This window comes from Pseudomonas sp. P129 (genome assembly GCF_020312195.1).
Lineage (GTDB): Bacteria > Pseudomonadota > Gammaproteobacteria > Pseudomonadales > Pseudomonadaceae > Aquipseudomonas > Aquipseudomonas fragariae.
The window spans coordinates 747157-804118 of sequence record NZ_JAGPYS010000002.1 but is presented as its reverse complement, the minus strand read 5'-3'; the positions used below and the strand labels follow the sequence as shown (position 1 = coordinate 804118).

51 protein-coding genes and 1 pseudogene (1 of these 52 cut by a window edge) are annotated in these 56962 nt (G+C 61.1%); 38 read left to right on the top strand and 14 right to left on the bottom strand.

The features are described from left to right. The first annotated feature begins 142 nt into the window (after positions 1-142). From phnC to phnP, 13 genes and pseudogenes are all read left to right on the top strand, one after another. Positions 143-976: a phosphonate ABC transporter ATP-binding protein gene (phnC, locus tag KBY02_RS08725; protein WP_225650182.1), complete on the top strand. Its 834-nt coding sequence runs from the start codon at positions 143-145 to the stop codon at positions 974-976. 44 nt (positions 977-1020) lie between these two features. Further along, on the top strand, positions 1021-2031 hold the full coding sequence (gene phnD / locus KBY02_RS08720) for a phosphonate ABC transporter substrate-binding protein (RefSeq protein ID WP_024652303.1): 1011 nt from the start codon (positions 1021-1023) through the stop codon (positions 2029-2031). 28 nt (positions 2032-2059) lie between these two features. Beyond that, a complete protein-coding gene (gene phnE / locus KBY02_RS08715; RefSeq protein WP_011267540.1) occupies positions 2060-2848 on the top strand; it encodes a phosphonate ABC transporter, permease protein PhnE in 789 nt (262 codons plus the stop codon). A gap of 36 nt (positions 2849-2884) precedes the next feature. Next, positions 2885-3611, top strand: a pseudogene (gene phnF / locus KBY02_RS08710) (phosphonate metabolism transcriptional regulator PhnF). Positions 3612-3625: 14 nt separating this feature from the next. Next, a complete protein-coding gene (gene phnG, locus KBY02_RS08705; protein ID WP_004418042.1) occupies positions 3626-4090 on the top strand; it encodes a phosphonate C-P lyase system protein PhnG in 465 nt (154 codons plus the stop codon). Further along, a complete protein-coding gene (gene phnH / locus KBY02_RS08700) occupies positions 4090-4686 on the top strand; it encodes a phosphonate C-P lyase system protein PhnH (RefSeq protein ID WP_011267543.1) in 597 nt (198 codons plus the stop codon). Before phnG ends, phnH begins: the two co-directional genes overlap by 1 nt. Further along, entirely contained in the window at positions 4686-5765 is a 1080-nt protein-coding gene (locus KBY02_RS08695; protein ID WP_096134877.1) for a carbon-phosphorus lyase complex subunit PhnI, read from the top strand. Before phnH ends, KBY02_RS08695 begins: the two co-directional genes overlap by 1 nt. A gap of 11 nt (positions 5766-5776) precedes the next feature. After that, a complete protein-coding gene (locus tag KBY02_RS08690; protein ID WP_170855885.1) occupies positions 5777-6649 on the top strand; it encodes an alpha-D-ribose 1-methylphosphonate 5-phosphate C-P-lyase PhnJ in 873 nt (290 codons plus the stop codon). Continuing rightward, positions 6646-7467, top strand: coding sequence for a phosphonate C-P lyase system protein PhnK (phnK, locus tag KBY02_RS08685; RefSeq protein WP_003403603.1), 822 nt, complete (start codon positions 6646-6648; stop codon positions 7465-7467). The genes KBY02_RS08690 and phnK overlap by 4 nt, the downstream gene beginning before the upstream one ends. Before the next feature lie 41 nt (positions 7468-7508). Then, a complete protein-coding gene (gene phnL, locus KBY02_RS08680; protein ID WP_003403602.1) occupies positions 7509-8225 on the top strand; it encodes a phosphonate C-P lyase system protein PhnL in 717 nt (238 codons plus the stop codon). Continuing rightward, positions 8219-9364 carry an alpha-D-ribose 1-methylphosphonate 5-triphosphate diphosphatase gene (locus KBY02_RS08675; RefSeq protein ID WP_103753991.1) on the top strand — a complete coding sequence of 382 codons (1146 nt, stop codon included), beginning with the start codon at positions 8219-8221 and terminating at the stop codon, positions 9362-9364. The genes phnL and KBY02_RS08675 overlap by 7 nt, the downstream gene beginning before the upstream one ends. After that, entirely contained in the window at positions 9364-9930 is a 567-nt protein-coding gene (gene phnN / locus KBY02_RS08670; protein WP_225650180.1) for a phosphonate metabolism protein/1,5-bisphosphokinase (PRPP-forming) PhnN, read from the top strand. The genes KBY02_RS08675 and phnN overlap by 1 nt, the downstream gene beginning before the upstream one ends. Next, complete coding sequence (gene phnP, locus KBY02_RS08665; RefSeq protein WP_225650173.1) at positions 9921-10673, top strand: phosphonate metabolism protein PhnP; 753 nt, start codon at positions 9921-9923, stop codon at positions 10671-10673. Before phnN ends, phnP begins: the two co-directional genes overlap by 10 nt. A 9-nt stretch (positions 10674-10682) precedes the next feature. Here the strand turns inward: phnP and KBY02_RS08660 are convergent, their stop codons facing one another. From KBY02_RS08660 to KBY02_RS08625, 8 genes are all read right to left on the bottom strand, one after another. Then, positions 10683-12206 (bottom strand): amidase, encoded by a 1524-nt coding sequence (locus KBY02_RS08660; protein WP_225650172.1) that lies wholly within the window; start codon positions 12204-12206, stop codon positions 10683-10685. A 118-nt stretch (positions 12207-12324) separates the two neighbouring features. Continuing rightward, positions 12325-13476, bottom strand: coding sequence for a M20 family metallopeptidase (locus KBY02_RS08655; protein WP_225650170.1), 1152 nt, complete (start codon positions 13474-13476; stop codon positions 12325-12327). After that, complete coding sequence (locus KBY02_RS08650; protein ID WP_024638430.1) at positions 13473-14900, bottom strand: M20 family metallopeptidase; 1428 nt, start codon at positions 14898-14900, stop codon at positions 13473-13475. Before KBY02_RS08650 ends, KBY02_RS08655 begins: the two co-directional genes overlap by 4 nt. Continuing rightward, the gene (locus KBY02_RS08645; protein WP_225650168.1) at positions 14897-15919 is read right to left on the bottom strand and encodes an ABC transporter ATP-binding protein; all 1023 of its coding nucleotides are present in this window, start codon (positions 15917-15919) and stop codon (positions 14897-14899) included. The genes KBY02_RS08650 and KBY02_RS08645 overlap by 4 nt, the downstream gene beginning before the upstream one ends. Beyond that, positions 15916-16917 carry an ABC transporter ATP-binding protein gene (locus KBY02_RS08640; protein WP_225650166.1) on the bottom strand — a complete coding sequence of 334 codons (1002 nt, stop codon included), beginning with the start codon at positions 16915-16917 and terminating at the stop codon, positions 15916-15918. Before KBY02_RS08640 ends, KBY02_RS08645 begins: the two co-directional genes overlap by 4 nt. A gap of 16 nt (positions 16918-16933) precedes the next feature. Then, a complete protein-coding gene (locus KBY02_RS08635; protein WP_003408073.1) occupies positions 16934-17842 on the bottom strand; it encodes an ABC transporter permease in 909 nt (302 codons plus the stop codon). A gap of 8 nt (positions 17843-17850) precedes the next feature. Then, positions 17851-18768 carry an ABC transporter permease gene (locus KBY02_RS08630; RefSeq protein ID WP_003348343.1) on the bottom strand — a complete coding sequence of 306 codons (918 nt, stop codon included), beginning with the start codon at positions 18766-18768 and terminating at the stop codon, positions 17851-17853. A gap of 102 nt (positions 18769-18870) precedes the next feature. Then, a complete protein-coding gene (locus KBY02_RS08625; protein ID WP_011267554.1) occupies positions 18871-20391 on the bottom strand; it encodes an ABC transporter substrate-binding protein in 1521 nt (506 codons plus the stop codon). Positions 20392-20597: 206 nt separating this feature from the next. Between KBY02_RS08625 and KBY02_RS08620 the strand changes: the two genes are divergently transcribed. From KBY02_RS08620 to KBY02_RS08605, 4 genes are all read left to right on the top strand, one after another. Then, entirely contained in the window at positions 20598-21506 is a 909-nt protein-coding gene (locus KBY02_RS08620) for a LysR substrate-binding domain-containing protein (protein ID WP_003408081.1), read from the top strand. Between the two features lie 174 nt (positions 21507-21680). Next, entirely contained in the window at positions 21681-22586 is a 906-nt protein-coding gene (gene folE2, locus KBY02_RS08615; RefSeq protein ID WP_003408083.1) for a GTP cyclohydrolase FolE2, read from the top strand. An 11-nt stretch (positions 22587-22597) separates the two neighbouring features. Beyond that, complete coding sequence (locus tag KBY02_RS08610; RefSeq protein WP_003408086.1) at positions 22598-23158, top strand: carbonate dehydratase; 561 nt, start codon at positions 22598-22600, stop codon at positions 23156-23158. Between the two features lie 211 nt (positions 23159-23369). Next, positions 23370-24536, top strand: a complete 1167-nt coding sequence (locus KBY02_RS08605; RefSeq protein WP_003408090.1) for a DUF1624 domain-containing protein — start codon at positions 23370-23372, stop codon at positions 24534-24536. 48 nt (positions 24537-24584) lie between these two features. Here KBY02_RS08605 and KBY02_RS08600 read toward each other — a convergent pair whose 3' ends face one another. Beyond that, on the bottom strand, positions 24585-25190 hold the full coding sequence (locus KBY02_RS08600) for a helix-turn-helix domain-containing protein (RefSeq protein WP_003348330.1): 606 nt from the start codon (positions 25188-25190) through the stop codon (positions 24585-24587). Positions 25191-25479: 289 nt separating this feature from the next. Between KBY02_RS08600 and glnT the strand changes: the two genes are divergently transcribed. The 5 genes from glnT (at position 25480) to KBY02_RS08575 (ending at position 31660) form a co-directional block, all read left to right on the top strand. Then, positions 25480-26814, top strand: a complete 1335-nt coding sequence (gene glnT, locus KBY02_RS08595) for a type III glutamate--ammonia ligase (RefSeq protein ID WP_060400698.1) — start codon at positions 25480-25482, stop codon at positions 26812-26814. A 150-nt stretch (positions 26815-26964) separates the two neighbouring features. Continuing rightward, positions 26965-27885 (top strand): class II glutamine amidotransferase, encoded by a 921-nt coding sequence (locus KBY02_RS08590; RefSeq protein WP_003408100.1) that lies wholly within the window; start codon positions 26965-26967, stop codon positions 27883-27885. Continuing rightward, a complete protein-coding gene (locus KBY02_RS08585) occupies positions 27882-28565 on the top strand; it encodes a protein glxC (RefSeq protein ID WP_003367221.1) in 684 nt (227 codons plus the stop codon). The genes KBY02_RS08590 and KBY02_RS08585 overlap by 4 nt, the downstream gene beginning before the upstream one ends. A 15-nt stretch (positions 28566-28580) precedes the next feature. Then, positions 28581-29921, top strand: coding sequence for an FMN-binding glutamate synthase family protein (locus KBY02_RS08580; protein ID WP_010434814.1), 1341 nt, complete (start codon positions 28581-28583; stop codon positions 29919-29921). Positions 29922-30334: 413 nt separating this feature from the next. Beyond that, positions 30335-31660 (top strand): ammonium transporter, encoded by a 1326-nt coding sequence (locus KBY02_RS08575; RefSeq protein WP_024660483.1) that lies wholly within the window; start codon positions 30335-30337, stop codon positions 31658-31660. A 546-nt stretch (positions 31661-32206) separates the two neighbouring features. Here KBY02_RS08575 and KBY02_RS08570 read toward each other — a convergent pair. Together KBY02_RS08570 and KBY02_RS08565 are read right to left on the bottom strand one after the other, a co-directional pair. Continuing rightward, positions 32207-33244: an LLM class flavin-dependent oxidoreductase gene (locus tag KBY02_RS08570; RefSeq protein ID WP_011267558.1), complete on the bottom strand. Its 1038-nt coding sequence runs from the start codon at positions 33242-33244 to the stop codon at positions 32207-32209. 206 nt (positions 33245-33450) lie between these two features. Then, entirely contained in the window at positions 33451-33786 is a 336-nt protein-coding gene (locus tag KBY02_RS08565) for a hypothetical protein (protein WP_003407971.1), read from the bottom strand. Positions 33787-34109: 323 nt separating this feature from the next. Between KBY02_RS08565 and sfnG the strand changes: the two genes are divergently transcribed. Further along, on the top strand, positions 34110-35210 hold the full coding sequence (sfnG, locus tag KBY02_RS08560) for a dimethylsulfone monooxygenase SfnG (protein WP_011267559.1): 1101 nt from the start codon (positions 34110-34112) through the stop codon (positions 35208-35210). 320 nt (positions 35211-35530) lie between these two features. Then, on the top strand, positions 35531-37123 hold the full coding sequence (locus KBY02_RS08555; RefSeq protein WP_024641312.1) for a sensor domain-containing diguanylate cyclase: 1593 nt from the start codon (positions 35531-35533) through the stop codon (positions 37121-37123). A 21-nt stretch (positions 37124-37144) separates the two neighbouring features. Here the strand turns inward: KBY02_RS08555 and KBY02_RS08550 are convergent, their stop codons facing one another. Together KBY02_RS08550 and KBY02_RS08545 are read right to left on the bottom strand one after the other, a co-directional pair. Further along, the gene (locus KBY02_RS08550; RefSeq protein ID WP_024650708.1) at positions 37145-40288 is read right to left on the bottom strand and encodes an efflux RND transporter permease subunit; all 3144 of its coding nucleotides are present in this window, start codon (positions 40286-40288) and stop codon (positions 37145-37147) included. A gap of 33 nt (positions 40289-40321) precedes the next feature. After that, the gene (locus KBY02_RS08545; RefSeq protein WP_104684102.1) at positions 40322-41482 is read right to left on the bottom strand and encodes an efflux RND transporter periplasmic adaptor subunit; all 1161 of its coding nucleotides are present in this window, start codon (positions 41480-41482) and stop codon (positions 40322-40324) included. A 178-nt stretch (positions 41483-41660) separates the two neighbouring features. Here KBY02_RS08545 and KBY02_RS08540 point away from each other — a divergent pair, with 178 nt between their 5' ends. The 10 genes from KBY02_RS08540 to KBY02_RS08495 all read left to right on the top strand — a co-directional run bounded on the left by KBY02_RS08540 (position 41661) and on the right by KBY02_RS08495 (position 52428). Further along, positions 41661-42215 carry a TetR/AcrR family transcriptional regulator gene (locus KBY02_RS08540; RefSeq protein ID WP_058399432.1) on the top strand — a complete coding sequence of 185 codons (555 nt, stop codon included), beginning with the start codon at positions 41661-41663 and terminating at the stop codon, positions 42213-42215. A 174-nt stretch (positions 42216-42389) separates the two neighbouring features. After that, positions 42390-42995, top strand: a complete 606-nt coding sequence (locus KBY02_RS08535) for an SCO family protein (protein ID WP_003424002.1) — start codon at positions 42390-42392, stop codon at positions 42993-42995. After that, complete coding sequence (locus KBY02_RS08530) at positions 42989-43483, top strand: copper chaperone PCu(A)C (protein ID WP_024641309.1); 495 nt, start codon at positions 42989-42991, stop codon at positions 43481-43483. The genes KBY02_RS08535 and KBY02_RS08530 overlap by 7 nt, the downstream gene beginning before the upstream one ends. Before the next feature lie 513 nt (positions 43484-43996). Further along, entirely contained in the window at positions 43997-44830 is an 834-nt protein-coding gene (locus KBY02_RS08525; protein WP_011267565.1) for an energy transducer TonB, read from the top strand. 132 nt (positions 44831-44962) lie between these two features. Further along, complete coding sequence (locus KBY02_RS08520; protein ID WP_003407988.1) at positions 44963-45691, top strand: MotA/TolQ/ExbB proton channel family protein; 729 nt, start codon at positions 44963-44965, stop codon at positions 45689-45691. A 1-nt stretch (position 45692) separates the two neighbouring features. After that, a complete protein-coding gene (locus KBY02_RS08515; protein ID WP_003407991.1) occupies positions 45693-46094 on the top strand; it encodes an ExbD/TolR family protein in 402 nt (133 codons plus the stop codon). A gap of 281 nt (positions 46095-46375) precedes the next feature. Then, positions 46376-48778 carry a TonB-dependent receptor plug domain-containing protein gene (locus KBY02_RS08510; RefSeq protein WP_032653786.1) on the top strand — a complete coding sequence of 801 codons (2403 nt, stop codon included), beginning with the start codon at positions 46376-46378 and terminating at the stop codon, positions 48776-48778. Between the two features lie 697 nt (positions 48779-49475). Next, a complete protein-coding gene (locus tag KBY02_RS08505) occupies positions 49476-50291 on the top strand; it encodes a class II aldolase/adducin family protein (RefSeq protein WP_024651520.1) in 816 nt (271 codons plus the stop codon). A 70-nt stretch (positions 50292-50361) separates the two neighbouring features. Next, complete coding sequence (gene glsB / locus KBY02_RS08500) at positions 50362-51270, top strand: glutaminase B (protein ID WP_011267568.1); 909 nt, start codon at positions 50362-50364, stop codon at positions 51268-51270. Between the two features lie 87 nt (positions 51271-51357). After that, a complete protein-coding gene (locus tag KBY02_RS08495) occupies positions 51358-52428 on the top strand; it encodes a DUF1615 domain-containing protein (RefSeq protein ID WP_024651519.1) in 1071 nt (356 codons plus the stop codon). A gap of 7 nt (positions 52429-52435) precedes the next feature. Here KBY02_RS08495 and KBY02_RS08490 read toward each other — a convergent pair whose 3' ends face one another. After that, a complete protein-coding gene (locus KBY02_RS08490; protein ID WP_024651518.1) occupies positions 52436-52861 on the bottom strand; it encodes a DUF1810 domain-containing protein in 426 nt (141 codons plus the stop codon). Between the two features lie 88 nt (positions 52862-52949). Here KBY02_RS08490 and KBY02_RS08485 point away from each other — a divergent pair, with 88 nt between their 5' ends. From KBY02_RS08485 to KBY02_RS08470, 4 genes are all read left to right on the top strand, one after another. Continuing rightward, positions 52950-54761: an ABC transporter ATP-binding protein gene (locus tag KBY02_RS08485; RefSeq protein WP_024642564.1), complete on the top strand. Its 1812-nt coding sequence runs from the start codon at positions 52950-52952 to the stop codon at positions 54759-54761. A gap of 97 nt (positions 54762-54858) precedes the next feature. After that, entirely contained in the window at positions 54859-55896 is a 1038-nt protein-coding gene (locus KBY02_RS08480; protein ID WP_017278395.1) for an NADP(H)-dependent aldo-keto reductase, read from the top strand. Positions 55897-55962: 66 nt separating this feature from the next. Continuing rightward, positions 55963-56763, top strand: coding sequence for an SDR family oxidoreductase (locus tag KBY02_RS08475; RefSeq protein ID WP_104684103.1), 801 nt, complete (start codon positions 55963-55965; stop codon positions 56761-56763). Then, positions 56756-56962 carry the 5' portion of a glycoside hydrolase family 15 protein gene (locus KBY02_RS08470; RefSeq protein ID WP_104684105.1) on the top strand. The gene runs 1620 nt beyond the window's last position, so 207 of the gene's 1827 nt are visible here — the first part of the coding sequence; it begins with the start codon at positions 56756-56758; its stop codon lies off the right edge, out of view. The genes KBY02_RS08475 and KBY02_RS08470 overlap by 8 nt, the downstream gene beginning before the upstream one ends.

Genomic DNA, 56962 nt, shown 5'->3' with positions numbered 1-56962 from the left:
CCATGTGCGCATCGCAACAACATCTGCGACAAACTGTTATGACCCCGTCATTCGAGCTTCATGAGGCTGCAACAACACAGGTTCAGTTTGGTTGACAACCGAATGCGACCTGTCCCGGGTCGTGCACAGACCGAGAAGCCTCATGAACGAAGCCATTCATGTACAGGGCCTGAACAAGACCTTTTCCCACAAAAGCGCGCTCATTGACCTTGCGTTGTCTATACAACCCGGTGAGATGGTCGCGCTGATTGGCGCTTCCGGTTCGGGCAAGTCAACGCTGCTCCGGCATCTCGCCGGACTGGCGTGCTGCGATCGCAGCAATGGCGGTCAGGTTCAGGTGCTTGGACGCGAGGTTCAGTCCTCCGGCCGCCTCAACAGCCAGGTGCGACGTCTGCGCGCCGATATCGGCTATATCTTCCAGCAATTCAATCTGGTCAATCGCCTAAGCGTGCTGGACAACGTCCTGCTCGGTTGCCTGGGGCGCATGCCGCGCTGGCGCGGCAGTCTGGCGCTGTTCAATAACGAGGAAAAACAGCGTGCGATGGCCGCGCTGGAAAGGGTCGGGCTGGCAGACCTTGCTGCGCAACGGGCTTCGACCCTGTCCGGCGGACAGCAGCAGCGGGTGGCGATTGCCCGTGCCTTGACCCAGCGCGCCGAAGTGATCCTCGCCGACGAACCGATTGCCTCGCTGGACCCGGAATCGGCCCGACGTGTCATGGAAATTCTCGCCGACATCAACCGCCGCGACGGCAAGACGGTCGTGGTGACCTTGCATCAGGTCGATTATGCCGTGCGCTATTGCCCGCGTGCTGTGGCCCTCAAGTCCGGGCGCATCCATTTTGATGGCCAGGCGCAGGACCTCAGCAAACAGTTCCTCAACGACCTCTACGGTGCTGACGCGGATGCGAGTCTGATGATCACCGAACGAAGCTGGCGCGTGCGGCAAAAAGCCCGCCTGACGCTGGCCAAAGTCTGACGTCCTTTCGACATCCACCACCTGACATTTTCCGGAGAGCCTGCATGTTCAAGCGTATCGGTCGTCTTCTCGCCTCTGCCGCCTTGCTGACTGCCTGCGCGTTGGGCACGGTCCAGGCCGCAGAAGAAAAAGCCATCAATTTCGGCATCATGTCCACCGAGTCTTCGCAAAACCTGAAAAGTATCTGGCAGCCGTTTCTCGATGACATGAGCCGCAAGACCGGTCTTAAGGTCAACGCCACCTTCGCCTCGGACTACGCCGGCCTGATTCAGGGCATGCGCTTCAACAAGGTGGACGTGGCCTGGCTGGGCAACAAGGCGGCGATGGAAGCGGTGGACCGCTCCAACGGCGAGATCTTTGCCCAGACCTCGGCCGCCAACGGTGACGCGGGCTACTGGAGCCTGCTGATCGTGCGCAAGGACAGCCCGATCAATAGCGTCGAAGACATGCTCAAGAACGCCAGGAGCCTGACCTTCGGCAACGGTGACCCGAACTCCACTTCGGGCTATCTGGTGCCAGGTTATTACGTGTTTGCGAAAAACCACGTCGATGCGTCCACCGCCTTCAAGCGCACCTTGAACTCCAGTCATGAAGTCAACGCCCTGAGTGTTGCCAAGGGGCAGCTGGACGTTGCGACCTTCAACACCGAAAGCTGGGATCGCCTGGCCGTGACCCAGCCCGACAAGGTCGAGCAACTCAAGGTTATCTGGAAATCGCCGCTGATCCCGGCCGACCCGATTGTCTGGAGCAAGGCGCTGTCGGACCAGGACAAGGCCAGGATTCGTGAATTCTTCACCAGTTACGGCAATACCGATGAAGAGAAAACCGTCCTGAAGAACATGCAGATGGGCAAGTTCCTCAAGTCCAGCGACGACCAGTTGTTGCCCATTCGCCAGCTCGAACTGTTCAAGCAGCGCACCGAAGTGGTGGCCAGCACCACGCTGGATGAGCAGGAGAAAGCCACCCGTCTCAAGGAGATCGATGCCAGCCTGAGCAAGTTGCAGGAGCGTATCACCGAGCTGAACCAGAAAACCGCAGGCAGCTCCGCAGGTTGAGCCAGCCGTTCACGATCAGGAGTTCGTCATGACCACTCACGTTGCCTATACCCAGGTTGCGGGCAAACCCAACAGGTCCCGTTATCTGGGCTGGGGCCTGTTGCTCGCTGCACTGGCCTGGGCCTGGCACGGCGCAGAAATGAACCCGATGGCACTGGTTCGCGACTCGTCGAACATGGCCACATTCGCCGCCGATTTCTTTCCGCCGGACTTCCGTGAGTGGCGCAGTTACCTCAAGGAAATGCTGGTGACTATCCAGATCGCCCTGTGGGGCACGGCACTGGCGATTGTCTGCTCGATACCGCTGGGCATTCTGTGCGCCGAGAACATCACGCCGTGGTGGATTCATCTGCCGCTGCGGCGCTGCATGGACGCGTTTCGTTCGATCAACGAGATGGTCTTCGCGATGCTGTTCGTGGTCGCCGTCGGGCTGGGGCCGTTCGCCGGGGTGCTGGCGCTGTGGATCAGCACCACCGGGGTCCTCGCCAAACTGTTCGCCGAAGCTGTCGAAGCCATCGAGCCCGGACCGGTCGAAGGCGTGCGGGCCACCGGTGCCAGCGCCTTGCAGGAAGTCATCTACGGAGTCATTCCGCAGGTCATGCCGCTGTGGATCTCCTATGCCCTATACCGGTTCGAATCCAATGTGCGCTCGGCAACCGTGGTAGGAATGGTCGGCGCAGGCGGCATCGGGGTTATTCTCTGGGAAAACATTCGCGCCTTTGCGTTCGTCCAGACCAGCGCCGTGCTGCTGGTGATCATCGTTGTGGTAAGCGTCATCGACATCATGTCGCAGCGCCTGCGCAAGCAATTCATCTGACAGAAGAGGGGTGTTCAATGAACACTTTTTTTAATCATGCAGTTGTCTAGACAAGTTAGCCCGGTGTACCACGAGCTCGCCAACATTTTGCGTGAAGAGCTGACCACCTATCAGCCCGGCGATTTCCTGCCCGCCGAATTCCAGCTGGCCGAGCGCTTCAGCGTCAACCGCCATACCATTCGCCGCGCGGTCGATGAACTGGTGCGTGAGGGCAGCGTGTTGCGACGTCAGGGCAAAGGCACTCAGGTACTGGAGCGTCCGCTGATTTACCCGATGCAGGCTGACAGCGCCTAGCGCCTATAGCAAATCCTGGTCGGCGCAGGGCCTGGGCGTGGAAGCGATCCTGCTGCGTCGTCAGGAATGTCAGGCCAGCCGTGAAGATGCCCGGCATCTGGGAGTGGACGAGCACGCGCCGCTGATCGAACTGCAGACACTGCGCAAACTGGACGGCCAGGCGGTCAGCCTGATCTTCCACCGCTACAGCGCCCGTTACAGCGATTTGCTGGCCGATTACCGCGGCGGCTCGGTGCGCCAGTACCTGGCTGAGCGCGAGTTGCCGTTGAGCCGTGCGCAGAGCCTGATCGGCGCACGCCTGCCGTCCCGTGAAGAGGCCGCGTGGTTGCTGATGCCCAGACACATGCCGGCGCTGACCGTACTGACGGTTTCCTGCGACGCGGCGGGGCTGCCGGTGGAGCTTTCCCGCTCGGTCAGCCGCGCCGATCGTTTCCAGTATCAAGTGGCGACTCCTTTCAAGACGACCTGACACCGAGGTGTTCCATGCAAGCAACTCCCGAAACAACGGCGCGTCAGCACTGGATGGGCGTACTGGCCCGCGCTCATGCCGATCAGCCGAGCCGCGAGCAGTTGAACCGCCACGAAGCGGCGCTACGCGACACCGATTACCAGATGATCCGCGCCCCGGAAATCGGCATGACCCTGGTGCGCGGCCGTATGGGCGGCACTGGTTCCGCTTTCAACCTCGGCGAAATGAGCGTGACGCGCTGTGTGGTGCGTCTGGCCGATGGGCGCACCGGCTACAGCTATCTGGCGGGACGCGACAAGCGCCACGCTGAACTGGCGGCGCTGGCCGACGCGCATTTGCAAGGCGCGCAGCAGGCCTGGTGGCTGTCCGAACTGATCGAGCCGCTGGCGCGTGCGCAAGCCGAGCGTCGGGCGCGCAAGGACGCCGAGGCCGCGGCAACCAAAGTCGAATTCTTTACCCTGGTCCGAGGAGAAGACTGATGAACGCCGTTCTTTTGCAACCTGCCTTCAGCGATCCGGTACTGGATGCCCAGCGCAGTTTTCGTGTCGCCCTCAAGGCGTTGTCCGGGCCGGGCGTGATCCAGACCTTGCCCACCGCGCATCAGCCGCCGGCCTTGCAGGGCCTGGACAGTGCAACCCACGCCTTGTGCCTGGCGTTGCTGGATCTGGACACGCCAGTGTGGCTGGCACCGGCATTCGATACCCCGGCGATTCGCGCGAACATTGCCTTTCATTGCGGCAGCCCGATTGTCACTGAGCGGCACGCAGCGCGCTTCGCGTTGCTCGATGCGGCGACGGCCCTGCAACTGCACGATTTCGATACCGGCAATGACCGCTACCCGGATCAGTCCTGCACCTTGCTGATCCAGCTACCTGACCTGCAAGGCGGGCGGATGCTTGCCTGGAGCGGTCCGGGCATCGAGCGACACCATTCGGTGGCGCTGCCGCTGGATCAAGGTTTCTGGGCCGCACGTGAAGCGCGTAATGTTTTTCCTTGCGGGCTGGATGTGTTCTTTGTCTCGGGCAATCGACTGCTCGGCTTGCCACGCAGCACTCGCGTGCAGGAGTGTGCCTGATGTACGTCGCGGTCAAGGGTGGCGAACAGGCCATCGATAACGCTCACCGCCTGCTGGCCAGCAGGCGTCGTGGCGACACCGGCATCGCTGAACTCGACGTCGAGCAGATCCGTCAGCAACTGCCGCTGGCGGTAGCACGGGTCATGAGCGAAGGGTCGCTGTACGACCCGCAGCTGGCTGCGCTGGCGATCAAGCAATCGGCGGGCGATCTGATCGAAGCGATCTTCCTGCTGCGCGCCTATCGCACCACGTTGACGCGCTTCTGCGCCAGCCTGCCCATCGACACCTCGGACATGCAGCTCAACCGTCGCTTGTCGGCCACGTTCAAGGACCTCCCCGGCGGTCAATTGCTGGGGCCGACCTTCGACTACACCCACCGCTTGCTGGATTTCACCTTGCTGGCCGAAGGTGAGCACCCGGGCCCGGAAGTCACCCCGCACGCCACGCTGGAGCCCTGTCCGCGAGTGCTCGGGTTGCTGGCCAAAGAAGGGCTGATGAAGCCCGAAGTCGACGATGGCGAGCGCGTCGCGGACATCACCCGCGAGCCGCTGGAGTATCCGTCCAGCCGTGCCCAGCGCCTGCAGGCACTGGCGCGTGGCGATGAGGGGTTCCTGCTGGCGCTGGGTTATTCGACCCAGCGCGGTTATGGCCGCAATCACCCGTTCGCCGGGGAAATCCGTATCGGCGAGGTGGAAGTCTGGATAGAACCTGAAGAACTGGGCTTCCCGATCGTGATTGGCGACATCGAAGTCACCGAATGCGAGATGGTCAATCAGTTCGTCGGCTCGGCCAGCGAACCCGCGCAGTTTACCCGCGGTTACGGTCTGGCGTTCGGCAACGCGGAGCGCAAGGCGATGGGCATGGCACTGGTGGACCGTTCGCTGCGCGCCGAGGAATTCAATGAGGCGATCGTCTCACCAGCCCAGCAGGAAGAGTTCGTCCTGGCGCACTGCGACAACGTTGAAGCGGCGGGTTTCGTCTCGCACCTCAAGCTGCCGCATTACGTGGACTTCCAGTCCGAACTGGAGCTGATTCGCAAGCTGCGCACGTCTGCACCGAAACCGGGGAGCGACCAATGACTCATGCACCGATGAACACCGCACAGCAAAGGCCTGCACGGGACGAGGCCTACAACTTCGCTTATCTGGACGAGCAGACCAAACGCATGATTCGCCGCGCCTTGCTCAAGGCGGTGGCGATCCCCGGTTATCAGGTGCCGTTCGGCGGCCGCGAAATGCCGCTGCCGTATGGCTGGGGCACCGGCGGGATGCAACTGACCGCGGCGATCCTGGGCGCCGATGATGTGCTCAAGGTCATCGACCAGGGCGCTGACGACACCACCAACGCGGTCTCGATCAGGCGTTTCTTTGCCCGCACGGCCGGCATCGCCACCACCGAACGCACGCCCGAGGCGACGGTTATCCAGACCCGTCACCGGATCCCGGAAACACCGCTGCACGCCGATCAGATCATGGTCTATCAGGTGCCGATTCCCGAGCCGCTGCGTTTCATCGAGCCCTCGGAAACCGAGACCCGGACCATGCACGCGCTGGATGATTACGGCGTCATGCACGTCAAACTCTACGAGGACATCGCCACTTTCGGCCATATCGCCACCAGTTACGCTTATCCAGTGATGGTCGATGAACGCTATGTGATGGACCCGTCGCCGATTCCCAAATTCGATAACCCCAAGCTGCACATGAGCCCGGCACTGATGCTGTTCGGTGCGGGGCGCGAAAAGCGTCTGTACGCCGTGCCGCCGTATACGCAGGTGGTGAGCCTGGACTTTGAAGATCACCCGTTCGAGGTGCAGCGCTGGGAGCAGTGCTGTGCTATTTGCGGCAGCCATGATTCCTTTCTCGACGAGCTGATTCTCGACGATGCCGGGACGCAGAGTTTTGTCTGTTCCGACACCGATTACTGCGCCCAGCGCGTCAAACAGCAGGAGAACGACCGATGATCAGTGCACGTTCACTGGACCCGGCGGGCGAGCGCCTTCCCGAGGCTGTGCAGCCGCTGCTCAAGGTACGCGGCCTGACCCGTCTGTACGGTGTGCAGAAGGGCTGTCAGGACGTCAGTTTCGATCTGTATCCCGGTGAAGTGCTGGGCATCGTTGGCGAGTCCGGCTCGGGGAAATCCACGCTGCTCTCACTGTTGAGCGGACGTTGCCCGCCGGATCGCGGCAGCATCGACTATCGCAGCAAGGAGGGCGACTGGTTCGACCTGTACAGCGCCAGTGAGGCGCAGCGGCGCACGTTGCTGCGCACCGAATGGGGCTTTGTCGAACAGAATCCGCGCGATGGCCTGCGTATGGGCGTGTCGGCCGGCGCCAATATCGGCGAGCGTCTGATGGCGCAGGGGGTACGCAATTATCAGCAGTTGCGCGGTGCCGCGCTGGACTGGCTGACCCAGGTGGAGATCGATCCGCAGCGCATCGACGACTTGCCGCGGACTTTTTCCGGCGGCATGCAGCAGCGCCTGCAAATCGCCCGCAATCTGGTCTCCAGCCCCAGACTGGTGTTCATGGACGAACCCACCGGCGGGCTCGACGTATCGGTGCAGGCCCGCTTGCTCGATCTGTTGCGCGGGCTGGTGCGCGAACTGGATCTGGCCGTGGTCATCGTCACCCATGATCTGGCGGTCGCGCGGCTGCTGGCTGACCGGCTGATGGTCATGCGTCGCTCGGAAGTGGTCGAAAGCGGCCTGACCGACCAGATTCTCGATGACCCGCAGCACCCGTATTCGCAACTGCTGGTGTCCTCGGTATTGCAGCCATGAGCCGCACTGTCCGAACAGCCTGTACAGAAGAGGTGAGCCCGATGACAACGTTGATCGAGGTCCGTGACCTGTCGAAAACCTTCACCCTGCATCAGCACAACGGTGTAGTCCTCAATGTACTGCGCGGCCTGAATTTCTCGGTGCGCGCCGGCGAATGCCTGGTGCTCAGCGGGCAATCCGGCGCGGGCAAAAGCACGCTGCTGCGCACCCTGTACGGCAATTACCTGCCTGCCGCCGGCAGCATTCGCGTGCAGCATGAAGGCGAGTGGACCGAACTGGTCGGCGCAACCCCGCGCCAGGTGCTTGAGGTGCGACGCAAGACGCTCGGCTACGTCAGCCAGTTCCTGCGCGTGATCCCGCGTGTGTCCAGCCTGGACGTGGTCATGGAACCGGCCCTGGCGCGCGGCTGGTCCCGTGAGCAGGCGCAGGAGCGCGCGCAACTGCTGCTGGGGCGGCTGAACATTCCGCAGCGTTTGTGGCCGCTGGCGCCCAGTACGTTTTCCGGTGGCGAACAGCAGCGCATCAACATCGCGCGCGCATTCATGGTGCCATGGCCGGTGCTGTTGCTCGACGAACCGACTGCGTCGCTGGACGACGCCAACCGCCGGGTGGTGCTGGAGCTGGTCGACGAGGCCAAACAGGCCGGTGCCGCCCTGATCGGTATCTTCCATGACCGCGACGCCCGCGAGGCAGTCGCCAATCGTCAACTCGACATGACCCCGGTGGACCTCACCGCCAAGGAGTTGCTGCAATGCTGAACGAACAGGTTTTCAGTAACGCCCGCGTGGTGACGGCCGAGCAGGTATTCACCGGCACTGTGGTGGTCCGTGACGGCCTGATTGCCGAGGTCGAGAGTGGATGCAGCCAGTTGAGTCAGGCTCAGGACATGCAGGGCGATTACCTGCTGCCGGGGCTGGTGGAATTGCACACCGACAACCTCGAAAAGCACCTGTCGCCGCGTCCGGGCGTTGACTGGCCGTCGATGTCCGCGGTGATCAGCCACGATGCGCAAATCGTCGCAGCGGGCATCACCACGGTGTTCGACGCGCTGTCGATCGGCGACATCAACCCCAAAGGCAAGCGCATGCAACAATTGCCCGCCATGCTGCAGGCGATTGCCGACGCCAACGCGGCAGGCATGACCCGCGCCGAGCACCTGCTGCACCTGCGCTGCGAGGTCAGCCACCCGGATACCTTGAGCGTGTTTCGCGATCTGGTGGACCAGCCACTGGTGCAACTGGTCTCGGTGATGGACCACGCGCCCGGCCAGCGTCAGTTTGCCCTGGAGTCCAAGTACCGCGAGTACTACATGGGCAAGTACCACATGAACAACGAGGAAATGGACCGTTTCATCGTTGAACAGGTGGCCAACTCCAACGAGTACGCCGACCGTTACCGGCGTGCGATCGTCGAGCTGTGCCTGGCGCGCGGCCTGTCGATTGCCAGTCACGACGATGCAACCATGGCGCATGTCGAGGAGTCGGCGGGTTTCGGCATGAACATCGCCGAGTTCCCGACCACGCTCGAAGCGGCCCGTGGCTGTCGGCAACTGGGCATGAGCGTGTTGATGGGCGCACCGAACATCGTGCGCGGCGGCTCGCACTCCGGTAACGTGGCGGCAGCATCGCTGGCCACGGACGGGCTGCTGGATATTCTGTCCAGCGATTACTACCCGGCCAGCCTGTTGCAGGCTGCATTCATGCTCGCCGCTCAGGACAACGCATGTGACCTGCCGCAGGCGGTCAACATGGTCAGCCGCACGCCTGCCGTGGCTGCCGGCTTGGCGGATCGTGGTGAAATCCGGGTCGGGCTGCGTGCTGATCTGATCCAGGCGCGTGATCATGCTGGCCTGCCGGTTATCGACAAGGTCTGGCGACAAGGCAAGAGGGTGTTTTGATGGTTGGCAGGTTGATCTATCTCATCGGGCCGTCCGGATCAGGCAAGGACAGCCTGCTGGACGCGGCCCGGGATACCTTGGCGCAACGTGATTGCCGGATCGTTCGGCGGGTCATCACCCGTTCCGCCGAAGCGGTGGGCGAGGCGGCGCAGGCGGTGACTGTCGACCAGTTCGAGCAGATGCGCGAGCGAGGCGCGTTCGCCCTGAGCTGGCAGGCCAATGGTCTGCACTACGGCATTCCCGTCGAGATCGATCAGTGGCTGCTGGAAGGCCATGACGTCCTGATCAACGGCTCCCGGGCGCATCTGCAGAAGGCGCAGGCGCGCTATCCCACGCTGCTGGCGGTGTTGCTTATCGTCAATCAGGAGGTGTTGCGCAAGCGCCTGCTGGCGCGCAACCGGGAAAGCCTCGCGGAAATCGAGGAGCGCCTTGCGCGCAACTCGCGCTTTGCCGGAGATTTGCTGGCGAGCAACCCGCAGGTCTTCCCGCTGGATAATTCCGCTGACCTGCAACACACCGTTGCCACGCTGCTCGGCCTGCTCGACAAGCGTCACGCATGCGCCTGACCCTGTTGGGCACCGGTGACGCCCGGCAGGTGCCGGTCTACGGTTGTCAGTGTGTGGCGTGTGCTGCCGCGCGGACCAATCATGATCTGCGCCGCTTGCCGTGCAGCGCGCTGATCGAGTGCGCCGACCAGCGCTGGTTGATCGACAGTGGCCTGACCGACCTCACCGAGCGTTTCCCGCCGCGCAGCCTGAGCGGGATTCTGCAGACGCATTACCACGCCGACCATGCGCAGGGGCTGTTGCACCTGCGCTGGGGCCAGGGGCTGGTGATTCCGGTGCACGGCCCGGCGGATCCGGAAGGCCTGGCCGACCTCTACAAGCACCCTGGCATTCTGGATTTCAGCCAGCCATTCGCGGCTTTCGAACGCCGTGCACTGGGCGCGTTGCAGGTCACAGCGCTGCCACTGACGCACTCAAAGCCTACGTTCGGCTACCTGTTCGAAGGTGACGGGCAACGTTTTGCCTACCTGACCGACACCGTCGGCCTGCCCGACGACACCCGCGAGTACCTGCAACGTGCACCGCTGGATCTGCTGGTGCTCGACTGCTCGATGCCTCCACAGCCTCAGCCGCCGCGTAATCACAACGACCTGACCCTGGCGCTGCAAACCATCGAGTGGCTAAGACCGGGCAGGGCGGTGCTGACGCACGTCGGCCATACGCTGGATGCGTGGTTGATGGAGCACTCCAAACAGTTGCCGGGCAATGTAGTGGTGGGGAGGGATGGTATGACGGCGGTCTGAGCGACGTCTTCACATCGCCCCGATCTCCGGCTTGCCCGTTCTCGACCCGCCATAAATCGGCGGATGCGTGACGATGTGGGTCAGGTCGACCGCCGAGGCCAGCAGTTTCTGCAGGTCGGGACGCGGACGTGACAGGCGTGGATCATTCAGTGTTGCCTGCTCGATCGCTGCAGCGCAGGCCAGCAGTTTCGCATCGCCACGAAATCCGCCGATCACCTGCAGCCCGAACGGCATGCCGTTGTGGTCGGTGCCGCAGGGCAGGGACAGCGCCGGGTTGGTGGTCAGGGTGATGGTGTAGCACAGCGCCAGCCAGCGATAGTAATTGTCCAGCGGCACGCCGTTGACTTCGCGCAGGTACAGCTCGCTCCAGGGGAAGGGCGAGACTGGCGTGGTGGGCGCGAGGATCAGGTCGTAGTGTTCGAATTGTTTCTGAAAGCCGCGAAAGATCCGGCTTTGCTCGCCATGCGCCTTGACGCAGTCCTGCAGCGACATCGCGGCACCCATGTCGAAATTGGCGCGGGTGTTGGGCCCCAGTGCATCAGGATCGCGGTCGTGAGCGTCCTGCAGCCCGGCGACGAAGGCTTCGGCACGCAGGACGTCGAAGGTGCGATGGGCGCTGGTCAGGTTCAGGTCGATGGCTTCGCAGGACTTGAACAGCGATTTCAGGGCGCTGATCTTTTCCCGAAAGACGGCACGGATTCTGTCATCCACAGCACACGCGCCGAAGTCTTCGCTGTAGCCGACGCGCAACTGGCTGAGGTCGATCGGGCGGGGTGCGAACTCGTCGGCGGCGATGGTATAACTCAACGGGTCGGACTGCCCCAACCCGGCGCTGGCGCGCAGTTGCAGCAGGGTATCGGCAACATTGCGGCCCATGGGGCCTACCACTGAAATCGGTGTCCAGCCGAGCTTTTTGCGCTCACTCGGCACCAGCCCGGGCGAAGGACGCAGGCCGACGATACCGCACAGCGCCGCGGGAATGCGCAGCGAACCGCCGGTGTCCGAGCCGCTGCACAACGGCACCATGTCCACGGCCAGTGCGGCGGCTGATCCGCCCGAGGAACCGCCGGCATTCAGCTCGGGATTGAACGGGTTACCGGTCGCGCCCCACACCACATTGCGGGTATTGGCGCCTGCGCCCAGCTCCGGAACATTGGTCTTGCCGACCATTATTGCCCCGGCCGCACGCAGGCGCGCGACGAACAGGTTGTCCTGCGCGGGAATGTTGTCGCGAAACAGTTGCGAGCCGTAGGTGGTGAGGACCCCGGCGGTTTCTTCCAGGTCCTTGATGCCGATTGGCAGGCCATGCAGCAGCCCCAGCGGCTTGCCTTGCATAACGTCCTGTTCGGCCAGCAGTGCCTCGTCGCGGGCGCGCTCGAAACAGGTTGCGGCGAAGGCATTGATCTTCGGGTTCAGGCTTTCAATCCGCTCGATACAGGCGTCCAGCAACTCCACCGGAGAGAGCTGTTTGTTGCCGATCAGCGCACGCAGTTCGGTGGCGGATTTACCGAGCAGCTCGGACGAGTTTTGCATGGAGTGTTCCTCGCTGGACTTAGGTATAACGCTGTGTGCGGAGTATGGGTACGATACTGGCCCGAATGTTCATCGTTCCGCACGCTCCGCGTGGGAATGCAGTTCGTGACGCTCTGCGTCACACGTCCCCCAGCGCCAGAATCGTCGCGACCAGTGCCTGGCCTCTGGGCACCAAGGTGTTCAGTTCCAGGTACTCGCGGTCGGTGTGGACCTTGCCGCCCACCGGGCCAAGGCCGCACAGGGTCGGGATCCCCAGGCTGGCGGTGAAGCCCGAGTCGGCGCAGCCTCCGGTGAATTCGCCCTCAACGCTAAAACCCAGCTCCTGCGCGAGGCCCTGATAAATACTCAGCAACTCGGTACTGTGCCGGGCTTCCATCGGCAGGAAGGTGGTGGCTTCCAGCAGTCTGGCCGACGTGCCGGACAGTTCCTCTTCGGCGACGATAGCCTGCACGGCTGCAAGTATTTCCGCCCATTGGCGAAGCTCGACAAAACGCACGTCGAGCATCGCCGTGGCGCTGGGCGCTACCGTATTGCTGGAGGTACCGCCGGAGATCAGCCCGACATTGGTGGTGATGCCCGCCGCGTAATCAGTCAACGCATGCAACTTGATTATCTTGTGCGCCAGCGCCTGAATGGCGCTGGCGCCGTCGGCATGATTGACCCCTGAATGCGCCGCGCGGCCGCTGACTTCGATGATCAGCGTGGCACCGCCTTTGCGCGCGCTGACCACATTGCCACTGGCGCGTCCCGGCTCGGGGTTGAGCACCGCGCGCGCCTGGCGGGCGTAGTGTTCGATGTGATTGCGAGCGCTGGCGGAGCCGATTTCCTCGTCGCCGGTATACAGAATCTGCACCGGGAACGGCAGCGGGCCTGCGCGCTTCAACGCCTTCAGCGCAAAGCAGTTGAGCACCAGTCCGCCTTTCATGTCGGCCACGCCAGGGCCGTAGGCCAGCTCGGCGTCCCTGGTATAGCCGCGGGTGGACGTGGTGCCTTTCGGAAACACCGTGTCGCGGTGCCCAAGCAACAGCACCGGCTTGCCGGGTCCACCGGGCAGTTCAGCTAGCAGCACATCGCCGAAACCCTCGACCGGGATACGCTGGACGCTGATTCCGTCAGCCTGCAATTGCGCGCAGAGCAGCTCACCGACTGCGTCGACGCCGACCTTGTCATAACTGTTGGAATCGGTATCGACCAGGCGCTGCAGCAGCGCTTCCATCGCCTCATATTGCTCAGCCAGCCACGCAGTGGCGTGCAGTTGTGCTTCATTCATTCACTCAGCTCCTGTGCCCGTTGTTCCCGGGTCAGTCGTGCGCCGTCCGTGCCCAGGTCCCAGAACAGTCCGGCCATGATTTGCAGGCTCTCCTTGACCACCGGAGCCAGCAAGTGCTCGTCAGGTGCATGCTGCGAGCACGCCGGGTATGAGTGTGGCACCCAGACCGTCGGCAGGCCCAGCACTTCAGCGAACACGTCATTGGGCAGCGAACCGCCCAGATTGGGCAGCAGCGCAGGTTTCTTGCCCGTGGTGGCGGCCAGCGAATCCAGCGCCCAGCCGACCCACGGGCTGTCCGGCGACAGGCGCGTGGCGTGCATCACGTCCATGCGGGTCTGCCTGACCTCGACGCGATCGAAGCCATGGGCATCCAGGTGCGCGCGCACCGCGGGGATGAAGGCGTTGTAATCGCTGTCGACCACAAAGCGAATGTGACACAACGCGTGAGCCTTGCCGGGAATGGCGTGTACCGGGGCGTCCGGGTTGCCGGTCTTGAAAGCGAGCACGTCGAGGGTGTTCCAGCCGAAGACTTTTTCGCTGAGCGACAGCGCCGGGTTGCCCCAGTCGGCGTCGATGTCCGGGTCGCCGGGGCCGCCGCCGACCTCGATATCCGCCAACGCGGCCTTCACTGCGTCAGGGATGGCTTTGGGCATCAGCCCTGCAACTTTCACCCGGCCATGCTCATCGACCATGCTGGCGATGGCATTGGCCAGAATGATGCCCGGGTTAGCCAGCAGGCCGCCCCAATTGCCGGAATGGTGCGCGCCTTCGCGCAGGTTCACCGTCAGCTCGAAGTTGAACACCCCGCGCGAGCCGAGAAACAGGGTAGGGCGTGCCGCTGCGAGGCGCGGGCCATCGGAGGCGATAAAGATGTCGGCGGCGAGCTCTTCAGAATGGGCCTGGCAGAACGCGCTCAGGCCGGGAGAGCCATCTTCTTCGCCCATTTCCAGAAGCAGTTTGACGTTGAAGCCCAGCTTGCCATCGCGAGCCTTGAGGGTCTGCTCCAGTGCCGTCAGGTTGATCAGGTGCTGGCCCTTGTTGTCGGCGGTGCCGCGCCCGTACCAGCGCTCGCCACGTTCGATCACCTGCCATGGCGACAGGCCGGTCTGCCACTGTGCGTCATAGCCGCGAACCACGTCGCCGTGGCCGTAACTGAGCAGCGTCGGCAGTTCAGCGGCTTCGATGCGCGTGGCGATCATCAGCGGGCCACGCCCGGCGACCGGGTTGTCATGCACGGTAACGCTGAAACCCAGGCGCTCGACATGCGGGGTGATGAACTCATGAAGATAACGATACAGCTCGGGCAGGCTCTCGGCCTCCTGGCTCTGGGTCGGGTAGGCAACGCTTTTGCCGAGCAGGGCGAAAAACGCGCCGTTGTCGAACTGTTCAGTGACGTTTTCGATGGCGTGCGAACGGCTACTCATGAGGGTATCTGCTCCAGAGGTTTCGAGGTGTCGTGCAGGTGGCAGCGAACGGTTCCGCCTTCCATGCGGCCAATGGCCGGGGCTTTTTCCTTGCACACCGGCATGCACGCCGGGCAGCGCGGATGAAAGGCGCAGCCGGACGGCGGCGACATGGGATTGGGAAAGGTCCCGTGCAAACCCAGGTCGGGAATGCCCAGGTGCGGGTCCGGGGTCAGCACCGAGTCCAGTAACGCCTGGGTGTAGGGATGGCCGGGCCGGGCGAACAAGGATTCGCGGCTGCGCTCTTCAACGATCCGCCCCAGGTACATGACCGCCACGCGGTCGGCCAGATGTTCGATGACGGCCAGGTTGTGGCTGATCAGCAGGTAAGTCAGGCCGAACTCCTGCTTGAGGTCCTGCAACAGATTGAGGATCTGCGCCTGCACCGAAACGTCCAGCGCCGAAGTCGGTTCGTCACAGATCAACACATCCGGACGCATCACCAGCGCCCGGGCAATCGCCACACGCTGGCGCTGGCCACCGGAAAGCTGGCTCGGGTAACTGTCGATCACGCGTTTGGGCAAGCCGACCACGTCCATCATCGCTTCGGCGCGCTGGCGACGTTCGGCCGGGGTGCCGATGCCATGCACGATCAGCGGCAGCGTGACGATCTCGCGCAGGGTCTTGCGCGGGTTGAGTGACGAGTAGGGGTCCTGAAAGATCGGCTGAATGCGCCGCGCCATCTCATTGCGGTCGGTGCCGGCGAGGTGCTTGCCGTTGACCAGTACGTCGCCGCTGCTGGGCGCAAGCAGCCCCAGCAGCATCTTCGCCAGGGTACTTTTACCGCAACCCGATTCGCCGACCAGCCCGAGTGTTTCGCCGCGCATCAGGCGCAACGACACACCATCGACGGCTTTGAGCGTGGCATCGGGTTTGAAAAAACCACGACTGATGCTGAATTCGCGGCGTATATCGCACAGCTCCAGCGCAATGTCTTTCTTGACGCTGGCAGTCGGAACCTGTTTCACGGCGGTATTCATGACGGTACGCCCTCACGGTGAAACACAGGTTCGGCGCCCGCTGCGGCAAACAGGCAGCGAGTCATGTGGTTGTGGCTATTGATCGGCGGGACGTCGTCGGCGCAGGCCCGGATCGCCTGCGGGCAGCGATTGCGAAATGCGCAGCCGTGTTGCTCGCCCACCAGACTGGGCACCAGCCCTGGAATCGACCCCAGCGGCTGGCCCGGCTGAGTGCGTCCGGGGATCGGGATGCTCGCCAGCAAACCGCGGGTATAGGGATGTTGCGGGTTCTCGAACAACTCGATGGCCGGGGCGGTCTCGACGATCTGTCCGGCGTACATCACCGCAACCCGGTCGGCGATACGTGCCACCAGCCCCAGGTCATGGGTGATGAAGATCACGGCCAGACCCAGCTCCTTCTGAATGTCGCGGATCAGGCGCAGGATCTGCGCCTGAATGGTCACGTCCAGCGCGGTGGTCGGTTCGTCGGCGATGATCACGTCCGGTTCGCACATCAGGGCCATGGCGATGATCACCCGCTGGCGCAGGCCGCCGGACAATTGGTGCGGATACTGGCGCAAGCGCTCGCCCGCGTTGCTGATCCCGACTTTCTCGAGCATTTGCGCGGCGCGCTGCAGGGCCTCCTTGCGCGACACCTTGCGATGTCGGGTGAGCACTTCGCTGAGCTGATCGCCAATGCTGTAGGCCGGGTTCAGCGAGGTCATGGGCTCCTGAAAGATCATCGCCAGACGGTTGCCGCGCAGGTCGCACATCTGCCGCTCGCTCTGGCTCAGCATGTCGATGCCGTCCAGGCTCAGTGTCGTTGCGGTACGCCGGGCCTTGCGCGGCAGCAGGTCCATGAGCGCCAGCGAAGTCAGGGATTTGCCGCAGCCGGACTCGCCGACGATGCACAGCATTTCGCCGCGCTCGACCTGAAAGTCCAGGCCGCGCACTGCGTGAAGCGTGTCTTGCCCGAGAGGAATCTCGACACGCAGGTTTTCAACATGTAACAGCGCCATGTGCGTATCTCCTCTGTCAGTTGCGCCCGTCGGGCAGGATCAGGTCGCGCAGGCCGTCACCGACCAGGTTGATGCCCAGCACCAGCACCATCAGGGCGACGCCGGGGATGGCGATGACCCAAGGGGAAAAGAACATGTACGGTTTGCCCTCGGCGATCATCAGCCCCCATGAAGGAATGGGCGGCTGCACGCCGACCCCGAGAAACGACAGGGCAGATTCGAGGAGGATCGCGTGAGCCATTTCCAGCGTAGCGACGACGATCAGTGCACCGACCAGATTGGGCAGGATTTCACTGGCCAGAATGCGCAGCGTCGAACAGCCCAATGCCTGGGCCGAGGCGACGTATTCAGCGTCGCGAATCTGCTGCACGGCAGCGCGGACCACCACGGCAAAGCGGTCCCAGAGCAGGCAGCCAAGCAACACGATCACCACTTTCAGCGAGCCACCGATCAAGGATGCCGAGGCCAGCGCGATCATCACCACCGGCATCGCCAGGCGGGTGGTGATCAGGTAGCTGATCAGTGCATCGGTCTTGCCGCCAAAGTAGCCGGCCAACAGGCCCATGATGGTGCCGATGATCCCGGAGATCAGCGCGGCCGAGAAGCCGATGAACAACGAGATGCGTGCGCCGTAGAGCAGGCGCGACAGGTAATCGCGGCCCAGTTTGTCGGTGCCCAGCACGTAGTCCCAGGTGCCGTTGGCCATCCACACCGGCGGTTTCATGCGCAGCATCACGTCCTGCGCATAAGGGTCGTAGGGTGCCAGCCAGGGCGCGAATAGCGCGCCAAGCAGGATGACCAGCAGCAGTACCGCGCCGATGGCGAAGCCGCGATGCGCAAAGCTGCTGCGTAACGTGCGCCAGACGCTGCGCGCCGGAGGCTGGTAATCGTTGATCAGCAGCGGCGATGAGGTGGTTGTGCTCATGGGGCCTCCTATTTCACGCGGATGCGCGGGTCGAGCAGTGCGTTGAGCACGTCGGCCAGCAGGGTGAGGACGATGTAGATCACCGCGATCAACAGCACGACCGCCTGCACCACCGGGAAGTCGTCACGGGCAATCGCGTCCCAGGCCAGCTGGCCAATGCCCTGCAGCGAGAAAACCGTCTCGATGACCACCGAACCGCCGAGCATGAAACCGAATTCCACGGCGGCGAGGGCCACCACCGGAATCAGCGCGTTGCGCAGCGCATGCTTGAACAGCACGGTGGCAGGGCGCAGGCCCTTGGCTCGTGCGGTGCGGATGTAATCGGAGTTGAGCACGTCGAGCATGCCCGCACGGGTCAGGCGCATGATCGCCGGCGTGGCGTAATAACCGAGGGCGATGGCCGGCATCACGAAGTGCGCCCAGGTCGAATTGCCGGATACCGGCAGCCATTTCAGGGTGACCGAAAACACCACGATCAGCATCAGTGCGAACCAGAAACTCGGCATGGCCTGACCCAGTACTGCGATGCTCAGTGCCAGGCGATCAATCCACGTGTCACGTTTCACCGCGGCCAGCACGCCCAGCGGAATGGCGATCAGCAGCGCAATACTCAGGGCCATCGCACCCAGCCCGAGGGTGATCGACAGCCGTGAGGCGATCAGGTTGTAGACCGACTCCTGAAAGAAGAACGAGTCGCCCAGATCAAGACGTACCACGTCGGCCAGCCATTCGAAATACTGCGTAACCAACGGCTTGTTGAGGCCGTACTGCACGCGGATCTGTTCGATCTGCTCGCTGCTGGCTTCCGGGCCACCGATGGCAGTGGCCAGATCGCCGGACAGGTGCAGCAGGGAAAAGCTGATCACCGACACGGTAATCGCTACGCACAGGGCAATACCCAGGCGGCGCAAGAGAAATCCGAACATGGCAAGTGACCTTGTGTTCAGGGAATGACGGGGTGGCGGACCCTGCTGCAAGGCGCGGCATGCGCCTTACAGCCAGGCTGGCCGACTGGCCTGGGCAAGCGCTTATTTCCAGCTCGACAGTACGAAGCGCGGCAGCTCGTCCGGGTAAGGCTTGAAGTTCAGGTCCGAGACGTAGGCGTAGTTCATCGAGTAGTTGAACAGCGGCGCCCAGTAGGCCTGCTCGCTGATGCGCTGCAACGCCTTGCGGTAGTTGTCCTTGCGCACCTGCGGGTCCAGCGCGTTGTCGGCGGTCTGCAGCCAGCCCTGGACTTGCGGGTCCTTGATGTTGTCGTCGGGGTTGCCCTTGAACCAGGTACCGGCCGACGCCGAGGTGTCGAGGATCGAGAACGATCCCCACGCCTGGAACGACATCGGTACCTTGCCGCCGCGCTGCTGATCACGCAGGGCGGCGTATTTCAGGTAGCGCAGCTTGGCGTTGATGCCCACGGCGCGCAGGTTGCCGATGATGGCTTCCACGTAGTCGCGGTCGCGGTAAGCGAAGATTTCGGTTTCAAAGCCGTTCGGGTAGCCGGCTTCGGCGAGCAGCGCCTTGGCCTTTGCCGGGTCGTAGTTGTAGACCGTGGCGGCGGTGGTGTCACAACCGAACTGGCCAGGGTAGCAGGCGACTTGCAACGGCTTGCTTTCGCCGCCGACCAGTTGCGAAGCCAGCCCGTCCCGATTGATCGCGTAGTTGATCGCCTGACGTACTTTCAGGTGCTTCATCGGTGAATCGGCGCTGGAGGTGCCGCGCGCGTCGAGAATCAGAAAGCCGATGCGCATGGTCGCACCGCTGGTGACCACCAGGTTGGGCATGGCCTTGAGGTTTTCCGCCTGATCCGGCGCCACCCGCCAGGTCCAGTCGACGCCACCGGTCATCAGCTCGGCTAGGCGCGTTTCGGCATCGGCGATCACCCGAAAGTTGATGTGCCCGATCTTTGGCTGACCTTGCGGGCTGTCCTTGAAGTAGTCCGGGTTCTTGTCCATTTTCACGCCTTCGCCGGTGGCGATGGCCGTTACCTTGTAAGGCCCGGTGCCGATCGGTTTACGGCTGAAGCCTGCCAGCCCGACTTCTTCGAAATATTTTTTCGGAAACATCGGTACGGCGTTGGAGAGGTATTCCAGCGCAGGCGGGAAGGGCTTTTTCAGGTGCAGACGAACACTGTAATCGCCCAGCTTTTCGGCGCTCTTGATCCAGTCGACGTTTTGGACGGTGACCACCTTGGACTCGGGGGACACCACATAATTGAGGGTGAACACCACGTCATCTGCAGTGAACGGGTCGCCGTTGTGAAACTTCACGCCCTGGCGCAGCTGGAAGTCGATGGTCGTATCGTCGACCTGTTTCCAGCTGGTGGCGAGCATCGGTTGGTACTCGCCATTGTCCGGGTTGCGATAGACCAGGTTGTCCCAGATCAGGCGACCGAGGATCACGCCTTCGCGCAAGTCGTTGTGATAGGGGCTGATGTTTTCCGGTTCGCTGTCGGAGGCGTAGACCAGTGTGTCGTCAGCCTTGCCGGCCAGGACGGAGAAACTGCTGAACAGGCTCAATAGCGCGATGCTGCGAGCGAAACCCTTGATTCCCATGCCGTCGTCTCCAAAAGGCAAAGTGGATGTATCAAAGGGCAGTGGGTCGCAAATGCGAGAAGGAGGAAGCAACAAGGCCGCAGTGTTCTTTTGATTGGGTTGTTTTGATGAGTTGCGCCTCGACACGACTCTAGGCAAAGCGTATCAATGCCACAAGCACAATATTTCGAACCTTTCATTGCTGAAAAGGCAACGCAGGAGCATCGATGCAACTCTACGGCGTACAGTCCACGGCCTTGCGCTACTTCCTCGAAGTGGCGCGGTGCGGATCGATCAGCGAAGCCTCGATCCGCCTCAATGTCGCGTCTTCGGCGGTCAGTCGACAGATCAGCAAACTGGAGCGGGAACTGGATGCGGTGCTTTTCGAGCGTCAGGCGCGCGGCATGATGCTCAGCGAGGCGGGCGTCCGCCTGGCGGCCTATGCGCGCAAATCACAGCTTGAGGCCGAGCAGGTGGTGCTGGAGATCACCGAGTTGCAGGGCTTGCAGCGTGGGCATGTGCGCATCGCCTGCTCGGAGGGCTTTGCCCTGGACTTTCTGCCGCAGTGCATTGCGCGCTTTCGGCGACAGTATCAGGGCATCCATTTCTCGATGGAGGTCTGTGCCCCGGCGCAGGCCACCGAACGGGTGCGCTCGGGTGATGCAGACCTGTGCCTGACCTTCAGCCTGACGCCGCAGAACGAAATCAAGGTCGAGCACATCCACAGCGGCGCGATCTGCGCAGTGGTCAGTCATAACCATCCGCTGGCCGCACGCAAGGAGGTCACGCTGGCCGAATTGCAACCTTATGCCATCGCCCTGACCAATACCGACACGACCTTGCGCCAGTTGTTTGATATCTGTTGCGGTGTGCAAGGTCTGCTGTTCGATCCGGTGCTGACCAGCAATTACATCGGTGCCTTGCTGCGGTTTGTTCGGGAGGAGGGCGGAATCAGCCTGTCCAGCGAGATGACGCTGGACAAACGCGCCCATGAAAAACAGCTCAAATCGCTGCCGATCAGTGACGATGGCATGAAGGCACGGCGTATCGAGTTGCAAAGCATGGCCGGGCGCAACCTGCCGGCGGCAGTCGCGGCCTTTCGCGATTTCCTGATCGAGGAGCTGGCAAAGACCTGAGCCGCAGGCGGTAGTGCGGGAGCGCTGTGTGGAGTGAGTAACCTTTGGTTGATGAAGTTGGCGAGCTTAATGTTATAGTGTAACGAATTTATGGTTTTGCACTGTACTGCTGTGAACCGCCAACTTCAGGCTTCGCCCGCGTGGTGAAGTTCGCCAACGAGACGAACGACGCACATGAACAAACCTCTCCCGGATGTTGCCCTGACGGAAATTTCCCCGGCGCTGGTGTCACTCGACTGGGTCGGCATGCAAGGTGTGGAAGTGCCGATCAGACTGGCCGAAGCGAGCATTCGTCATCCTGTTCACGCGCACGTCGATCTGCAGGTCGATCTGGCCGACCCGAGCGTCAAGGGCATCCATATGTCGCGACTCTATCGGCTGCTCGACGGCTATGCCGAGCGCCAGATCGTCAGCCCCGATACGCTGGCTGCCTTGCTGGAAGCCATGGTCGAGAGTCACCTCGACTGCCATTCCAGTCACGCCCGGTTGACGCTGAGCTTCAATCTGCTGTGCCGTCGACCGGCGTTGATTACCGAAGGGCTCAGCGGCTGGAAATCCTACCCCGTGAAGCTCGATGCCACCTGGCATGCCGGTCGGCTGTGCCTCGACAGTTCGGTGGATATCACCTACTCGTCCACCTGCCCGTGCTCGGCCGCACTGTCTCGCCAATTGCTGGAAGAGGCATTTGCGGCGCGCTTCGGCAGGCAGTCGTTTGTCGATCCGATGCAGGTCGCGACCTGGCTGCGCGAGAACGCATCGTTCGCCACGCCGCACAGCCAGCGCAGCGTTGCGACGGTGCAGGTACGGGTGGCAGAGCAGGCGGCCGAACTGGGCTTGATGACGCTGATCGACCTGGTAGAGCAGGCGCTGGGCACCCCGGTGCAAACCGCCGTCAAGCGTGCCGACGAACAGGCCTTTGCGCGGCTCAACGGCCAGAACCTGATGTACGTCGAAGACGCCGCACGCAAGGTCCAGCAAGCACTCGAAGGCCGCTATGCAGCTTCTAGCGTCAGTGTCCGTCACTTTGAAAGCCTGCATCCGCACGATGCAGCCGCCCAGACTTCCAACTACCTGTCCTGAGGTTTCATTCCGTGATCCGTAAAAATCCTTCCGGCCATCTGCCGGTCATTGCCGAGTCCGCCTACATCGATAAAACCGCGATCATCTGCGGCAAGGTGATCATCAAGGACAACGTGTTTGTCGGCCCCTACGCCGTGATCCGCGCCGACGAAGTCGATGCCACCGGGGACATGGAACCGATCGTCATCGGTGCCAATTCCAACATCCAGGATGGCGTGGTGATCCATTCGAAATCAGGTGCTGCAGTCACCATCGGCGAGTTCACCTCGATTGCCCACCGCTCTATCGTGCACGGACCTTGCATAGTCGGAGATCGCGTGTTCATCGGTTTCAATAGCGTGCTGTTCAATTGCCAGGTCGGCAAGGGCAGCGTGGTCAGGCACAATTCGGTGGTCGACGGTCGCGATTTGCCGGAGCACTTCTATGTGCCGTCCACCACCCGGATCGGGTCGGGCACTGACCTTTCGCAATTTCCGCCGGTGAGCATTTCGGCTTCGGAATTTTCCGAAGATGTGGCGCGCACCAACATTGATCTGGTACGCGGCTACAAGGCGCTTCAAAACGAGTTTTGAAGCGCTGCGCGCCAGCGGCAAGCGGCAAGTTATAAGCTGCAAGCTAGAGGCTAAAAGCTTGAAGCTTTCCACTTGCAGCTTGCAGCTTGCAGCTTGCAGCTTGCAGCTTGCAGCTTGCAGCTTGCAGCTTGCAGCTTGCAGCTTGCAGCTTGCAGCTTGCAGCTTGCAGCTACAAGCCATTAGCCCCCCCATCACGGACCTTGGACTTTTCATGACAACAGCTGTTCACCCCCCTCGAGCGCCGGCATCCCGGCTTCGCTCAATCGATGCTCTGCGCGGGCTGATTATTCTTTTCATGTTGCTGGACCATGTGCGGGAAACCTTCTTTCTGCACCGTCAGGTGCTGGACCCTATGGACATCACGGCCACCGAGCCTGAGCTGTTCTTCAGCCGCACGCTGGCGCATTTGTGTGCGCCATTGTTCGTGCTGCTTACCGGGCTTTCCGCGTACCTCTACGGCGAGAAATACCAGGGCAGAAGCGACGTGTCGGCGTTCCTGCTCAAGCGCGGGCTGTTTCTGATCGCGCTGGAATTCACCCTGGTGAGCTTCGCCTGGACCTTCGAGTTCCCGCCAACCGTCATCTACCTGCAAGTGATCTGGGCCATCGGCCTGAGCATGGTGGCGCTGTCGCTAATGGTGTTCCTGCCGCGCTGGGCGCTGGTGGTCATCGGTGTGGTGATCATTGCCGGACACAACCTGCTGGACACGCTGCATTTCGGCGTCGAGTCGGCCATGCACATCCCATGGGCGATTCTGCATGATCGCGGCTGGATCGAGGTGTCGGACAACCTGCGTTTCCGTACCTCATACCCGCTTTTGCCGTGGATCGGAATCATTGCGCTGGGCTACGCTGCCGGGCCATGGTTTGTCTCCGGTTTCGATGCCGCAACGCGTCAGGCGAAACTCTGGACCTGGGGCCTGGGTGCGCTGGCGGGTTTCGTGATTCTGCGCATGATCAACGGCTACGGCGAAAAGCCGTGGAGTGTTGGCGAGACCGGCCTGCAAACCGTCATGAGCTTTTTCAACATCACCAAATACCCGCCATCGTTGCTGTTCATCAGCCTGACGCTGGGGATCGGCATGCTGATCCTGATCGGGTTCGAGCGCAGTCAGGAGAAAAGCTGGTTGCGGCCGTTGGTAGTACTCGGTTCAGCACCGATGTTTTTCTACCTGCTGCACCTGTACGTGCTGAAGATTCTGTACCTGATCGCTCTGGCCATCTGGGGCGCGAATCAGGGCAAATACTTCGGCTTTGACCACATGTGGGGCGTCTGGCTGACCTCGGTGGTACTGGCTGTTCTGCTGTTCCCGGCGGTGCGCTGGTTCGCCGCGCTCAAGGCCCGGCGTCGGGATATCAGCTGGCTGAAGTACTTCTAGTCCCCGCAACAGCGGTGCGCCTGCTGGCGTACCGCTTCTCGCCTGGCGTCAGTCTCCGTGCGCCCCGTAATTCATGATCGACAGCAGTTTGATCGGCACCTGCACCAGTTGCTCGGGGCCATGGGGGATGTCGCCGTCGAAGGTCAGGCTGTCACCGGCCTGCATCGGATACAGCTGGTTGCCGTGGCGGTAGATCAGTTCGCCTTCCAGCAGGTGCAGAAACTCCGTGCCGGGGTGTGAAAAGGTCGGAAACTCTTCGCTGGCATCGTCCATCGTCACCATGTACGCCTCGAAACTCTTCTTCGGCCCACGGGTATGGTTGAGCAGGTGATAGGTGTGGCCTTTCTCGGTGCCGCGCCTCACCACTTCGAGTCCTTCATCGGCCTTGACCAGCAGGGCGCTGCTGCCTTGCTGGTCGTACTGGCTGAACAGTTTGGACATGGGCATGCCCAGCACGTCGCACAGGCGGCTGAGGTTGTCGAGGCTGGTCGAGACCTGCGCGTTCTCGATCTTGCTCAGCATGCCCTGGCTGATACCGGCGATGCGCGCCACGTCGGCGAGCTTCAGTTCCTGAGCCTGGCGCTGACGCTTGATCTGAATGCCCAGGTACTGCTCGAGCTTCAACTTCGGATGCGGTTCGGTCGGCATATTCATCGGCTTTGCACGGTTTCCGTTCAATAAATTTTATTTCGCACTGGGAATGTGCATTTCGATGCGGCCGTGGTGTGGCCGGGTTGCAGATTATTCCCAGAGGGAAAACGAGTTTCCCATATAAACAGCCGAATTACCCCTCCTGAGTGGCTTCGTTCGATTGGCATACCAAACTGGCAAGCGCCTTGCATTCCTAAAGAGAAAGTAACTTTCCTACTCGGAATATATCCAGAAAGGCAGTGAACAGCGGTCCTTCCCTGAAACGTTTTGCTTTTGCCAGGAGACACGTCCCATGTTGCCACCCGAAACACAGCGTCTGATCGAACAGCACGGCATCAAGTACGTACTGGCTCAGTTCGTCGACATTCATGGTTCGGCCAAGACCAAATCGGTTCCTGTGACAGGTCTGGAAATGGTTGCAGAGGACGGTGCCGGCTTTGCCGGTTTCGCGATTTGCGGCATGGGCATGGAGCCTCATGGGCCGGACTTCATGGCCAGGGGCGACCTGTCGTCGCTGACACCGGTGCCATGGCAGCCGGGCTATGGACGGGTGGTGTGCATCGGCCATGTGGATGGCAAACCCTGGCCCTATGACAGCCGCTATGTGCTGCAGCAGCAGGTCGAACGCCTCAGCCAGCGTGGCTGGACCCTCAATACCGGCCTGGAGCCCGAGTTCAGCCTGTTCAAGCGCGACGTCACCGGCAGCCTGCAGATGGTCGATGCCAGCGATAACCTCGACAAGCCTTGCTACGACTACAAGGGGCTGTCGCGCTCTCGCGAGTTTCTCGAGCGCCTGACCGAAGCATTGCAGCCGGTGGGTTTCGACATCTATCAGATCGATCATGAAGACGCCAACGGCCAGTTCGAGATCAATTACACCTACAGTGACGCCATGGAATCGGCTGACCGTTTCACCTTCTTCCGCATGGCCGCCGGAGAGATCGCCAATGACATGGGCATGATCTGCTCGTTCATGCCCAAGCCCGATCCCAAACGGGCCGGCAATGGCATGCACTTTCACTTGTCGATCGCCAGTGTCAGTAACAAGAACCTGTTCCACGATGCCAGCGATCCGAGCGGCATGGGGTTGTCGACGCTGGCCTATCACTTCGCTGCGGGCCTGCTGGCTCACGGGCCTGCGCTGTGCGCCTTTGCGGCACCCACGGTCAACTCCTACAAACGCCTGGTGGTCGGCAATTCACTGTCGGGCGCCACTTGGGCCCCGGCGTTTATTGCCTTCGGCGCCAACAACCGCTCGGCGATGGTGCGCGTGCCCTATGGCCGCCTGGAGTTTCGTCTGCCCGACGCCGGTTGCAATCCGTATCTGGTCAGCGCCGCAATCATTGCCGCAGGGCTGGACGGTATCGACCGGCAACTGGAAATCGATCACGTCTGCAACGAGAACCTTTACAAATTGAGCCTCGAAGAGATTGCCGCACGGGGCATCAAGACCCTGCCGCAGTCGCTCAACGAAGCCTGCGACGCGCTGCAGGCCGACCCGTTGTTTGCCGAAGTGCTGGGCAGCGAGATTGTCGATGAATTCATCCGCCTCAAGCGCATGGAGTGGGTGGAGTACAGCCGCCACGTGAGCGATTGGGAAGTGAAGCGCTATATCGAATTTTTCTAGCGGCAAGCTTCAGAGAGCAGCTGCAAGTTTCAAGCGGCAAGCTGCAAGAGGAAGCTGGATTGCGGCGTATTTGATTTCTCTGTCTATGCGGTTGGTTTTAGCTTGCAGCTTGCAGCTAAAAGCTTGCCGCTCCCGAACAAGGTGAGGCGTATGTGCGGAATCGTTGGTTTGTATCTGAAAAACCCGGCGCTGGAGTCGCAACTCGGCAAGTTGTTCGAGCCGATGCTCGAAGCCATGACCGACCGCGGACCGGACAGTGCCGGGTTCGCCATCTATGGCGATGAAGTGGCGCAGGGCTGGGTCAAGCTGACCTTGCAGGCCACCAGCGAACAGTATGATTTCACGGCGCTGATTGCGGCGCTGCAAGACAGGTTGAGCGCGCAGCTGGACTGGTTTCAGAACGCCAGCGCCGTGGTCTTGAAGATTCAGGCAGAAGAAGCCCCGGTGCGCGCTGCGCTGGCGGAACTGGCACCGAGCGTGCGCATCATGAGTGCCGGGCAGAGCATCGAGATCCTCAAGGGCATGGGCCTGCCGCGGGAGATTTCCGAACGCTTCGGTCTGGCGTCCATGAAAGGCAGTCACATCATCGGCCACACGCGCATGGCCACCGAAAGCGCCGTGACCATGGAAGGCAGTCACCCGTTCTCCACGGGCTCCGACCTGTGCCTGGTGCACAACGGCTCGCTGTCCAATCACTTTCGTCTGCGCCAGAACCTGCGCCGCGAAGGCATTCACTTCGAGACCGACAACGACACTGAAGTGGCCGCCGGTTATCTGGCCTGGCGTCTGCAACAGGGCGACAGCCTGCAACAGGCGCTCGACAAGTCGCTTGAAGACCTCGATGGCTTCTTTACCTTCGCCATCGGCACACGCAATGGCTTTGCGGTGATTCGCGACCCGATCGCCTGCAAACCGGCGATCCTTGCCGAAACCGATGACTACGTCGCCATGGCCTCGGAATATCAGGCGCTGTCCAGCCTGCCGGGGATCGAAAACGCCAGGGTCTGGGAACCGGTCCCGGCCACCATGTACATCTGGGAACGCGAGCCAGCCGAGGGAGCACGCCCATGAAAACCGTCGATCTTTCCAGCGCCACCGTGCGTGATCTCAATCAGGCCCTGCACGATCAGGTCAAGGAACTGCAGGACCGCGAATGGCTGGTCACGCATCCCGATGGCGCGCACAACCTGGCGGTCGGCGTCAACGAAGCCATCTCCATCGATATCCAGGGCCACGCGGGTTACTACTGCGCGGGGATGAACCAGAAAGCGTCGATCACCGTGCACGGCAACGTCGGTGTCGGCTGCGCGGAAAACATGATGTCCGGCGCTGTGCGGGTCAAGGGCAGCGCCTCGCAGGCAGCCGGCGCAACGGCACACGGTGGCTTGCTGGTGATTGAAGGCGATGCCGGGGCGCGCTGCGGGATTTCCATGAAAGGCATCGACATCGTGGTCGGCGGCAGCATCGGCCACATGAGCTGCTTCATGGGCCAGGCCGGTCGGCTGGTGGTCTGCGGCGACGCCGGCGATGCGCTGGGCGACTCGCTGTATGAAACGCGGATCTACGTCAAAGGCAAGGTCGAGTCACTGGGCTCCGACTGCATCGCCAAGGAGATGCGTGAAGAGCATCTGCAGGAGCTGCAGGAATTGCTCAATCGCGCGGGCTTCAACGAGAAGGCAGCGGATTTCAAACGCTACGGCTCGGCCCGTCAGCTGTACAACTTCAAAGTCGATAACGCCTCCGCGTACTGATCCAGGAGCATTACCATGAGCGACCCTATCAGCCACAAACCTGCTCCAGTCCTGCGCGAGTCGGCCACCTTCGATCGCCTGACCATTCAGGAAATCCAGCGTGCTGCGGAAACCGGCATCTACGACATTCGCGGTGGCGGCACCAAGCGCAAGCTGCCGCATTTCGACGACCTGTTGCTGCTCGGTGCCAGCGTGTCGCGCTACCCGCTGGAAGGCTATCGCGAGAAATGCGGCACCGACGTGGTGCTCGGCAATCGTTTTGCCAAGAAGCCGTTGTACCTGAAAATCCCGATAACCATTGCCGGCATGAGCTTCGGCGCGTTGTCGGCCAACGCCAAGGAAGCACTGGGCCGTGGCGCAACCATCGCGGGCACCAGCACCACCACCGGCGACGGCGGCATGACCCCGGAAGAGCGTGGCCAGTCGCAGCATCTGGTCTATCAGTACCTGCCATCGCGTTATGGCATGAACCCGGACGACCTGCGCAAGGCTGACGCGATCGAGATCGTGCTGGGGCAGGGCGCCAAGCCGGGCGGCGGTGGCATGTTGCTGGGCATGAAAGTCACCGAACGGGTGGCTGGCATGCGTACCTTGCCAGTCGGTGTCGATCAGCGTTCGGCCTGCCGTCACCCGGACTGGACCGGCCCTGACGATCTGGCGATCAAGATTGCCGAGATTCGCGAGATCACCGACTGGGAAAAACCGATCTACGTGAAGATCGGTGCCAGCCGTCCCTACTACGACGTGAAACTGGCCGTGAAAGCCGGCGCCGACGTGATCGTGCTCGACGGCATGCAGGGCGGTACGGCGGCGACTCAGGAAGTGTTCATCGAACACGTCGGCATCCCGATTCTGCCTGCCATCCCGCAAGCCGTGCAGGCGCTGCAGGAAATGGGCATGCATCGCAAGGTGCAGTTGATCGTCTCCGGTGGCATCCGCAACGGCGCCGACGTGGCCAAGGCCATGGCGCTGGGTGCCGACGCAGTGGCGATCGGCACAGCGGCCCTGATAGCACTCGGCGATAACCATCCGCGGCTCGACGAAGAACTGAGAAAGATCGGCTCGGCAGCGGGTTACTACGACGACTGGCAAAACGGCCGCGACCCGGCGGGCATCACCACCCAGGACCCGGAACTGTCCAAACGTCTTGACCCGGTCGAAGGCGGACGACGGCTGGCCAACTACCTGCGCGTACTCGTCCTCGAAGCCCAGACCATGGCCCGCGCATGCGGTAAATCACACCTGCACAACCTCGACCCGGAAGATCTGGTGGCACTGACCGTCGAGTCAGCAGCCATGGCCCGCGTGCCCCTGGCCGGGACATCGTGGATTCCGGGGTCTGGTTCTGGTTACTGACGCCATACCGGGCTTTTCGATCACGATGGCACTGACGACGCGGAGTGCGACGTCAGTGACGGGGCGAAGGAACCCGATGAAGTCGGGCCGGAAACCGGAGCGGGGATTTTGCTCACTTTGGTCCCTAAACGTGAGTCGCCGAGGGGCGAAAAGGTGACCTGAGCCAGACACCAATCCACCTGACATCACAGAACCGCTGTGTGACGCAGAGCGTCACGAAAGGCATTACCACGCGGAGCGTGGGAACGAGCGTCGCAATGTGATTTTTGATTCTGGCCGAAGGGCAGAAGCCTGGAAGCCTTTTATTTGTAGCCTCCAGGACGATGAACCCTCAAGAGGCCAAAGAGCCTCGCCTTTCTGAATAACCCTCTTTGCTGCCAGACACTTTCCATTCATTTGCGGGAGCTTTGAACATGGTCAATCGTCTACACGGCAAATCCCTTACAGCCTTACTCGCGCTCGGCGCCTTTGCCCCGATTGCGCAGGCAGCTGACGCCCCCGTTCTGAACACCGGCAGCACGGCCTGGATGGTCACCGCAGCCGTGCTGGTGCTGTTCATGTGCCTTCCGGGGCTGGCACTGTTTTACGGCGGTCTGGTACGGGCCAAGAACATGCTCTCGCTGTTCACCCAGTGTTTTGGCATTGCCGGAGTCGTGGGCGTGCTGTGGGTCATCTATGGCTACAGCATGGTGGTGGACACCAGCAACATGGTCGAAGGACAAGTGAGTTTCAATAGTTTCGTGGGCGGTCTGAGTCGTGCGTTTCTGGCCGGCATGACCCCCGACAGCCTGGTCGGCGATATCCCTGAAGGGGTATTCGTAACCTTCCAGATGACCTTCGCCATCATCACCCCGGCGCTGATTGCCGGGGCCTTCGCCGAACGCATGAAGTTCTCTGCGGCGCTGCTGTTCATGGCGCTGTGGTTCACCCTGGTGTATGCGCCGGTCGCGCACATGGTCTGGGGGGGCGCCGGCGCCTTGATGCACAACTGGGGCGTGCTGGACTTCGCTGGCGGCACCGCGGTGCACATCAATGCCGGTGTCGCGGCACTGGCGGCATGTCTGGTACTGGGCAAGCGCAAGGGTTATCAGAACACCCCGATGCCGGCGCACAACCTGAGCCTGACCATGGCCGGCGCAGCGATGCTCTGGGTCGGCTGGTTCGGTTTCAATATCGGTTCCGGTGGTGGCCTGAACGGCACGTCCGGCATCGTCATGCTCAACACGCAAGTGGGGGCGTGCGCCGGGATACTCGGCTGGATGTTCACCGAGTGGTTCAAGGTCGGCAAACCCAGCGCGCTGGGTCTGGCCAGCGGTGCATTGGCGGGTCTGGTCGGCATCACCCCGGCGTGTGCCTACGTCGGAGTCGGCGGGGCACTGGCCATCGGCGTGCTGTGCGGAGTGTCCTGCTACCTGAGCGTGACCGTGCTGAAAAAACGCCTGGGCTATGACGACAGCCTCGACGTCTTCGGCCTGCACGGCATCGGCGGCATGATCGGTGCAATACTGACCGGCGTGTTCTGCGTGCCCTCACTGGGCGGTCTGGTGCCCGATGTCAGCATGGGCGCCCAAGTGATTGCCCAGATCAAAGGCGTGCTGTTCACCACCGCCTACTGCTTCGCGGTCAGCTGGATCATCCTCAAAGCCGTGCAGGCACTGATCGGCCTGCGCGCTCACGAGTCAGTCGAAGAAATGGGCCTGGACCTGGCCGAGCACAACGAACGGGCCTACAACCATTGAGAGGGCTGCCGGCCAATGTCATGCCTTGCGCGAGGTCGCTGCATATACAAGCGCTTTTCTATCGCGATGGCACAGACGACGCAGAGTGCGACGTTAGTGACGGCTGAGTCCTGGCGCTGATCCGGGGGTAGCCTGGCAGGACGCCAGGCTAGCTGCACCGGGCCATGGATGGCCCGTTGCAGCGACCCCCGGATCAGTGACAGGGCGAAGGAACCCGACGAAGTCGGGCCGGAAACCGGAGCGAGGGGGTTTGCCTACTTTGGCCCCATCAAAGTAGGTCGCCGAGGGGCGAAAAGGTGACCTGAGTCGAATCCAAATCTACCTGACATCACAGAACCGTTGTGTGACGCAGAGCGTCACGAAATGCATTACCACGCGGAGCGTGGGAACGAGAGTCACAACGTGATTTTTGATTCTGGCAGAAGCCTGGAAGCTTTTTATTTGGAGCCTCCAGGACTTGCGCATAACGATGAGTGCAGAGCGTGTGGAGGATCAATATTGTGGTCTGAGCAGCATTTTCCTGGGCTTCTCAGGCAATCTCAACACTCAACGAAACACCGGCACCACGTGCTTGATGAACAGCTCAAGCGACTTTTTCTTCTCGGCATGCGGCAGGCTGTTGTCGCACCAGAAGCTGAACTCGTCGACACCCAACTCCTGATAGTGACGAAGGCGCGGAATGATCTCCTCCGGGGTGCCGATCATAGTGTTCTTGCGGATATTCTCCAGCTCGAACTCCGGACGTTCCTTGAATTTCTCTTCCGGGCTGGGGGCCAGAAAACCGTTGACCGGCGTCTGTTTGTTGCCGAACCAGGCGTCGAAGGTACGGTAGAACTTCGCGATGGCGGTGGCGCCCACTTTCCAGCCTTCAGGATCATCTGCGGCATGCACATGCGTGTGGCGCAATACCATCAATTGCGGGCGGCGCACTTCGGGATTGTTGGCCAGCGCGGCTTCGAACTTGTTCTTCAGGTCGACAACTTCTTCATCACCCTTCATCAATGGGGTGACCATCACGTTACAGCCGTTCTGCACGGCGAAATTGTGCGAGTCAGGGTCGCGTGCAGCGATCCACATCGGTGGCGTGCTGATCGGCTTGGGCACGGAAGTCGAGGTCGGGAATTTCCAGATGTCGCCATCGTGAGCGTAGTCACCCTGCCACAGCGCACGTACCACCGGGACCATCTCACGCAACGCCTTGCCACCTTCGGAGGCTGGCATGCCACCGGCCATGCGGTCGAACTCCACCTGATAGGCGCCGCGTGCCAGGCCGACTTCCATTCGCCCGTTGCTGATCACATCCAGCAGCGCGCATTCTCCCGCGACCCGCAATGGATGCCAGAACGGCGCAATGATGGTGCCGGCGCCCAGATGAATACGCGTGGTCCTGGCCGCCAGATAGGCCAGCAGCGGCATCGGGCTTGGCGAGATGGTGTATTCCATCGCGTGGTGTTCGCCGATCCAGACGGTGCTGAAGCCACCTTGCTCGGCCATCAGCGTCAGCTCGGTCAGGTCCTCGAAAAGCTGGCGATGACTGACACTGTCATCCCAGCGTTCCATGTGCACGAACAACGAAAACTTCATGACACTTACCTCGCTTAAATCCTGGCGCCTGCACCGGCGTGATGAGTTATTGTTGTCTGATGGTATACCGTAATACTTTCGGTGCAAGTGTTTTTTGCGCCGCTGCTCCTCGTTGCAAAATGCAACGGCAGAAACGAAAAAAGCGCCTCAAAGGAGGCGCTTTCGGATGTTGCGGATTCAGCCGGGGCAGGCTCGATCAGTCGGCTTCAACTGCAGGCTTCGGATTCAATATAGTCAGCCGTGGAGTCGCGAATCACCGGTCCCATGCCACTCACGGCCTTAGCCTGCTCCATGATTTCCAGCGTGGAACCGGTGCCGACCAGGTTCACCGTATGGTTGGCGCAGTTATACACCCGCTTGGAGTAGATCACCCCAAGCATGCCTTCACGCCGGGTGATCACCACGCGTTCCTTTGCGCTGCCGCTTTTTTCTACCAGTGCGTGATGACCGGTCGGATCATGGGGGATGGATAGGGTTTTGCCTTCGGCATGCGCCGACAGGGCAGGGATCATCAGGGCCAGAAAACAGGCATGCAATTTCATCAGTGCTCCTGCGGATGAATGCGGGTTCGTTGGATCCAAAATTTACTACTGCAACACGATTCTGGATAGCCGGGCGAGCTGCCTCTCGTCGGCTTGTTTTCATCAAATCACACCCTGCGCCATGCCAAAAAAACCGTGAAGCTGTTGCTCCGGCAACAGCCATTCCACACCCTGGCATGGCACGGACAGTTGACGCCGCACCTTAGCCGTCGCAACGCCTTGATCTGCCTGTATTTTATTCAATGGCACGGTTGCTGCTCTGTGGATGTGCAGGCCCTTGTGCTTAATGCGCTCGGGAAGCTTGCAGCCAGAGGAGTACCGATATGAGCCAATCGTCCATAAAATTTGCGTACTGGGTCCCGAACGTCAGTGGCGGGCTGGTCGTCAGCAAGATCGAACAGCGCACCAGCTGGACCATCGACTACAACCGCAAGCTGGCGCAGATCGCCGAGCAGTCCGGCTTCGACTACGCGCTGACGCAAATCCGCTTTACCGCCGGCTATGGCGCCGAATTCCAGCACGAATCCGTAGCCTTCAGCCACGCACTGTTGGCGGCGACCGAAAAGCTCAAGGTCATTGCCGCGATATTGCCCGGGCCATGGACCCCGTCGGTTGCCGCCAAGCAACTGGCGACCATTGATCAGCTCACTGCCGGGCGCGTGGCGGTCAATATTGTCAGCGGCTGGTTCAAGGGCGAGTTTCAGGCCATCGGCGAGCCCTGGCTGGAGCATGATGAACGTTATCGGCGCTCCGAGGAGTTCATTCGCGCGCTCAAGGGGATCTGGACCACCGACAACTTCACCTTCAAGGGTGATTTCTATCGCTTCCACGATTACACCCTCAAGCCCAAGCCGATCCAGCGTCCTCACCCGGAGATCTTTCAGGGCGGCAGCTCCCGTGCTGCACGTGACATGGCGGCGCGGGTGTCAGACTGGTATTTCACTAACGGCAATACTGTCGAAGGTATCAAGGCGCAGGTCGATGACATTCGAGCCAAGGCAGCCGCGAACGGGCATTCGGTGAAGATCGGCGTGAATGCCTTCATCATTGCCAGGGATACCGAAGAGGAGGCGCGGGCCGTGCTGGCCGAAATCGTCGACAAGGCTGACCCGGAAGCCGTCAACGCCTTTGGCGATGCCGCGAAACAGGCCGGCCAGTCGAGTCCGGAAGGCGAGGGTAACTGGGCCAAATCCACCTTTCAGGATCTGGTGCAGTACAACGATGGCTTCAAGACTAACCTGATTGGCACACCCCGGCAGATTGCCGAGCGCATCGTGGAACTCAAGTCCGTTGGCGTAGACCTGGTGCTTTCGGCGTTCCTGCATTTCCAGGAAGAAGTCGCCTATTTCGGCCGGTACGTATTGCCTCTGGTACGCGAACTGGAAGCTGCTGCACAACGCAAACCTGTCGCCGAGACGGCTTGACCCCGGCCAATACCGACAACCCCGCCTTGCCCCGGTAAGCCGGTCGCGCTTACCGCCCGCCATAAAATCAGGCGCCACTGTGATCCAGTGTGCGCCTGTGTCCGTATGTTCAACCCCGATCAACCCATAGACAGTTGTACGTGGCATTATGATGCCACTCTCTGGCATGCTTTTATCGATGCCAGGCCTTCCAGGTATGGCCGAGCACTTGCCGACAACGGCAGTTGATAGCGAAAGGATTGTCGATGGCCCCTGAGCAATCAGGTCCGGTTTTCAGAAAAACCAGATGCACTGGTTCTCACCTGTTGTGGAGGCAAGTTTTGAAACGCGACCTTCGGCTTGCGTCATGGCTGATCTTCGTAGTGTGCGCCTGCGTGGTGATGTTGATGGCCTGGCAAGCATGGACCGCACGCCGCAACACCCTGGAAAACATCCAGACCAGCACGATCAATCTGGCTGGAGCGCTGAGCACCTACACGGATGGTATTTTCAAGCAAAGCGAGCTGATGCTGATCGGCCTGACGGAGCGTGTCGAAAAGGACGGCGTCGGGCCTGAACAGATCGAGCGTCTCAGGTGGGTCATTGCGCGTGAAATGGGCGCGCTGCCGCAGATCGATACCGTGTCGCTGTACAACGCCGACGGGTACTGCATCTTCTCGAGCAATCCCAAGGTCATTGGCATCAACAGCGGGCAGCGCGAGTTCTTTCAGCACCACCTGCAGATGCCTGACAAAACCCCTTATATCGGCCCGACGATTCGCAGTCGCGCTTCCGGCGAATGGGTCATATCAGTCAGCAGGCGCATCAATAATCCCGACGCCAGTTTTGCCGGGCTGATGGTCGCGACCATCGGTGTCGACCATCTGTTGAAGTTCTACTCGGATATAAAGGTTGGTCGAACCGGCATCATCAGTCTGACGTCGACCGCCGGGCAACTACGGGTGCGCTACCCCCATCTGGAGCAGGAGATCGGTCGCGATCTGTCATCGACGCCCATTTTCAAGTCGGAACGCGGGCGAGTGTCCGGTACCGCCCAGTTCGTTTCCAGGATTGACGGTGTTGCGCGTTTTTATGCGTTCAAACGCAGTGATGTGTACCCGATCGTCACCGTGGTTGCGCTGGGTCAGAAAGAAGCCATGCTCGACTGGCTGGGTCAGACCAAGCAGTCCATTCTGGTCATGCTGGTGCTGCTCGGACTGGTGATCGGACTTGGCGTTCGTCTGATCGGGCATATTCACAGCCGCATACGCGCAGAAGACCAGTTGCTCGATTCCCAGGCGGCCCTGATCCAGCTGAACCAGCACCTGGAGTTGATCGCCTCCGAAGACAAACTGACCGGGCTGGCCAATCGCAGACGTTTCGATCAGTTTCTGGAAGTCGAATTCAAGCGCGCCAGACGCGAGCGCAGCCCGCTGTCGTTGATTCTGATCGATGCCGATCATTTCAAGCGCTATAACGATCATTACGGTCACCTGGCCGGTGACGAATGCCTGATTGCGCTGGCCAGAGTGGTCGAGCAGTTCATTCGTCGTCCCAGTGACGTCGCCGCCCGTTATGGCGGTGAAGAGATCGCGGTGGTGTTGCCCGGTACTGATGAGTCGAACGCTCGCCAGGTGGCCGAGAAGATCCTGCGGGCGATCCGTGACGAGCAGATCGAACATCCTGCCAGCCCGTTTGGCATCGTGACGATCAGCCTCGGTGTTGCGACATTCGTCGGCACGGATCGCCAACTGGATCAGCGCGGCCTGATCGAGCTTGCCGACCGCGCGTTGTATGCCGCCAAGTCGCAGGGGCGCAACCGGGTGAATGTGGCGTCGGAAATCGCGACCAGTACGTTACCGGCCTGGACCCGCGTCAAGTCCGCTACGGACGCGCAAGCCGACACGGAGCCAAGGTCGGGCCAGCGGGATTGATGCCCGCCGGCCGTCTCTGGCCTAGCGCTTCTCAGGCAGCTGCTGGTCTTCGGTAGCCTGTTGCGCATGCGGTTTGCGGCGCAGCACGGACAGGACCCAGACGAAGAATATCGGCACCAGAACCACGCCCAGCAGCGTCGCGCTGAGCATGCCGCCGATGACGCCGGTGCCGATGGCGCGCTGGCTCGCCGCCCCCGCACCGGTGGCCAGGGTCAGCGGCACCACGCCAAGGATGAAGGCCAGCGAGGTCATGACAATCGGCCGAAAGCGCAGTCGCGCAGCCTGAAGCGCCGCGTCGCGCAGTGAATGGCCCTGATCCCACAGCTCCTTGGCGAACTCGACGATGAGAATCGCGTTTTTCGCCGCCAGCCCGATGATGGTGATCAGGCCGACTTTGAAATACACATCGTTGGGCATGCCCACGGCTGTCACGGCCAGCACGGAACCCAACGCGCCGACGGGTACGATCAGCATCACCACCAGCGGGATCGCCCAGCTCTCATACAGTGCGACCAGCAGCAGAAACACCACCAGCAGCGCCAGGCCGAACAGTCCGGCGGCCTGGCCGCTGGCGACTCTTTCCTGATAGGAGAGGCCGGTCCATTCGTAACCGATGCCTTGCGGCAGCTTGGAAACGATCCGTTCGATTTCCGCCATGGCCTCGCCGGTACTGACCCCCGGCGCTGCGTCGCCGGAAATCCTGAACGCGGGGTAGCCGTTGTAGCGGGCGATCTGCACCGGGCCTTGTTCCCAGTGCGTCGAAACAAAGGCACCCAACGGCACCAGCGTGCCGCTGCTATTGGGCACGTAGAGTTTGAGCACGCTTTCCGGGGTCATTCGCGCACTTTGCTCGGCCTGCACGACCACGCGCTGCTGACGTCCGGCATTGGCAAAGTCACTGATCACCGAGGATCCGAAGGCGGTGGACAGGGCGTTGTTGATCGACTCGAAACTCACGCCAAGCGCCCGGGCTTTTTCGCGGTCGATGCTCAGGCGCAATTGCGGCGCTTCGGCCAGACCTTCCATCATCGCGTAGAGGATCTTCGGATTGCCGTTGGCCTCGCCGAGCAGCTTGTCGCGTGCCGCCAGCAAGGCTTCACGGCCCAGGCCAGCGCGGTCCTGCAGACGCAGCGAGAAACCGCCCGAGGTGCCCAGGCCGTCGATGGGCGGTGGCGTTACCGCCATCACCGTGCCGTCGCCAAGCCCGGCAAAATGCTGGTTGAACGCCACCGCTTCTTCAGCCGCCGACTGGCCCTTGGCGCGCTCCGACCAGTCCTTCAGGGTCGGGAACGCAAGACCGGCGTTTTCACCCATGCCCGAGAAGCTGAACCCCAGCAGCATGGTCACCGCGCCCGTGGCTTCACGGGACAGCATGTAGTTCTCGAGCAATTGCGCGGTGAGGTCGGTACGCGACCGGGTGGCACCGGGAGGCAGTTGCACGTCGATGATCAGATAGCCCTGATCTTCCACGGGTACAAAGGACTCCGGCAGGCGCAGGTAGAAAAAGCCCAGCAGACCGACGATACCGACGTACAGCAGCATGTAGCGTCCGGCGCGCTTGATCATGCTGGAACTGACGCGCTCGTAACGGTGGGTGAACTTGCCGAACAGACGATTGAAACCACCGAAGAAACCACGCTTTTCATGGTGCCCGGCCGGGATCGGCTTGAGCAGCGTGGCACACAGCGCCGGGGTGAACGTCAGGGCCAGGAAACCCGAAAACAGAATCGACACGGCCAGCGACAGCGAGAACTGCTGGTAGATGACCCCGACCGAGCCGCCCATGAACGCCAGTGGCAGGAACACGGCGGCCAGGACCAGCGTAATGCCGAAAATCGCTCCGGAAACCTGCTGCATCGCCTTGACCGTGGCGGCGGCGGGAGAGAGGCCTTCTTCAGCCATGATCCGCTCGACGTTCTCCACCACCACAATGGCGTCGTCGACCAGAATACCGATGGCCAGCACCATGCCGAACATGGTCATCATGTTCACCGAGAAGCCCATCAGGTACATGATCGCCAGTGTCCCTGCCAGACACACCGGGACCACGATGGTCGGGATCAGCGTGTAACGGATGTTCTGCAGAAACAGGAACATCACCAGAAACACCAGCACCATGGCTTCGATGAGGGTGTAGATCACCTTGTCGATGGCCACGTCGACGAAGCGCGAGGTGTCGTACGGTATCGAAAACCCGACGCCTTCCGGGAAATTGACCGATAGCTCGGTGAGCCGCTGCTCGACGGCTCTGGCCGTCTGGATCGCGTTGGCACCCGGCGACAGTTGCACGGCACCGGCGACGGCGCGTTGCCCGTTCAGGCGTGATTCGAAGCTGTAATCCTGGCTGCCGACCGCCACACGCGCCACATCGGACAGGTGCACCGCAGAGCCGTCTTCGTTGGCACGCAGAACGATGCGCCCGAACTCTTCCGGGTTGTCCAGCGTGCCCTTGACCGCCAGGGTCGCCGTCAATTCCTGCAGTGACGAGGCTGGGCTGCTACCGAAGCTGCCTGCCGGAACCTGCACGTTCTGCGCCCGGATGGCGGCATTCACGTCGTCGATGGACAAGCCGAAGCCCACCAGCTTCTGCGGATCGATCCAGACCCGCATCGCGGCTTCGGCGGCGAAGAATTGCAGCCTGCCGACACCGTTCACCCGGCTGATTTCGTTATTAACGTTGCGTGCCGCGTAGTCGGCCAGCGCGACAGTATCCTTGCTGGCCGCGCCGTCCTTGTAGTTCAGGGTGTAGATCAACAGAAAACCGGAGCTGGCCTGTTCGACCTGCAGGCCCTGGCTGAGCACCGTCTGCGGCAAGCGTGCTTCGGCTTTCTTGATACGGTTCTGCACCTCGACCTGAGCCAGGTCCGGGTTGGTGCCCGGCACGAACGTCACGTTGATTTCCGCGCTGCCGGTCGAGTTGCTGGTCGACTCGTAATACAGCATACCCTTGGCACCGTTGAGCTCGTCCTCGATAACGCTGGTCACCGAATCGACCAGCACTTTCGCGGATGCGCCGGGGTAGGTCGCGGTGATGGTGATCTGCGGTGGCGCCACGTCCGGATACTGCGCCACGGGCAGGGACGGCAGCGCCATCAGCCCGGCGAGCAGGATGAACAGGGCGAGTACCCAGGCGAAGTTGGGGCGCTTGATAAAGAAGAGAGACATGGACAATGATCCTCGGTCGCGCTGAAGGCGGCTTTATTGCGCCTTGGCCTGCGGCTGGGCGGAGGGCGATTTGCGGGCGACCTTGTCACCGGCGCTGAGCCCGGTCATGTTGCCGACAATGACCTGTTCGCCTGCCTTCAGGCCTTCGGTGATCTGCCAGCGCGAATCCTGCATCGCCCCGGTTTTGACCGGACGCGCTTCGACCGTGCCGTCCTGGGCAATCACCAGCACGCGGGCGGCACCGTCACCGGAGCGCTGAACGGCACGTTGCGGAACAAGAATGGCGTTGCTGTCGACGCGTTGCGGTGTGCGTACCCGCACGTACATACCGGGCAGCAGCACGCCCTTGGGATTGGCAAAGCGGGCCCGCAACGACACCTGGCCGGTGGTCCGGTCTACTGCAACATCGGTAAACAGCAGGGTGCCGGTGCTCTTGTAGTCGGTGCCGTCGACACTCAGCGACAACGCGTCTTCGCCACCCTTGGGCAAGCGGCCTTCCTGTATTGCAGCGCGCATCTGCAAGGCCTCGGCAGCCGGCTGGGTGAAGTCGGCGTAGACCGGGTCGAGTTGTTGAATGGTGGCCAGCAGGGTGGTTTCGCCCTGACCGACCAGCGCGCCCTCGGTGACCATCGCGCGGCCGATGCGGCCCGAAATCGGCGCCTTGACGGTGGCATAGCCCAGGTTCAGTCTGGCTGTTTCCACATCGGCCTCGGCTGAACGCTTCGCTGCGACAGCGTTTTGCAGCGCGGAGCGGGCCGTGTCGAAGGTCTGACGACTCACCGCTTCAATTTCCACCAGCGACTCATAGCGCTTGACCGTAGCCTGAGTCTCGAACAACGTGGCCTGGGTCCGTGCCAGATCTCCCTGCGCCTTGGACAACGCGGCCTTGAACGGCGCCGGATCAATCTGGAACAGCACTGCGCCGGCTTTCACATCGGCGCCTTCCTCGAAGTTGCGGCTCAGCACGATACCGGCCACCCGGGCACGAACCTGCGCCACACGCACGGGTTCGATACGGCCGGGCAATTCGTCAACCACTGTGAACGATTCGGTGTTGACGGTAATGGCTTCCACCTCTTTGGGCACTGTCGATGCAGCGTGATCCTGCTGCTGTTTCTGCTCGCATCCGGACAGACCCAACGCTGCCAGCAGGGCTACTGCAGGCATGACACGCCAATCGCTGAAACTACTCATCGTTCACCCGGCCGCAGCCATCAGATGCTAAAGCCGCGAATGATCCACTCTGAAAGGCGGTGAGTCAATATTGACTCACATGAGGCTTTAGTGACTAATTGTGTATAGGCTTTGAGAACGCGGTAAGGTTTCTGCACAATGCGCCGCCTGCCACTTAGACGAGTTGAAGACGTACCCAATGGAATTACCTGCTGCTGACGACAAATTTCTGAAGGCCCTGGCCGTTGCGCTGGTTGACCATTCCAACGGTACGCTCAAGGATATTGCTCAGGCAGCTGGCGTCAGCAAGGCGACGCTCAACCGCTTCTGCGGCACCCGCGCCAACCTCGTGGAACTGCTGCTCAATCACGCCTCGGACCTGATGAACCAGATGGTTGCCGACGCGGATCTGCAGCATGCTCCGCCGCTGGAAGCGCTTCAGCGGCTGGTCGACAACCACCTCATGCACCGCGAAATGCTGGTCTTTCTGGTATTCCAGTGGCGCCCTGATTCGCTCGATGAAAGCAGCGGTGGGCGCCGCTGGTTGCCTTACTCCGACGCCCTCGATGCGTTTTTCCTGCGCGGTCAGCGTGAAGGTCTGTTCCGGATCGACGTCGGTGCCGCTGTCCTTACCGAAATGTTCGCAGCGCTGCTCTCCGGGATGGTCGACGCCGAACGCCGCGGCCGTGTGGCACGCGTCGGCATGGGCGCTTTGGTGACCCAGTTTTTCCTGCAGGGCGCGGCGGCACGATAAGCAGGCCTGTGCTGTTTTGTCGCATGACCTATTGCAGCCCATGAGCGCGACGTTTGCGCGTCTGCTCATGCCTTGATACAGGATTGGCGGTATTCCCCATTGTCCTTGAGTGGTAAATTCGCCGCCTTTGAATTTGTCTGAATCCACGCGCCTTATCCTCAGGGGACGCATGACATGACGCAACATCTGACACGCCGCGAGGTGGTCGCCGGCCTCTCGTTGCTGAGCCTTGGCCTGCTGACCGGCTGCGGCAGTTCCAACGCATTGCCGTTCAAGCACGGCAAGGACATGAGCAACGAGATTGTCGGCCGCAACTTCCGGCTCAAGGATTCGCAAGGCAACGTCAAGACCTTGTCCAGCTTTCGCGGCCTCATGCCGATGATCTTCTTCGGTTTCACCCAGTGCCCGGCCATCTGCCCCACGGCGCTGGCGCGGGCTGCGCAGATCAGGAAACTGATGGGCGAGGAGGGCAAAACGCTGCAGGTGGTGTTCATTACCCTGGACCCGGAGCGCGACACGCCCGAAGTGATCGACGCCTACGTGAAGGCCTTCGATCCGACCTTTGTCGCACTGTCCGGCACGCTTGAAGAAACGGCGGCAACGGCCAAGGAGTTCGGCGTATTCTTCGAGAAGGTCCCGCTGGGTGACACCTACACGATCTCGCACACTGCCACCAGTTACGTCTACGACACCCGCGGTGTATTGCGCCTGGGGTTGTCGCACAGGCTGTCCGCCCAACAATGCACCGAAGATCTGCTCACTTTGATGGAAGTATGCTGATGACCGTTCTGATTCGTAACGTCGCAAAACCGCTGTTGCTGACCCTTTCGCTGTTGGGCCTGAGCGCTCAGGCCCTGGCCGAAACACACGTCGATGACGCCTGGGTGCGTGCCACTGTGCCAGGCCAGTCAGCCACGGGCGCGTTCATGCGCATCACTGCGGACACCGACAGCAAGCTGGTCGACGTTGCTTCACCTGTTGCGAAAACCGTGCAGATCCATGAGATGAGCATGAAAGGCGATGTGATGAGCATGCAGCGCGTCAACTCGGTCGACCTGCCAGCCGGCAAACCGGTGATGCTCGATTCCGACGGCTATCACGTGATGTTCATGGGCCTGGCCGCCCAGGTCAAAGAGGGCGACCAAGTGCCCCTGACCCTGACCGTGGAAGACGCCAAGGGCGCGAAGCAATCGATCCAGGTCAGCGCAGTCGCCAAGTCACTGACCAGCGACGAGCACAGCAGCCACGGCGATCACAGCGGCCATTGAGGCTTGCAGAATCGGACGCGGAGCGTCGAGTGATCTACCTGACGACTATCGTTCCTCACGCTCCAGCGTGAGAACTCCTCTCGTGACGCTCTGCGTTACAACTCTGTGCCACGCTGCTCATTCAAGAGAGGACGCAGAGCGTCCAGAACGGCATGCCCACGCGGAGCGTCGGCACGATATGATCTGCCTGACGACTATCGTTCCTCACGCTCCGGCGTGGGAATGCCTTTCGTGACGCTCCGCGTCACAACTCTGCGCCGCACTGCACATTCAAGAGCTGACGCGGAACGTCGGCACCCTAGTCTTTTCCGTACACTCATGCCGCATTCCGACCGAGTCCAAGAAAGCAGTCAATCAGGTCTTTATATGTATTTAAGATCTAACCGACGAACCAAATATTCTTTTCAGGAACAAGCCTTTTTCGGCGATGATTGCCTCGCCACTTCGGCCTTAGGAAGGTGACTGATACCAACAGAACCTGGATTTTTATCATGAAAATGCAGGAGTGTATCAATGGGCAATGTCCAGACCGCAGCCAGTGCACATGACGTGCCCTGGCGCCAGACGCCGAGTGGCGACCTGGTCGATCTTGGGCGTCCTTTCCGTGCGCCGCTGGCGTTAGCGCGGCTGCAAAGCACCCCCAAGCCGATTCTGGGGCGGCGCGAAGCCATTTTGCTCGGTGCGCTGGCGCTGGTGTTCCATGGCGCGATCATTTACTGGCTGAGCCAGAACCCGACGCCAGCGTTGCCGGTGGTGCCACCTGAAATTCCGCCGATGACCATCGAGTTTTCCCAGCCTGCGCCACCGGTTGTGGAAACACCGCCGCCAACGCCCGAGCCTGTCGTGCAGCCGGTGGTCGAGCCGCCGCCTCCGGTCGAGGACGAACTGGCAGTCAAACCACCACCGCCCAAACCGATTCCCAAGCCCAAGCCACAGCCGCCCAAACCGGTGTTCAAGCCAGCTGTAAAACCAGTGGCCAAACCGGTTGAGCAGCCACCCGCACCTCCTGTACCTGCAGCCCCTGTCGCCGCGCCTGCGCCACCGGCAGCGCCCGCACCAAAGCCGGTGACCCCGGCCTCGGCCAGCGCGGGTTACCTGCGCAACCCGGCCCCGGAATACCCATCGCTGGCCATGCGTCGTGGCTGGGAAGGCACTGTGCTGTTGCGCGTACATGTATTGGCCAGCGGCAAACCCGGCGAGATTCAGATACAGAAGAGCAGTGGCCGCGACCAGCTCGACGACGCCGCGCTGGCGGCGGTGAAACGCTGGAGTTTCGTTCCGGCCAAGCAGGGCGATGTCGCCCAGGATGGCTGGGTCAGCGTGCCCATTGATTTCAAGATCAAATGAGGCTTCAAGATCAAATAACGCTTCAAGATCAAACCCGGCTATTCGAATGACCTGGCGAGCTACCTGAACCAAAGGCGCATCGCGACACAACCCATGCCTTGTTCAGACTTTGTTCATAGAGAGAGCTGCGCCATGAACCTGATTGCTTCGCCTTTTGAATCCATCGAACACGCGGTCATCTGGCTGCTGGTCATTTTTTCCGTCGCGACCTGGGGCCTGGCCCTGCTCAAGGGCGTGCAGTTTTCGCGCCTGAAGTCTCAGGATCGCAAGTTCCACAAGCAGTTCTGGGCGGCATCGAGCCTGGATTCAGCCGCGCAACTGGCCCACGAGCAACCGGGCGCTGCCGCTCGGGTCGCGCTGGCCGGTTACGCCGCCATTCAGGTGGCGGATGGCGCGCAGGCCCATGACCTCAGTCAGTCCATCAACCATCAGGACCGCCTTGAGCGCGCCCTGCGTCAGCAGATCGTCCGCGAGCGCCGCTCGCTGGAAACCGGTCTGGCCATCCTCGCCAGCATCGGCAGCACTTCGCCTTTCATCGGTCTGTTCGGTACGGTCTGGGGCATCATGTCGGCCCTCAAGGGCATCAGTGCGGCCGGTTCCGCGAGCCTGGAAACGGTGGCCGGGCCGATCGGCGCGGCGCTGGTGGCAACCGGTGTCGGCATTGCCGTCGCAGTGCCTGCAGTGCTGGTCTACAACTACTTTCTGCGACGCCTGAAACTGACGGCTGCCGATCTGGATGACTTTGCCCATGACTTCTATAGCCTGGCGCAGAAGAGTGCCTTCCGTGTGCTGCTGCATCCGGTATTGAAGTCCGGCGCTGCAGGCGCACACGCCGGGCAGAAAGTGCAGGAGGCCTCCTGAGATGGCTTTTTCCACGCAAGACACCGATGAAGTGCTGAGCGAGATCAACGTCACGCCGCTGGTAGACGTGATGCTGGTGCTGCTGGTGGTGTTCATCGTTACCGCGCCGCTATTGACAAACTCGATCCCGATCAACCTGCCCAAGACCGAATCGGTCGCGCCAGTGGAGCAGAAAGACCCATTGGTGGTGAGCATCGACGGGCAGGGCAAGCTGTTCATCAACAAGGACGAAATCCAGCCGGACTTGCTGGAAAGCAACCTGAAGGCGGCCAGGGACAAGGCCCCTGACGTGCGCGTGCAATTGCAGGCGGACAATGGCGTCAACTACGGGGAAGTCGCGCGCGCCATGGCCTCCATCGAACGTGCCGGGATTACCAAATTGTCGGTAATCACTGCCAGGTAAAAGATTCATACCACCTACAGTTTCAACAGTTTCGGGCCGCATCCTCAGGCAGGTGCGGCCTTTTTTTGTCTGCATCGCAGGCATTTTTCAGTACTGACACAAATGCAGATGCTTATTCGTTATTGATATTTAAATATTTAAATCAATGTCATTAAGCTATATCGCATCGGACTACCGGAACATTAATCAGACACCGTAATGATCGCCACCGTCCGCCGCACGGATCGCTCGTTGTAACCAGAACAGAGTTTCTGGATCAGGGATTTTCAAGGGGTAGTGGTATGGGGAATTTCAAACGCAGTGTATTGGCCACGGCGATTTTTTCAGCCAATTTGCTGAGCGTCGCGGGCATCAGTGCAAGTGCATTCGCCGCAGAAGCGACAGATGAAGCAAACACTCAGGGTGCGTCCACCCTGGGTACAGTGATCGTGACCGGCACCCGTGCGCAGGAGCGTACCGCCAGCGCCTCGCTGTCGCCTATCGATGTGATTTCCGGTGACAGCCTGCGCAGTTCCGGCTCCAGCGAACTGGGCACCGTGCTGGCACGTTTGATCCCTTCGATCAATTTCCCCCGGCCGAGCCTGGTGGACGGTGCGGAGCTGACGCGTCCGGCGCAACTGCGCGGCCTGTCGCCGGATCAGGTGCTGGTGCTGGTCAATGGCAAGCGCCGGCATACATCCGCCTTCGTCAATCTGGGCGGGGCGGTCGGACGCGGTTCGGCACCTGCCGACCTGAATGCCATCCCGCTGTCGGCCATCGACCATATCGAAGTCCTGCGCGACGGTGCGTCGGCACGTTACGGGTCCGATGCCATCGCCGGGGTGATCAACATCATTCTCAAAAGCGCCGACCACGGCGGGTCGATTTCCAGCCAGTACGGCCAATACAAGAAGGGCGACGGGATCCAGCGCCAGGTGTCGGGCAATACCGGTTTTGCTTTAGGCGACAATGGCACGTTCAACCTTTCCGGTGAAGGTGCCAACAATGACTACACCAACCGTGCCGGTGACGACTTTCGAGCGTCCAGTGTCGGGTCCACCACTTACGGTCAGCAGGTGTTTCGCCAGGGCGAGCCACAGACGCACGAGGGCAAGCTGCAGTACAACGCTGAATACAGCTTCAATGATGCGGCGGAGTTCTATAGCTTCGGGGGCTACAGCAAGAGGCGTGGCGAAACCGCCGGATTTTATCGGCCGAGCAATGCCTCGAATAACATTGCGGCGATTTATCCCAACGGCTATCTGCCGCTGATCAATGGCACGCTCGAAGACATCTCGCTGGTCGCGGGCCTGCGCGGAGAGCTGGCGTATGACTGGCACTACGACGTGTCCGCCAACTATGGCAAAAACTCCTATGAGCTGCGCACCAAAACCATCAACACCTCATTGGGACTGAACACGCCGCGCTCGTTCTACAACGGCACGCTGACCAATGATCAGAAGCAACTGAGCCTCGATCTGTCCAGAGAATTCAATACAGCGTGGTTGCCTTACCCGGTATCGGTTGCGTTTGGCGCGGAATACCTGCGTCAGGGCTATCAGATCGAGGCAGGGCAAGCGGAGTCGTATTTCCAGACCGGCAGTTCCGGGCTGGGCGGTTTCCGTGCGGCGGATGCCGGCAGTTACTCGCGACACAACTTCGCCCAGTATCTGGACCTGGAAACCAATCTGACCGAGAAACTGGGCGTGTCGGCGGCCGTTCGCCACGAGGACTACAGCGATTTCGGCTCCAATGTCAGCGGTTCACTCTCGGCGCGCTACGATTTCACTCCGCAGGTGGCCTTGCGAGGCAGCGTATCGACAGGCTTCCGCGCGCCTTCGCTGGCGCAGCAGAATTTTGCCTTCACGTCGTCGCAGCTGATTGGCAACACCCTCCAGGAAGCGGGCACGTTTCCGGCCGGCAGTAACGTTGCACAACTGTTGGGCGCCGAAGACCTCAAACCGGAAAAGTCCCGTAACTACAGCCTTGGCCTGGTACTCCAGCCGCTGAACAGCCTGACCTTGACTGCCGACGTCTATCGCATCGACATTCAGGACCGTATCTCGCTGTCTTCCAATCTGGTGCTCAATGACACCGCCATCAATTACCTGCGCAGCAATGGCGTAGGCGATATCAACTACACCAGTGCCCGCTATTTCACCAACGCCACGGACACCAGCACCGATGGCGTCGATCTGGTCGCCAGTTACCGCTATCAGTTCGACAACGGCGTGCGCTGGAACAGCACGGTGGGTTACAACTACAACCACACCAAAGTCACCGACGTGAAGGCCAACCCGGCGATTCTCGATCAGTTGGGGGTGAATCTGGTACGGGTAGACCGCAGGGAACGCATCGGTTTGCTGGGCGACACCACGCCACAACACAAACTGACACTGGGCAATGACCTGACGTTCGGTAACTGGGCGTTGCACTCCAACCTGGTCCGCCACGGCGAGTTCACCAGCTATCAGGCCGACAAGGTCAACGATCAGACCTTCAGCGCCGCCTGGCTGCTGGACCTGGCGGTCGACTACAAGCTCAAGAGCTGGGTCTTTACCCTGGGCGGCGACAACGTCACCGACAAATACCCGGAAAAGCTCAACGACTTCTCCTCCAGCGGCGGCAACCTGGCCTACAGCACGTTCTCACCCTACGGGTACAGCGGCGCTTATTACTACGGCAAGGTGACGTATAACTGGTAGCGCGATTTGCCGCTGACTGTCGTTCCAATGCGTTGAGTTTGTATAAAGCTCGTGACGCTGCAACACGACGCTATGCCTTGCTCCTGGGCACTGCACATAAACGAAAGCGCTTTTTTGGCGCGATGGCACTGACAACGCAAATTGCGACGTAAGTGACGGCTGAGTCCTGACGCTGATCCGGGGGATGCTCGGCAGGACGCCGAGCAAGCCGCACCGGGCCATGGAGGGCCCGTTGCGGCGACCCCCGGATCAGTGTCAGGGCGAAGGAACCCGACGAAGTCGGGCCGGAAACAGAGCCAGGGGCTTTGGTCACTTTGGCCCCACCAAAGTGACTCGCCGAGGGGCGAAAAGCTGACCTGAGTCGGACCTCAATCCACCTGACATCCCGGAACCGCCGTGTTACGCAGAGCGTCGGCCGCTGTGAGGCAGCTGATACGGGGCAGAAATCTTGCAGTCTTCGGCGTGCGATGCTCCAGCGGGGATTTAGAATGCTCTGGAGCATGTCGCTATACAAAAAGTTATTTAAATAGCCTTTAGGAATAATCATAGACCGTCGTGCACACGCGCAAAGCAGATGACCAAGCAGATTTTAATATTCTGATTTTTTATAATTAGCTTAGAAGTAAATGTGCTTTTTAATTGGATTGCCATACGCCTAGTCTTGTTGATCAGTCAGCAGTCATCAAGGAGCAATACCATGAGCAACGTCAGCGCTTTGCCAGTCCAGTCAGGTACGACGCAGTCGGGTGGCGGCAGCGTGCGCGACAGAGTGTCGCCGGAGGAATGGGACGTCCGGGTCAAACTGGCGGCAGCCTATCGGCTGGCGGCGCTCAAGCGTTGGACCGATCATATCTATACGCACTTTTCGGCACGTGTGCCGGGCCCGGACGAGCACTTTCTGATCAACGCGTTCGGGCTGTTGTTTGATGAAATCACCGCGTCCAACCTGGTCAAGGTCGATATTGACGGGACGATTGTCGATGACCCCACCGGGCTGGGTATCAACTACGCCGGTTACGTGATTCACAGCGCCATTCATGCAGCGCGCCACGACCTGCAGGCGGTGCTGCACACTCACACCCGTGACGGTATCGCCGTGTCGGCCCAGAAGCACGGCCTGCTGCCCATCTCCCAGCACTCGATTGCCTTCTCCGGCCGGGTGGCTTACCACGGCTATGAAGGTATTGCGCTGGATTTGAGCGAACGCGAACGGCTGGTAGCGGACCTGGGTGACAAGAGCGTGATGATCCTGCGTAACCACGGGTTGCTGACTGGCGGGGTGAGTGTCGAGCATGCGTTTCAGCAGCTTCATGCCCTCGAGTACGCCTGCAACATTCAGATTGCAGCGCAGTCGGCGGGTAACGCCGAACTGGTGTTTCCGCCGCGCGAGGTGATTGCCAAGGTGGAGCAGCAGGCAAAGGCCATCAAGGACGGCCATGCGCCGGGTGTCGCACGGCACTGGAATGCCCTGATTCGCGAGCTGGAGCGTAATGACACCGACTACAGGACCTGAGCCTGCAACGCAGTGATGCGAGGCGCTTGAGGTTGGTGTAGTGTGCGCAGCCAAAACAAGGGGCGCACACATGCAAGACCTGCTGAACGAAATCCTCGACGAAGTAAGACCCTTGCTTGGTCAGGGCAAGGTTGCCGATTACATCCCGGCACTGGGCGAGGTCCGGCCTGATCAACTGGGCATCGCGGTGTACGGCAACGATGGCCAGGTGTTCAGCGCCGGCGACGCCGAAACGGCGTTTTCGATACAGAGCATTTCCAAGGTGTTCAGCCTGGTGCAAGCCATCAATCACTCGGGCGAGGAGATCTGGCAGCGCCTCGGGCACGAGCCTTCCGGCCAGCCGTTCAACTCGCTGGTGCAGCTGGAATTCGAGCAGGGCAGGCCACGCAACCCGTTCATCAATGCCGGTGCGCTGGTGATCTGCGACATCAATCAGGCGCGGTTTGCAGCACCGTCGCTGTCGATGCGCGACTTCGTTCGACGCCTGTGCGGCAATCGGGCGATCACTTCCGACTCCAAAGTCGCCGACTCCGAATACCAGCACCGTTCGCGCAATGCCGCGGCGGCCTATCTGATGAAGTCCTTCGACAATTTCCACGGCGATGTGGAAGACGTGCTGCGCAGCTACTTCCACCATTGTGCGCTGAGCATGAACTGCATCGATCTGGCCAAGGCATTCGGCTTCCTGGCGCATCAGGGCTTTTGCGCGCACAGCGGCGAGCAGGTCCTTACGGCGCGTCAGGCCACCCAGGTCAACTCGATCATGGCCACCAGCGGCTTGTACGACGAGGCCGGCAACTTCGCCTATCGCGTAGGCCTGCCGGGCAAGAGCGGGGTAGGCGGTGGTATCGTTGCGATCGTGCCCGAGCGTGCTTCAGTCTGTGTGTGGTCCCCGGAGTTGAACGCAGCGGGCAATTCCCTTGTCGGTATGGCTGCGCTGGAAAAACTCAGCGCGAGGGTCGACTGGTCGGTCTTTTGAGGTGAAAAGCCTTCTGAAGTGAACCGCGCGTCGAAGCGCGAACCAGACAGGAGTCATGGATTGAATAGAAGGCTATGCAAATCGCTCATGCTGAGCGTCGGGCTGCTGGTGTTGGCAGGCTGCGGCACGCAACGGGTTCTGGAACCCGAGTTGACGCCTGAACAGGCGCGCGCGCAGATCGTGCGCCTGATGCCGGCGACGGTTACGGATCGCCAGGCATGGGCCACGGATATTCATGCCGCGTTTGCCGCGCAGAAAATCCCGCTGACCACCGAAAACCTGTGTTCGGTGATGGCCGTTACCGAGCAGGAGTCGACCTTTCAAGTCGATCCTGCAGTGCCGGACATGGGCCACATCGCCCGCGCTGAAATCAACCGCCGCGCCGCGCGGCTGCACATTCCCGATGCGCTGATCGCCACGGCGCTGCGCGTGCGCTCGCCGGACGGCAAGACTTACGGCAAACGCCTTGATTCTGCGCGCACCGAGAAAGACCTCAGCGCGATCTTTGATGACTTCATCGGCATGGTGCCGCTGGGTCAGGCGTTGTTCGGCAACTTCAACCCGGTCAAGACCGGCGGGCCGATGCAGGTCAGCATCGCCTTTGCCGAGAAACACGCCGAGGATTATCCCTACACAGTCGACGGTTCGATCCGTCGCGAAGTCTTCACCCGCCGTGGTGGCATGTACTTCGGTATCGCCCACCTATTGGGCTACCCGGTCAACTACACCGAGTCGCTGTACCGCTTTGCCGACTTCAATGCCGGCTGGTACGCCAGCCGCAATGCTGCGTTCCAGAATGCCGTGAGTCGGGCAACCGGGATCGAGCTGGCGCTGGATGGCGACCTGATCCGCTTTGACTCCACCTCGCCAGGCTCCACCGAGCTGGCGGTGCGCACCCTCGGTGATCGGCTGGGGATGAACAAGTCGCAGATATGGAACCAGCTCAAGCAGGGCGATACGCTGGAGTTCGAGGAAACCGATCTGTACAGCAAGGTCTTCGCCCTGGCGGACAGGGCGGCGGGCAAGCCTTTGCCCAGAGCCATCCTGCCTGGCATCACCCTGAAAAGTCCGAAAATCACCCGCAACCTTACTACCGCCTGGTTTGCCGAGCGCGTCGACGACCGACGCGAACGCTGCGTGCAGCGTGCGCCCAAGTGAAGTCGAATCATCGTGACAGGAGGTTCACCGTCATTGCGTCCCGCTCGCCCCCGAAAAACGTATCCAGCACCTTTTGAAACACAGGCCGCTCAGGTGCTGCGATGCTGAACAGGGTCATGCTCGAATGCAGTTTCATGTCATCCGGCGAACTGAAGATCTGTCGCGCCGAACGTTCTACCTGAGGCGCAATGATGCCGGCGCACTGTTCCAGGCGCGGGCCCAGCACGGGGTGTTGCAGGTAAGCCCGCGCTTCATCGAGATCGGTGACTGCGTAGTGTCGCGCCGTGTCGCTGCGCCCCAGCCCCTGGATCTGCGGGAACACGAACCACATCCAGTGGGAGCGTTTCTGCCCGGCTTCAAGTTCCGTTAACACCTGCTGGAACAGCGGCTGCTGGGCATCGACGAAGCGTTGCAGGTTGTAAGTATCTTTCATGATGAGTTTCCTGTTTTTCAACGAACCTGTGGTCGTATGATGGCCGCCCCTCAAGGGGGTTCGACCTGTCTGAAGAGTTTTTAAGCGTATGCCGGTTTTCAAACGTTTCATTTCGTTCATGCAGCAGGCCTTGCGCGCCATGCATCTGGTCTGGACCACTTCCCGAGCGCTGTCCATCGGCCTGATCGTCGCCACGCTGATCGCCGGCCTGCTGCCCGCGCTGGCCGCCTGGCTCGGCCAGCGCATCGTCGATGCCGTGGTCGCTGCCATGCAGTTGCACGCCAGCGCAGGCGAAGCGCCGTTGTGGCCGGTGTTGCGCTATGTGTTGTTCGAAGCCGGTGTGCTGGCTCTGCTGGCGGCAGCACAGCGTGGGCTTTCGGTGCAGCAGGCATTGCTGCGGGTGCTGCTGGGGCAGAAGGTCAATACCCTGATTCTGGAGAAGGCCCAGACCCTGTCGCTGTCGCAGTTCGAAGACTCCGAGTTCTACGACAAACTCGTGCGGGTCCGGCGTGAAGCCTCGACACGGCCGCTGGCGCTGGTGACCAAATCGTTGGGGTTGCTGCAAAACCTTATTTCGCTGATCAGCTTTGCCGTACTGCTGGTGCATTTCTCGCCTTGGGCGTTGCTGATTCTGGTGCTCGGCGCGTTGCCGGTGTTCTTTGCCGAGGCGCATTTTTCCGGCGATGCGTTCCGCCTGTTTACCCGGCGCGCTCCGGAAACCCGTCGGCAGAATTACATCGAAACACTGCTCTCCCACGAGGGCTATATCAAAGAGGTCAAGCTGTTCGGCTTCGCGCCGCTGCTGCTCAAGCGTTACCGCGACACCTTCGAGCGTCTGTACGCCGAAGACCGGCGCCTGACGGTGCGCCGTGATGGTTGGGGCTTCCTGCTCGGCCTGCTCGGCACGGCTGCGTTTTACCTGGCCTACGCCTGGGTGGTGGTCGATGCGGTGCATGGGCGGATCACCCTGGGGCAGATGACCATGTACCTGGTGCTGTTCAAGCAGGGGCAGGCCGCGGTCAGCAGCAGTCTCAGCGCCATCAGTGGTCTGTACGAGGACGGCCTGTATCTGGCCGACCTGTATGTCTACCTCGGTCAGCCGGTCACGCCGTCTGCCGGCAGCCTGACCGTGGGCGCGCAGCCCGGCGATGGCATGCGCTTCGAAAACGTCAGTTTCACCTACCCGGGGACCAGCCGTCCGGCACTGGAAAACATCGATCTGCACTTGGCGCCGGGGCGCAGCGTGGCCCTGGTGGGCGAGAACGGCTCGGGAAAGACCACGCTGATCAAGCTGCTGACGCGCCTCTATCAACCCGATCAAGGCCGTATTCTGCTGGATGGCAGCGACTTGCAGGAGTGGGACGAAGAGGCCTTGCGATCGCGTATCGGCGTGATTTTTCAGGACTTCATTCGCTATCAGTTTCTGGTCGGCGAGAACCTTGGAGTCGGCGACACTCAGGCCTTCCATGATGAAGGCCGTTGGCGCGAAGCGGCGGCGCAGGGCATGGCCGCGCAGTTCATCGAACAGCTCGACAAAGGCTACGCCACCCAATTGGGTCGCTGGTTTGCGGGAGGTCAGGAGCTGTCGGGCGGGCAGTGGCAGAAAATCGCGCTGTCACGCGCCTACATGCGCCGCGACGCCGATATTCTGATTCTCGACGAGCCGACTGCTGCGCTGGATGCAGGCGCAGAAGCGGCGGTATTCGAGCATTTTCGCGAGTATGCCAAAGGGCGCATGACGCTGCTCATATCGCATCGCTTTTCCAGCGTGCGCAATGCCGAACACATCGTGGTACTGGAGCACGGGCGGGTGCTGGAACGCGGTGATCATGACAGCCTGATCGCCGCCGCAGGGCGCTATGCCGCGCTGTTCGATCTGCAGGCGCAGGGTTATCGCTAGGTAAAACCGGATAAAAAGTGTTGCAGTGAATGACCAGTCGGCGTTTTATGGGAGCCCTGTTTCAAGCTGTATCTTTTTGAATCAAACGGAGACATCGATGCAATTTCGTAAATTGGGCAAAACCGATCTGTCGGTCAGCGCGATCTGTCTGGGCACCATGACCTGGGGCGAGCAGAACACCCAGGATGAAGCATTCGAACAGATTCGTATGGCCAAGGATGCCAAGGTCAACTTCCTCGACACGGCAGAAATGTACCCGGTGCCGCCGCGTGGCGAGACCTACACCAAGACCGAAAGCATCATCGGCGAGTACTTCAAGAAGTACGGCGACCGCAACGACTGGGTACTGGCCAGCAAGGTCGCCGGTCCAGGTCGCATGGATCACATCCGCGATGGCAATCCGCGCCTTGACCGCAAGAACATCACTGCGGCGCTGGAAGCCAGCCTCAAGCGTCTGAACACCGATTATCTGGACCTGTACCAGCTGCACTGGCCGGATCGCAAGACCAACTTCTTCGGCGTGCTCGGTTACACCCACGACCCGGATGATCAGGCCGTCGAAATCGAAGAAACCCTGTCGGTACTGGGCGATCTGGTCAAGGCGGGCAAGATTCGTCACTTCGGCCTGTCCAACGAAACGCCATGGGGCACCCAGCGTTTTCTGCACCTGGCCGAAACCCTCGATCTGCCACGTGCCGTCTCCATCCAGAATCCCTACAACCTGCTTAACCGCACGTTTGAAGTCGGTCTGGCGGAAATCGCCATTCGCGAACAGATCGGCCTGCTGGCGTACTCGCCGCTGGCGTTCGGTGTGCTGGCGGGCAAGTACCTGGACGGCGCACGTCCGGCCGATGGCCGTCTGACCCTGTTCGAGCGTTTCCAGCGCTACAACAACCCGCAGGCCGTCACCGCCACAGCCAAGTACGTCGCGCTGGCTCGCGAACATGGTCTCGATCCCTCGCAGATGGCGCTGGCCTACGTGACCAGCCGACCGTTCGTGACCAGCAACATCATTGGCGCAACGAAACTCGATCAGCTGAAGATCAATCTGCAGAGCATCGACGTCACGCTGTCCGATGAGGTCATCGCCGGTATCGAGGCCATTCACACCTCGCAGCCCAACCCTGCGCCATAACCTGCACTGAACTTAATTTCAGCCTCGCCAGTCAGCACTAATACGCTTACTCCGAGGCTGAAATTGATGCACATCTCACTCAAGCAACAAGTTGCAATCATTACCGGCGCCAGTTCCGGTCTGGGCGCAGGTGCCGCACGCGCGCTGGCAGACGCCGGTGCCGCCGTGGTGATCAACTACAACTCCAAGCCTGAACCTGCCGAGAAACTCGCCGAAGAGATTCGTGCGTCCGGGGGCAAGGCGCTGGCTATGGGTGCCGACGTTTCGAAGGAAGAAGACGTCGAGCGGCTGTTCGCACAGACCATCGAACATTTCGGCGCGCTGGATATTCTGGTCGCCAATTCCGGCTTGCAAAAGGACGCGTCGATCGTCGACATGTCCCTCGAAGACTGGAATACCGTCATCAACGTCAACCTGACCGGGCAGTTTCTCTGCGCCCGCGCAGCATTGCGCCAGTTCATCAAGCAGGGCATGCGCCCTGAAGTGTCACGGGCCATGGGCAAGATCATTCACATGAGCTCGGTGCACCAGCTGATTCCATGGGCCGGGCACGTCAATTACGCAGCGTCCAAGGGCGGCGTCGACCTGTTGATGCGCAGCATCGCCCAGGAAGTCGGCGAACTGAAGATTCGTGTCAACAGCGTTGCACCGGGTGCCATCCGCACGCCGATCAATGCCGATGCACGCAAAGGCGACGCCGAGAAGGAAATGCTCAAGCTGATCCCTTACGGTCGTATCGGCGAGCCGGAAGACGTCGCCAATGCCGTGCTCTGGTTGGCTTCCGATGCCTCGGATTATGTGCACGGCACCACCCTGTTCATCGACGGCGGCATGACCCTCTATCCGGAGTTCCGTGGCAATGGCTGACTTTCCCGCAGAGGCGCAAAACCGTATCGAGGATCACGGCATCATCGGCGACATGCGCAGTGCTGCGCTGATTGCCAACACCGGCAGCATCGATTTCTGCTGCTGGCCGGACTTCGACAGCCCGTCGATTTTCACCGCGCTGCTGGACACCCCCGACGCCGGGATCTTTCAGCTGGCGCCCGATCTGCCTGACGCCAGG

What these genes read in the sequence shown, in the direction of transcription:
- phnD (WP_024652303.1), top strand. Translation starts at nt 1,021, where the DNA reads ATGTTCAAGCGTATCGGTCGTCTTCTCGCCTCTGCCGCCTTGCTGACT.
- phnP (WP_225650173.1), top strand. Translation starts at nt 9,921, where the DNA reads ATGCGCCTGACCCTGTTGGGCACCGGTGACGCCCGGCAGGTGCCGGTC.
- KBY02_RS08585 (WP_003367221.1), top strand. Translation starts at nt 27,882, where the DNA reads ATGAAAACCGTCGATCTTTCCAGCGCCACCGTGCGTGATCTCAATCAG.
- KBY02_RS08565 (WP_003407971.1), bottom strand. Translation starts at nt 33,786, where the DNA reads ATGAAATTGCATGCCTGTTTTCTGGCCCTGATGATCCCTGCCCTGTCG.
- KBY02_RS08640 (WP_225650166.1), bottom strand. Translation starts at nt 16,917, where the DNA reads ATGGCGCTGTTACATGTTGAAAACCTGCGTGTCGAGATTCCTCTCGGG.
- KBY02_RS08630 (WP_003348343.1), bottom strand. Translation starts at nt 18,768, where the DNA reads ATGTTCGGATTTCTCTTGCGCCGCCTGGGTATTGCCCTGTGCGTAGCG.
- phnN (WP_225650180.1), top strand. Translation starts at nt 9,364, where the DNA reads ATGGTTGGCAGGTTGATCTATCTCATCGGGCCGTCCGGATCAGGCAAG.
- phnL (WP_003403602.1), top strand. Translation starts at nt 7,509, where the DNA reads ATGACAACGTTGATCGAGGTCCGTGACCTGTCGAAAACCTTCACCCTG.
- KBY02_RS08550 (WP_024650708.1), bottom strand. Translation starts at nt 40,288, where the DNA reads ATGTCTCTCTTCTTTATCAAGCGCCCCAACTTCGCCTGGGTACTCGCC.
- KBY02_RS08545 (WP_104684102.1), bottom strand. Translation starts at nt 41,482, where the DNA reads ATGAGTAGTTTCAGCGATTGGCGTGTCATGCCTGCAGTAGCCCTGCTG.
- phnE (WP_011267540.1), top strand. Translation starts at nt 2,060, where the DNA reads ATGACCACTCACGTTGCCTATACCCAGGTTGCGGGCAAACCCAACAGG.
- KBY02_RS08655 (WP_225650170.1), bottom strand. Translation starts at nt 13,476, where the DNA reads ATGAATGAAGCACAACTGCACGCCACTGCGTGGCTGGCTGAGCAATAT.
- phnC (WP_225650182.1), top strand. Translation starts at nt 143, where the DNA reads ATGAACGAAGCCATTCATGTACAGGGCCTGAACAAGACCTTTTCCCAC.
- folE2 (WP_003408083.1), top strand. Translation starts at nt 21,681, where the DNA reads ATGAACAAACCTCTCCCGGATGTTGCCCTGACGGAAATTTCCCCGGCG.
- KBY02_RS08520 (WP_003407988.1), top strand. Translation starts at nt 44,963, where the DNA reads ATGAACCTGATTGCTTCGCCTTTTGAATCCATCGAACACGCGGTCATC.
- KBY02_RS08645 (WP_225650168.1), bottom strand. Translation starts at nt 15,919, where the DNA reads ATGAATACCGCCGTGAAACAGGTTCCGACTGCCAGCGTCAAGAAAGAC.
- KBY02_RS08690 (WP_170855885.1), top strand. Translation starts at nt 5,777, where the DNA reads ATGAACACCGCACAGCAAAGGCCTGCACGGGACGAGGCCTACAACTTC.
- KBY02_RS08570 (WP_011267558.1), bottom strand. Translation starts at nt 33,244, where the DNA reads ATGAAGTTTTCGTTGTTCGTGCACATGGAACGCTGGGATGACAGTGTC.
- KBY02_RS08660 (WP_225650172.1), bottom strand. Translation starts at nt 12,206, where the DNA reads ATGCAAAACTCGTCCGAGCTGCTCGGTAAATCCGCCACCGAACTGCGT.
- KBY02_RS08485 (WP_024642564.1), top strand. Translation starts at nt 52,950, where the DNA reads ATGCCGGTTTTCAAACGTTTCATTTCGTTCATGCAGCAGGCCTTGCGC.
- KBY02_RS08490 (WP_024651518.1), bottom strand. Translation starts at nt 52,861, where the DNA reads ATGAAAGATACTTACAACCTGCAACGCTTCGTCGATGCCCAGCAGCCG.
- KBY02_RS08605 (WP_003408090.1), top strand. Translation starts at nt 23,370, where the DNA reads ATGACAACAGCTGTTCACCCCCCTCGAGCGCCGGCATCCCGGCTTCGC.
- KBY02_RS08530 (WP_024641309.1), top strand. Translation starts at nt 42,989, where the DNA reads ATGCTGATGACCGTTCTGATTCGTAACGTCGCAAAACCGCTGTTGCTG.
- KBY02_RS08540 (WP_058399432.1), top strand. Translation starts at nt 41,661, where the DNA reads ATGGAATTACCTGCTGCTGACGACAAATTTCTGAAGGCCCTGGCCGTT.
- KBY02_RS08650 (WP_024638430.1), bottom strand. Translation starts at nt 14,900, where the DNA reads ATGAGTAGCCGTTCGCACGCCATCGAAAACGTCACTGAACAGTTCGAC.
- KBY02_RS08475 (WP_104684103.1), top strand. Translation starts at nt 55,963, where the DNA reads ATGCACATCTCACTCAAGCAACAAGTTGCAATCATTACCGGCGCCAGT.
- KBY02_RS08675 (WP_103753991.1), top strand. Translation starts at nt 8,219, where the DNA reads ATGCTGAACGAACAGGTTTTCAGTAACGCCCGCGTGGTGACGGCCGAG.
- KBY02_RS08695 (WP_096134877.1), top strand. Translation starts at nt 4,686, where the DNA reads ATGTACGTCGCGGTCAAGGGTGGCGAACAGGCCATCGATAACGCTCAC.
- KBY02_RS08510 (WP_032653786.1), top strand. Translation starts at nt 46,376, where the DNA reads ATGGGGAATTTCAAACGCAGTGTATTGGCCACGGCGATTTTTTCAGCC.
- phnH (WP_011267543.1), top strand. Translation starts at nt 4,090, where the DNA reads ATGAACGCCGTTCTTTTGCAACCTGCCTTCAGCGATCCGGTACTGGAT.
- KBY02_RS08505 (WP_024651520.1), top strand. Translation starts at nt 49,476, where the DNA reads ATGAGCAACGTCAGCGCTTTGCCAGTCCAGTCAGGTACGACGCAGTCG.
- phnK (WP_003403603.1), top strand. Translation starts at nt 6,646, where the DNA reads ATGATCAGTGCACGTTCACTGGACCCGGCGGGCGAGCGCCTTCCCGAG.
- sfnG (WP_011267559.1), top strand. Translation starts at nt 34,110, where the DNA reads ATGAGCCAATCGTCCATAAAATTTGCGTACTGGGTCCCGAACGTCAGT.
- KBY02_RS08580 (WP_010434814.1), top strand. Translation starts at nt 28,581, where the DNA reads ATGAGCGACCCTATCAGCCACAAACCTGCTCCAGTCCTGCGCGAGTCG.
- KBY02_RS08635 (WP_003408073.1), bottom strand. Translation starts at nt 17,842, where the DNA reads ATGAGCACAACCACCTCATCGCCGCTGCTGATCAACGATTACCAGCCT.
- KBY02_RS08495 (WP_024651519.1), top strand. Translation starts at nt 51,358, where the DNA reads ATGCTGAGCGTCGGGCTGCTGGTGTTGGCAGGCTGCGGCACGCAACGG.
- KBY02_RS08480 (WP_017278395.1), top strand. Translation starts at nt 54,859, where the DNA reads ATGCAATTTCGTAAATTGGGCAAAACCGATCTGTCGGTCAGCGCGATC.
- KBY02_RS08575 (WP_024660483.1), top strand. Translation starts at nt 30,335, where the DNA reads ATGGTCAATCGTCTACACGGCAAATCCCTTACAGCCTTACTCGCGCTC.
- KBY02_RS08515 (WP_003407991.1), top strand. Translation starts at nt 45,693, where the DNA reads ATGGCTTTTTCCACGCAAGACACCGATGAAGTGCTGAGCGAGATCAAC.
- glsB (WP_011267568.1), top strand. Translation starts at nt 50,362, where the DNA reads ATGCAAGACCTGCTGAACGAAATCCTCGACGAAGTAAGACCCTTGCTT.
- KBY02_RS08535 (WP_003424002.1), top strand. Translation starts at nt 42,390, where the DNA reads ATGACGCAACATCTGACACGCCGCGAGGTGGTCGCCGGCCTCTCGTTG.
- KBY02_RS08600 (WP_003348330.1), bottom strand. Translation starts at nt 25,190, where the DNA reads ATGAATATGCCGACCGAACCGCATCCGAAGTTGAAGCTCGAGCAGTAC.
- KBY02_RS08625 (WP_011267554.1), bottom strand. Translation starts at nt 20,391, where the DNA reads ATGGGAATCAAGGGTTTCGCTCGCAGCATCGCGCTATTGAGCCTGTTC.
- phnG (WP_004418042.1), top strand. Translation starts at nt 3,626, where the DNA reads ATGCAAGCAACTCCCGAAACAACGGCGCGTCAGCACTGGATGGGCGTA.
- KBY02_RS08590 (WP_003408100.1), top strand. Translation starts at nt 26,965, where the DNA reads ATGTGCGGAATCGTTGGTTTGTATCTGAAAAACCCGGCGCTGGAGTCG.
- glnT (WP_060400698.1), top strand. Translation starts at nt 25,480, where the DNA reads ATGTTGCCACCCGAAACACAGCGTCTGATCGAACAGCACGGCATCAAG.
- KBY02_RS08620 (WP_003408081.1), top strand. Translation starts at nt 20,598, where the DNA reads ATGCAACTCTACGGCGTACAGTCCACGGCCTTGCGCTACTTCCTCGAA.
- KBY02_RS08525 (WP_011267565.1), top strand. Translation starts at nt 43,997, where the DNA reads ATGGGCAATGTCCAGACCGCAGCCAGTGCACATGACGTGCCCTGGCGC.